This is a genomic window from Paenibacillus filicis (assembly GCF_038070315.1).
GTDB classification, from domain to species: Bacteria; Bacillota; Bacilli; order Paenibacillales; family NBRC-103111; genus Paenibacillus_G; species Paenibacillus_G filicis.
This window is the reverse complement of record NZ_JBBPCC010000004.1, coordinates 288,357-333,550: the sequence shown is the minus strand read 5'-3', so window position 1 is coordinate 333,550 and position 45,194 is coordinate 288,357. Positions and strand designations below refer to the sequence as shown.

The following is a 45,194-nucleotide window of genomic DNA, read 5'->3' as shown; positions in this document are numbered from 1 at the left end:
GAGCAGTTACTCTCCCAAGTGTTCTTCCTTGGCAACAGAGCTTTACGATCCGAAAACCTTCATCACTCACGCGGCGTTGCTCCGTCAGGCTTGCGCCCATTGCGGAAGATTCCCTACTGCTGCCTCCCGTAGGAGTCTGGGCCGTGTCTCAGTCCCAGTGTGGCCGATCACCCTCTCAGGTCGGCTACGCATCGTCGCCTTGGTGAGCCGTTACCCCACCAACTAGCTAATGCGCCGCAGGCCCATCTGTAAGTCACAGCTTGCACCGTGTTTCATGATCTCTCCATGCGGAGAAACCAGCTATCCGGTCTTAGCTACCGTTTCCGGTAGTTATCCCAGTCTTACAGGCAGGTTGCCTACGTGTTACTCACCCGTCCGCCGCTAACCTATCCCCGAAGGAATAAGTCCGCTCGACTTGCATGTATTAGGCACGCCGCCAGCGTTCGTCCTGAGCCAGGATCAAACTCTCCATTAAGGTAGTCTTTTCGATCCGAAGGTCGAAATGACTACAAGGTTTGTTCGACTTGCTCAAAAGTAATGCTAGCGAGAATTTTCATTCTCTATTTAACACTCACTCGTTGTTCAGTTTTCAAAGGGCAATTACTTTTTATAAACCTCACTATTCCGATCGGCTTGTCCGCCTTCCGAAGCAGCTCATTTATATTAGCACACTCTCGATCTAAGATGCAAGTCTTTTTTTAAAAATTCTTTGCATCCGTTTGTTCGTGGCTGCCGTCTTTCGAAGCGGCAAGGAGTAATATAACAAATACCGACAAGAAATGCAAGCCCTCCATACAACTTTTTTTCATCCCGTACAAAAAGCCGCTAATCAGTGAAGAGAATACATGCCCTCTTCTTCCGTTAGCGGCCTCTATAATGCCAGCTTAATCAGGGTACTGTTATGAAGATACAGACCAGGCCTCCAGCTTAAGGGAGGACTCGGCCTTCAGATCCATCGGCGAGAACTGGCCACGCCGGTATTTCAGGAATGCGGCGGCGGCGATCATCGCCGCATTGTCCGTGCAGAGCGAGAGCGGCGGCGCCAGCAACGGCACGCCTGCCCGTGCACAGCGCGCCTCCAGAGCGGCGCGCAGCCCCTTGTTGGCAGCTACACCGCCCGCGAGCAGCAGCTGCTTCGCCCCGTAGGCCTCCACGGCGCGCAACGCCTTCTCCACCAGGACGTCAGTGACCGACTCCTGGAAGCCCCGGGCCACGGCCTCTGGCGCCAATGGCTGGCCCTTCATCGCCGCGGTATTGAGCGCGGAGAGCACCGCCGACTTCAGCCCGCTGAAGCTGAAGTCGTACGAATCCGGCTCCAGCCAGGCGCGGGGAAGCGGCACGGCTTCCTTCGCTTCATGCGCCAGCCGGTCAATATGCGGACCGCCCGGATAGGGCAGCTTAAGGGCGCGGGCTACTTTGTCATAGGCTTCGCCTGCCGCATCGTCGCGGGTCTGTCCGATAATGCGGAAGACGCCTTCGGACTCCACGTAGACCAACTCCGTATGACCGCCGGATACGACCAGCGTCATGAACGGATATTCGAGCTTGTGAACAAGCTCATTGGCGTAAATATGTCCGGCAATATGATGCACGCCGATCAACGGGAGCTCAAGCGCGCAGGCCAGCGACTTAGCCGCGACGACACCAACCAGCAGCGCCCCGATCAGGCCGGGACCATGCGTCACGGCAACGGCCGACAATTGGCCGGGACGAACACCCGACTTGGCGAAGGCTTCCTCAATGATCAGCGTAATCATCTCTACATGCTGGCGCGAAGCGACCTCCGGCACGACGCCTCCGTACAACTGGTGGGTCTCTACCTGACTGGAGACAATATTGGCCAAAATCTCCTTGCCGTCCCTCACGATAGCAACCGAGGTTTCATCACAGCTCGTCTCCACCGCCAAGATATAGACAGGGCTTGCCGGCTCTGTATCCAGACGCCCGCCAGCCTCTTCTTCCTTATTCAATGCAAGTCACTCCTTCCGCATAGCATCAGCAGCCCGGAGAACCGGGCCTTCTATAATAACCGTCCAGCTCCATTTGCATGCCCGGTGGGCCAAAACCACCACAATGTACAAGAACATCCGGCTAGGTGCTTCGACCAAGAAACCGGGTGAAACAGCCTGTTACCGAAGACCACGAGCCCCACCCAGGAGCTGCCCAGAGAAAAAGCAGCCGACAGGCTGCTACGGCTTGCTGACCGGCTCGGGCAGGTCGGCCCACATAATCAGAGCGTCCTCATGATTATCCGTATAATAACCACGCCTCACGCCGACGGATCGAAACCCCTTCTTAGCATACAGGCGCTGGGCCACCTCATTGGAAGGACGAACCTCAAGTGTCATACGCTGAGCGCCTAGGTGACTCGCGGTCCGCTGCATTTCCGTCAGCAGCTTGTCCCCCAGCTTGCGGCCTCGATACTCGGCCCCGATCGCGATATTCGTGACATGGGCTTCCTCCATGATCAGCCACATGCCCCCATACCCGACGATGTGGCCGTCACATTCCAAGACGATATATTTGGCAAATTGATTGTTGGTCAGCTCATTCTGGAAAGCGGCAGCCGTCCACGGCGTCGTGAACGATTCCTTTTCAATCGAGCAGATCACAGGAATATCCTCAAGACGCATCTCTCGGAAGCTGGCATTCTCCAATTGGCTATAACTGATCATCCGATCCCCCACGCTCCTCGCACCTCCCCTACGATTTCTTGGCGAGAAGCTTGGCTTCGGCTTCCGCCAGTTGCGTATAGTTCGGAACCAATGCATGAACATGCTCCAATTCCCCCCGCTTCCAGCGCAGCCTTCCGAGTTCTGCGATAAACCTCGCACGGATGCCGTGCTCCGTCTTCTCCACAATTCCGTCCCATGCTTCATTCAGCCTGTCAATCGCCTGCTGATGCAGCGCCGTCTCCCCGGCGAACAGCACCCGGTGCGGGCGCTCCGCCTTCTCTGTCAGCAGCCAGGACTCGATCCAAGGCTCGATCAGCCTGATCGCATCGGCGAATATACAGCGCCAGCCGGCCGGAGACACTTCGTACACGGCAGTGAAGGCCTGTCCGCGTCTGGCCTCGATCATCGGAACGATCCACATCGTCTCTCCTGTATTGGCCACATGCTGGAGCAGCGCATCCATCGCGTGCAGCTCTCCTCCACGGACCATCACCGTATCCTCTCGATCGGGGGGCTGCCCCTGCATAGAGAAGTAAGAGCCTCCCAGAGCCATCGCCTCAAGCGATGAAACACCAAGCAAAGCCAGCTCATGCGTCCAAGCGAAGGTCTTGGCAACCGTTACGCCGATACGGACACCCGTATACGAGCCTGGGCCAACCCCGATCGCGAAGCCTCCAAGGTCGCGAGCCCGCAGTCCCGCTTCATCCAACAGCTCTTGCAAGGCCGGGACCACATATAGAGAATGGTTCCGCTCCGCACGGGAGGTTACCTCCCCGACCCAGACGCCGCCCTTGGACAAAGAAGCCGTCATATAAGCCGTGGAGGTGTCCACAGCCATCATCCATTGTTGATCCTCATCTTGCCGATCCGTATCCGTATGTGTCATCTTAGTAATCCGTTCTCCTTTAACTGCATGCACCACTGGCTGTATGGCTCTCCGGCAGGAGTCAGACGAAAGCGCCGTGAATCTCCGCCTCCATGCTCGATATAAACCGACAACCGCTCAGGCGGGAGCAGTTCCTCCACCAGAGAAGCCCATTCGATCAGTGTGACGCCCTCCCCATAGAAGTAGTCATCCAATCCGAGCTCATCCGCTTCGTCTGCCGACAACCGGTACACATCCATATGATAAAAAGGAAGCTCTGCCCCCTCATATTCCTTAATAATAGTAAAGGTCGGACTATTCACCACGTCCGACACCCCGAGCGAACGGGCAACAGCCTGGGAGAAGGCCGTTTTGCCGGCTCCCAGATCTCCGTCAAGCGCCAGCACCGTTCCCGGGCCGAACAACGAAGCCAGTCCAGCGGCAAGCTTGCCTGTTTCCGTCAAGTCTGCTGCTATATATTCATAAGAGGACATCCGACTAACCCTCGTCCCTTCCGCTAAAATGATTATACCCTTTCTTGTCAAGGACGACGCTCTCTCCGGCGTTCCGGATCAGACGAACCTCACGATGAGCGCTATTCACGCGCCCGATCTTATGAAAAGCAATGCCCAATTCACCGAGCCTCGCTTGTACAGCAGGAGCATGCTCGGCAGGAACTGTACCCAGCAGCTGGTAATCTTCTCCGCCGTTCAGCACATAATCGAGCGGGCTGCGGCCCTGGCTGATTGCGTAGGCATGCACATCATCGGCAATCGGGATCAGATCCTCCATTAAATCAATCCCGATCGCAGAAGCCTCCACGATCTCCCAAGCCTCGCTGGATAAGCCGTCGCTGACATCATTGAGGGCATGGCATACGCCCGACTCGCTGAGTGCAAGACCTGCTTCGATCTGAGGCAAAGGACGGCAATGAGCCTCTACCAGCAGCGGGTAGGCTCCGATTCCTTCCAGAGACGCCATCTCTTCGGCAGCGCCTTCCTCTTCTTCCCACAGCCCCGATGGAATATTGCGCTGCAGCAGCCATTCCAATCCAGCCGCTGAACGGCCCAGATAGCCGGTCACGAATACGGCGTCGCCCTCCGTAGCCGTGCTGCGAAGCAGAGCTTTCCCTGCGGGCGCTTCCCCGATCACGGTCACCGAGATGGTGATACCGCCTGTCGTAGAGGTTGTATCTCCGCCCACGATAACGACGCCATAACGGCTGGCACATGCATACAATCCGTCATACATCGCCTTCACCCGCTCCATATCCGTCCCCTTCGGCGCGCAAAGAGCGATCAGAGCGAATCGGGGCTGGCCGCCCATCGCGGCAATATCGCTAACCGCGGAGCCCATCGCTTTGAACCCCACATCCCGGTCACGCATCGTCACCTGCTTGAAATGAACCTCTTCAGTCATCGTATCGCAGGTTAAGATCCACTGTGTGCCGGAATTCACATTAACCACCGCAGCATCGTCGCCGATTCCGGTCACGACTCCGCCTTCCCGCTGGAAAGCCGTCGTTTGCTTGCCGCCCGTCAGCAGGCGAATTAGCGAGAACTCGTCAACCTGGGACACTGCGCATCCGCCTCCACTAAGTATGTATTGTCCATTATTATAGCCCTTCGGATCGGCCCCCCGCAACAAAAAAGCTCCCCGGGCTGCCCCTGGGAACAAATAGGGTACAGCCGGAAAGCCGGGCAGCAAGCATGGTGAAGCTACTGGATCTCCTGCAACTGATCGACCGATACGATTCTTGTCTCCGCAGGACGGTCTTCGTCATGGATTTTGGCTATACCCCTGGCAGGGTCTACGCTATCGATCCAGACGGCAATGCCGTTGACTTCCACGTCGATTTTCGTGTCGGCTTGAAGAATCTCCTGCGCACGCTGGGCCTTCATTCCTCATCCCCTCCGCCGATCACAGATTCGGGATGATCCATGGTATCGGTAGTGGAATCATCGATCCATCCATTGTGCATGGAAACCGTTCCTCCGCCCAACCCTTCATTGATCATGCGGTCGATATCCATAAAATACGCTTCGCGTCCCTCATGGCCCGCATCATTGTTGCCGGCGTTACCGGATGTACTGGCTTCACTCATTGCTCATGCCCTCCTCTCAGATGTTCAATCCTCGCTGCGGTTGCACCCGGCACTAGGTGGGCCGGAGACCGTCCACAGGGCATAGCGTTCCCGTCCCCGCTTCTTTCCATGCGCCAACATGAGAATCCGTCCCGTAAACCGTCCGAACGGAAAACGTTCCCTGACCCGATGGAGATCCCCGCATCCGCACATACTAAAACAAAAACAAACTCAGGAGGAACGCCCATGCATACCGTTTGGAAAGGCGCGATCAGCTTCGGACTGGTCCATGTTCCGGTCAAAATGTTCTCCGCAACCGAGGACAAGGATATCTCGATGCGGATGATACACAAGGCATGCAATACTCCGCTTAATTTTGTCCGTAAGTGTCAGCACTGCGACCGTGAGGTCGAGTGGGAAGAGATCGCTCGCGGCTACGAGTATGAGCCAGGTGCTTTCGTACTATTCGAGAAGGACGAGCTGGAGAAGCTAACGGGCGAAGCCACTAAAGAAATTAAAATACTCGACTTCGTCGACTTAACGGAGATCGATCCCGTTTACTTTCATAAAACGTACTATCTCGCGCCTAATGAGACCGGGGCGGGTGCGTACAGCCTGCTGCTGGAAGCCATGAAGCAAACCGGCAAGATCGGCATCGCCAACGTATCGATCCGCTCCAAATCCAGCCTCGCCGCGATCCGGATCATCGACCGCTGCATCGCCATGGAAACCATCTTCTACCCGGATGAGATTCGGCCTGTCGAGCAAGTGCCAAACCTCCCGGAGCAAAGCAAGGTCAATGAGAAGGAACTGGATATGGCCAAGCTGCTAATCAGCCAGTTGTCCACCCCCTTCGAGCCTGAGAAATATACAGATACGTACCGTGAAGCTCTGCTGGAGGCCATCGAGCAGAAGGTATCCGGCCGGCAGGTCAGTGTAGCCCCAGAGCCGCACCGGACGAACGTCATCGATCTGATGTCCGCGCTCCAGGCCAGCCTGGAAGCCGTCGGCCCGGTCGCAACCGATCCATCGCTTGCATCACCTAAACCGAAAAAAGACCCATCCGGCACGAAAAGCAAGTCGAAAGGGAAGACCAAGGAAACTATAACATCCTGATTAGACAAATCTTAGCTGACCGAGCATACAGGCTTTCCGAGGAAGATCCGTGAAAGCCTGTATAATCGGATGCACGCCTCATGCTTCCCAAGAAAATAAACTATTGGAGAGTTTTTCATGGAGCTAAAACCAATCATCCCTTTTGAACCGATAAGTACCGATACCCTACCCACATCCGGCGATTGGATCGCACAAATTAAATGGGATGGGGTGAGAATGTTAACCTACTTTGATGGGCATGAAGTCCGCCTTATCAATCGAAAATTGAATGATCGGACCCCACAATATCCAGAACTTTTGGATATCAAAAAGTTTTGTTCCGCATCTTCTATGATTATAGATGGGGAAATCATTGCTTTTGACCAAAAAAAGCCGTCTTTTCATGAGGTCATGAAAAGAGATTCTTTGCGAAAAAGCCAAAATATAGATCTGGCTGTCCATCAAACACCTGTTACTTACATGTTATTTGATATCTTGATGTACAACGATAAGTGGATTATGGATAAGCCGCTGTCAGAAAGACAAAAGATTCTTCAAGAACTCATTGCACCGCTACCCCATGTTCAAATCACTCAAAGCTTTACCGATGCCAATAAACTCTTTCATACCATAAAGGAACACAACATGGAGGGAATTGTTTGTAAAGATCTTGGAGGAACCTACTCGATCGGAGGAAAGGATAAGCGGTGGCAGAAGAAAAAAATATTTCGCGATTTACACGCAGTCATAGGCGGGGTAACGACCCGGAATGGAATTGTAAATGCCCTGCTTCTAGGTTTATATGACAATAATAAGCTTGTATATATAGGACATGCCGGCACCGGGAAATTGAGTGCTGAAGATTGGCGTACTCTGACTGGACAGATTGAACCAATGACAATCCCTGCCAGACCCTTTATCAACGAGCCTGAACGCAATAAGGACGCCATATGGATTGAGCCCAAGCTAACCGTGAAAATTCAATTTATGGAATGGACTCCCCATGGAACCATGAGGCATCCCAGTATTCAAGCTTTCGTTAATGTGCAAGCGGCGGCATGCACCTTTTCACAGAACGAATGAGACTATGAGTAGGATGCTACTTCTAACGATACATCTACAGATCAGCGGGAGGAATGCAAGGATGGGTACGGCGACCAGGAAGCACGTCACAACCAAGGGCATCGTGATCATTGAAGGACAGGAGCTGACCATTACGAACCCGGATAAGCTCCTCTGGCCCGAGCAGGGCATTACGAAGTCCATGTATCTGGAGAAGCTCGTCCAATTGGCCCCTTATCTGCTGGCCTATTGCAGCAACCGCTACCTGACCACCATCCGGTTCCCGCACGGGTGGAACGATAAGTCCTTTTATCAGAAAAATGCGCCTGAGCCGCTGCCTCCCTTCGTACAGACCGCCACACTTGACGGCATTCGTTACGTTCATCTCGACAGCGTGCCGACCCTGCTGTGGCTGGGCAATCTGGCGGCCTTGGAATTTCACCCCTCCTTCCATACGATTGGCGGAACGCTGCCGGTCGAGTGGCTGATTGACATCGATCCGAGCCTCGACCCGGAGCCCCGAATCATGGAGGCAGCTGGTATTATCGGGGAAATTCTGGACGGGATGAATATCCGTTCCGTGCCCAAAACATCCGGGGCTACCGGTGTGCAGATTTATGTGCCGATTCCCGTGGAGAAGGGCTATACGTTCGAGCAGCTGCGCCGGATCGGAGCCTTCGTGGCCCAGTATGCCGTACAGAAGCACCCGACGCTGTTCACGGTCGAACGGCTCAAGAAGGACCGGGGCACGAATATCTATATCGACTACCTGCAGCATTGGTACGGGAAGACCTTGTCCGCCCCCTACACCCCCCGCGCCCGTCAGGCAGCCAGCGTGTCCACCCCGCTTACCTGGGACGAGGTCGCGCTCCGTCCCGATCCCCGAGAGTTCAATCTGCTCACGATCATCGACCGATTGCAGCAAAAAGGGGACCTGATCGCAAGCATGCCGCCGCAAAATCTGGACCCCGTGCTTTCTTTTCTCCCCGCTTCCAAGACCTGATCAGCCAGAGGGGTGACTGCCTGTTACATTAACGGTGACAGCAGACGCCCTGCCACCTCCTTCAGCCGCTGGACCCTGGATCTCTTTTCGAATTGCTCCAGCTTCATCTCGCGGCTGTCCTTCAAGTCCTGCAGAAAGTCTGCTTCGATCCGATGCAGCGTCTCCTTGTCGAACAATACGGCATTGAGCTCAAAATTGCTGTAGAAGCTCCGCATATCCATATTGGCCGTTCCTACCGAAGCGAGCAGGTGGTCGATGAGCATGACCTTGGAATGGATAAACCCTTTCTGATAGGCATAAAACCGGACCCCGGCCTGCATCAGCTCTTCCATAAAGCTGAGCGAGGCGTAATGGACGATCTTGGAATCCGGCTTTCCCGGAACGATGATGCGTACGTCCACTCCGCTGACTGCAGCTGTCTTCAACCCCATGGAAATGCTCGGATCGGGGATGAAATAAGGAGTCGTGATATAAATGCGCTTCTTGGCCGTCGTGATGGCTCCGAAGTACATCTCCAGTACGGCATCCCAGTGCGCGTCCGGACCGCTGGACAGCACCTGGACCGGCTTCGTGCCGGTGCAATCATGCTCGGGGAACAGACATGAATCCGTCAGCCGCTGTCCGCTCGCAAAGTACCAGTCCGTGAGAAATGTATTTTGCAGCGCAAATACGGAATCCCCTTCCAGCTCCAGATGTGTATCGCGCCAGAAGCCGAGCTTGGGATTTCCTCCTACATATTCATTGCCGATGTTGATGCCGCCCAGGTAACCCTTCTTGCCGTCGGCGACGACGATCTTCCGGTGATTGCGATAATTAACCCGCTTGTCGAAGAAGGCGATCAAGACAGGAAGGAAGAGATACACCTCGCAACCGGCCTGCCTCATCTCCTTCACGAACCGCTCACTGAGCTGATAGCTGCCGATGCCGTCAAACAGGCAGCGTACGGTAACGCCCTCGCGCGCCTTGCGCATCAGCACCTCCTGAAATCTCCGCCCCTCCTCGTCATGCCGGATTGTATAGAACTCGAAATGAATGAATTGCTTGGCTTCCTCTATCGCAGAGAGCATGGCCGGGTAAGCTTCGGATGCATTGGACAGCACCCGTACTTCATTGCGCGTCGTGATCAGCGAGCCGGGAATGTTGTTGAGCAGGCCGAATAACCGCGATTCCGTGCGCCAGCCCCGTATACGGTCCTCATCAATGCCCAGCTCCTGCGGCTTCTGCCGCTTGCCGTACTCCCGAATATCGCCGATATACCGGCGGCCGACGCGTTTTACTTTTTTCCGTTGCTTATAATCCTTGGCCAGAAAGTAGTAAGCGGCAAAGCCGACGACCGGGATGATAAATAGAATGAACAGCCAGGCCATGGCCTTGGACGGGTGGCGGACCTCCACCAGCAGGATCGTCAAGATCTGCAGAATAAACAACACGAGCGCGATAACAAGCCATAGCAAACGATATTCCCCCTTGGCTGACAGAGCCTTCTTCATTCCTCCTTGCTAGCTTTGACCACTGTTGCCATACCTATTCCAATCTTGCTGTCTTGTCTATAGGGATCGGTTCGTTCAACAGAATTCTAAGGAAGCTGTCATAAAATTTGGTGGTCTGAGCCAAAATAGGCGGGACATGCCAGAAGCTAAGCACGAATCCGTGGATGCCGGAAGGGAGAGATGGCGGGACATGCTCAAGAATAGGAAAAACAGGCCTGAGAAGAGTCAGGAGCCTGCTATGCTTGACCGGGATTACCGGTTCATCGATGAGCTGCGCGCAGTTCCGATCTCCATGGAGCTCGACAACAACCAACAGTACCTGAAGGAGCTGTTCGACAACTGCTCGGACTTCGTCGTCCGTGAATTTAAGCTGCAGCAGAGCGAACGGGCCATCCTGTTCTTCGTCGACGGCATGGCCAATACCGAAGAAGTCAATGAAGCGATGAAAGCCTTGATGATTCTCGAAGGCGGAGAGCGCTTCGTCGATGAAATCTCGGCATCCGTGCTGCCCGTATCCCAGATCGAGAAAGTGGACAATTACGGCGACCTGCTCCTGTCCGTGCTTGGCGGCGATACTGGCCTCATCGTAGAGCACAATAACATGGCCCTGCTCATGGGGATGCGCGGCATGGAGAAACGCTCCATCAACGAGCCGGAAACCGAATCGGTCGTGCGGGGGCCGCGCGAAGGCTTTGTGGAAAATATACGCACCAACACGTCCATGATCCGGCGCAAGCTGAAGACGCCACATCTGAAGATGAAGCCCCTGGTCATCGGGCGGGAGAGCAATACCAATGTCGTCGTTACGTATCTGGATGACCTGGCTGATCCCGCCATGGTCGAGGAAGTGATGCGGAGGCTCCAGAAAATCAATATCGATGCCGTGCTGGAATCAGGCTATCTGGAGGAGTTTATCCAGGACTCAGCCTATTCCCCATTTCCGCAAGTGCAGTATACGGAGCGGCCGGATATGGTAGCCGCCGCTCTGCTGCAAGGACGCGTGGGCATTATTGTGGACGGGACGCCATTCGTTCTGCTGGTCCCGTTCATCTTCGCCGAAATCTTGCAGTCGAGTGAGGATTACTACGAGCGATTCCAGATCTCGACGCTGATCCGCTGGCTCCGGTATACGCTGTTATTCCTGTCCTTGCTGACACCGGGATTGTATGTGGCGATTACGACCTACCATCAGGATCTGCTGCCGACAACCCTGCTGCTGTCGATAGCCGCTGCGCGGGAAGCTATTCCCTTCCCTGCAGTCGTGGAGACGCTGATGATGGAGATCACCTTCGAGGCACTGCGTGAAGCCGGTATCCGATTGCCCAAGACCATCGGCTCGGCCGTATCCATTCTCGGAGCACTTGTCGTCGGCCAAGCATCCGTGCAGGCGGGAATCGTATCGGCCCCTATGGTCATCGTCGTCTCCATCACAGGGATCGCGTCCTTCACGATTCCCCGCTTCAACGGGGCGATTGCGATCCGGATGCTTCGCTTTCCCATCATCATTGCGGCTTCGCTGTTCGGCATCTATGGGATCATGACCGCCCTGCTGCTGATCATCGGCCACATGGCTAGCCTGCGGTCCTTCGGCATCCCTTATCTGTCGCCGCTGGCTCCGCTGTCGGGGACGGATCTGAAGGACATTCTCATCCGCGCCCCCTGGTGGGCGCTGAAAGAACGTCCTTCGTTCACCCCGGTACAGGACGGAAAGCGAATCAGTGACGAGCTGCCGGACGAAATCATGCACCAATCCGGCCAGCGCGGCCAGACTATTGCCCATGCCAGCGATGAGGACAACAAGGAGGAATCTTGATGACTGCGATCAGCCGCATCGGGCTGGCCGTAGCTGCCTTGCTTCTACTGGCAGGCTGCTGGGACCGGACCGAGATTAACGACGTGGCGTTCATTCTGTCGACGGGGATCGACCTGGAGAAGGACGGCAGCGTCCGCTATACCGTCATGCTTCCGCTGCCGGGCTCCATGGGAGGAGCTACCGGCGGCGGCGGCGGAACGGGCGGTGGCGGCGGCAAAAGCTATTACCTGGACTCCGAAACCGGCAAAACATACCGGGAAGCCCAGTCCAAGATGCAGAGACGCATGGCGCGCCGGATGGTTCTTGCCCATCGCCGCACCGTATTGATCGGTGAAGATTTCGCCCGGGACCAGGGTGTGATGGGCGTATTCGACGCAACTCCCCGCTCGCCGGAAAGCCGGATGACCACCTATTTTATCGTGACGGAGGGGAAGTCTTACGACCTGCTGCAGGCCACGCCCCAGTTCGAGCGCTTTCCCTCGGAGGCGATCCGGGAGCTGGCCAAGTCCAAGATGGTCATTGATATGAACCTCAAGGACTTCGCGCTGGCACTTACGCTGCCGGGAAGCGATCCGGTGGCCATCCATATGGGCGTGCGGGAGTCGCAGCAAAGCCTCAAAACCTCCAAAGAAGTGCAGATTCTAGGCTATAGTCAGTTCAAGAAAGATAAGCTGGTAGGCACTCTGGAAGGGCGGGCGGCTGCGGGCCTGACTTGGTTGAAGGCAGGCAGCATCAACATCGGCGCCACCCTGCTAGCCAAGGATCAGTACATCAATGTGCGGGTATTCGATACGGAAAGCCGGATTAAGGCGAACGTGGGAGACGATCAATTGAGCTTTGATATTGCGGTAAGCACTAAAGCGAAAATTGTAGAGAGCGGCGACTATTACGACTTCAGCCAACCGGGTAAAGTGACCGAGATTGAAGAGCTGTTGTCCGCCTATATTAAGAAGAGTATCGAGGAAACCCTGAAGCAGATGGTAGACAAAGAAACGGATTCCGCACAGCTCGGCAATTATATCTGGCAAGCCTACCCTCAGCACTGGGCCAATACCTATGAGAAGGTGTGGCCAAAACCGCTGAAGTCGGCCAAGTTCAATATTCAGGTCAATAGCATCCTGACGGAAACTGGACTGATCTACGACAATATTATCAAATCGGAGACCGGACTATGAGCAATAATGCGTTTCTGATCTGTTTCATCCTGCTGGCTATTCTGCTGCTGTTCACCAATATGAAGCACTGGACAAAGATGCCAAGGTCGATCCGGCGGTTTTATGTGTGTATGTACGTAGTTACCTTCGGCTTGTATACGGCGATGCTCTTCCACCTCCCTATTCCCATGCCGACCCGCATCTTTATTGAAAAGGTATCGCCCTGGGTGTATTCCATCATCCATTCCAAATAAGTAGAGGAGGAAGCGAATCATGTCAGCGAATACGCAAATCATCATCAGCCACCGTCAATTCGCTTGGCTCATCTGCTCGCTTCTCACGGGAGGAGGTCTGCTGAGTCTGCAGCATGAGCTGGTCCGAATCGCACAGCTGGATGCCTGGATGACCTACTTGCTGCCCACTCTCTATGCCTTGGCAATAGCCTTCGTGCTAACCAGGCTAGCCAATCGGTTTCCGCGCAAGCACCTGTTCGAGATTGTCAGCATCGTATTCGGGCGTTTTTTCGGCACCATTGTCAATCTGGTGATCCTGCTTCATCTCTGGCTCATTCTGATGCGCAACTTGAAGGCCTTCAATCAATTTATCGGCACGACCCTGCTGCCCAATACGCCGCCCGGCATCCTGGTCATGCTCTTCATGCTGCTGCTGATATTTTTCGGAAGAACGAGCATCGAGGTGGCAGCCCGGGTGAATGAATTGTTCTTCCCGTTCTTCTTCCTGCAAATCATCCTGTCTCCACTCGTGCTGTCCAACGAAGTGGACCGCCAGCTTATTACGCCCATCCTCACGCTGGACCTGAAGGATTACACCTTTGCCAGCATGCTGGGCATCGGATGGTTCGGCGATGTGCTCGTGGCGGGGGCATTCCTGCATACGCTGTGGAACGTCAAGCAGCTGCGCTCCGCCTTCCGCCACGGCATTATTTTGTCGGCTCTGCTGCTTAGTGTGTCGCTATTCATGCTGCTGATCGTACTGGGACCGATTATCCCCGGAAATATGGTCTATCCCAACTACAGCCTGGTTCAGCATATTCATATTACCGACTTTCTGGATCGGGTGGATCTGTTCATACTCAGCATCTGGTACCCGATCACCGGCTGCAAGATCATCATGATCTATCTCGCCTTTCTTACTGGCATCGCAAGTTTGTTCAAGCAGCGCGACTATACGGTCATCAACTCACCGATCAGTCTATTCCTGCTGCTGACGACCACACTGGCGTTCAAAAGCACGACGGAGGTGTTAAGCTTCGGCGAGCTCAGCTCCCCGGTTATCGTAGCCTGCTACCAGCCCTTGCTGCTGATCGGCCTGCTGGCCGGTTCGCTCCGGTTTCCGAAGCCCAAGCAGCAGGAGCAGAAAGGCAGGGAGCCGTCAGAGTCGCATGAGAATGAGGGAGATGAAGAAATATCCGGACAACACCCGGAGCGGACAAGAGGACGTTACGGGGCTACGACCTCCAAGAAGGTAGGCGGACGGTTGTCCCGGATTCCTGCCCCCGTCTGGACGGGGACGGGCAATGCGGCGCTGATCGTCTGTGTCGTGCTCTCCGCCGTAGGCCTGACGCTCGGGCCCTTATATTCCAAAGCAGGCACCGCTTGCGGGGCGGGCTACGCCTTCTTCCTGCTTGCTGCTTATCTGGTCTCGCACATGGAGATGAGGAAGGCGGCAGACTATAATCTGCGGCGCCCGTCCAGTCGCTAACGGGTAGGGCTGCTGTGTCTTTCCACGCTAATGATCTGGCCAAAAGGAATTAACATCCACAGATCCTCTTCCTCCTCCTCCCTGGTTACAAGCAATTCGACATAGTCGAGGCCGGTGTACAAGAGCTTCGCCCGGAACGTACCGGCATAGACCGTACGGACACTGGCGAACTCTCCCGCCGCCCGATGCGGAGTGCGGAGCAGGACGATCTCCTGAAGCGTGTGGGGGACAAAATATTGATGATTGACGCGCATGAAGCGCTTGCCTACCTTCTGCAATACGCCAGGCTCACTGGCAAAGCCAGGAGCTTGGATTGCCACCTCGTACCCGATGTGATGGGCAAGTCGCTCGTTTAAAGTCAAGCCGATAGTTCGCAAAAACGACAACGGAATCCCTCCAGTCCGATAGATCGGTTTGTTTCCAATCTATGTCGGTCCAGGCCGATTCTTGCTTATGACCATAGCAGAAATTCAGAAAGAGAAGTAGAAGGAAAGGAGTTATCATGAATCTCAAGTGGTTTCAAGACAGGCTGACCTTCGTCATCATTCCGGCTGCGGATCGTGGAGCCGTTCGCTTCAGGCTGTCCCGTGGGGCTGTATGCGGCATACTTCTGACGGCCCTTGTTGGTCTGGGCTGTGCGGCAGGTCTGGTCATTCATCATGTAAGCTCAGCCGCCTCCGTCTTCCGGTATACGACCGAGCTGAACGGAAGAGCCGCCAATCTGGAAGAGGACTTGCTCCGCAAAAGCCGCCGCATCGAAGAGCTGCAGCAGGAGGTAATCAGCTTGTCCAGACAGGCTGCCGAGGTCCGCAGCCGGATCGAGGCGGTGAAGAAGCTGGAGCACGAGCTCCGGCAGATGGAGCCTGGCACCGGTGAGCTTGACGGAGAGGAACAAGCCAGCGGGGCCTTCCCGCCTTCTGTCCTCCCCGTCTTCCTAGGGCAGGAGAGCCGAGTTACCCCAGCCGGACCAGAGAACGCGTTCCGGCTGGCGGCTGCGGCCAGTGGCAGCCTGACCTGGCTGAGGAGAGAGATGGGCAGCTTAGCCGAGGAGCTGGATGATGCCAGACGCAGGCTGCTGCTGAGACAGGAGCGGCTCCAGCATACGCCCAGCTTATGGCCGACTGTCTCTCGGGTAGTCACCTCGGCGTATGGCCCCCGCAAGGACCCCTTTACGAAAAAAAACAGCTTTCACCGCGGCATTGATATTGCCGGGAAGCTGGATGATCCGGTATTTGCCGCTGCGAGTGGGACCGTACAAGAAGTAGGCTATGACAATCTGCACGGCCACTATGTCATCGTCGAGCATTCCGGCGACCTGCGTACCTGGTATATGCATCTGAACAGCGCTTCCGTCAGCCGGGGGCAGCTTATCGCCAAAGGCGAGCCTATCGGAAGGCTGGGTACGACAGGCCGCAGCACCGGCCCTCATCTGCATTACGAGGTACAGCTGCAGGGGAAGAGCACCGATCCGCGCCGCTATTTGGATGCGGGACGCCCCTTCAAGCAGGCGGCTTCACCATCTTAACCAGCAGTGATTGCCAATCATTCCCTTTGCGGGTGCAGGGCCGCTCCGCTCCGTGCTATAATGTGGAGAAAATGCGACAGCGCAAGCGACAGGAGATACGCCCTATGACGAAACAAACGATCCTTTTTGATATGGATGATACTTTAATTTATTGCAATAAATTTTTTGATATGGTGATGGACCAGTTTGCGGATCAGATGGAGGCCTGGTTTCACGGGTACCATCTGTCCATCGAGGAAGTCAAGAAGAAACAGGCGGAGCTCGATCTGAGCCGGGTGCTCGTGAGCGGCTTCTCCCCCAGCCACTTTCCCGAATCGTTCGTGGAGACCTATGAATATTATTCCGACCTGACCGGACGGATCAAAAGCACCGCAGAGATCGAGCGTCTGACTGAGCTCGGATCCTCCGTTTACGGACATAGCATCGAACCGTATCCTTACATGGAAGAGACACTGCGTGCTCTGACCCTTGAAGGCCACGAGCTGCACCTGTATACGGGAGGCGACCCTGCGGTACAGATGCGTAAGGTCAAGGAAGCCGGCCTGGAGAGGTTCTTCCACGACCGGATTCATATCACCCGGCATAAAAATACGGAATTTCTGGAGGGTATCCTGACCTCCAGCGGACTGGACCGCTCCCGGACCTGGATGATCGGCAACTCGCTGCGCACGGATATCATTCCTGCCCTAACATGCGGCATTCATGCGATCTTCATGCCTGCGGAGCTGGAGTGGTCTTATAATCAGGTCGAGGTGGACGTGGAACCGGCCGGTGCGTACTTCACCCTCTCCTCCCTACATCTGATTCCCGAGGCGATCCGTAGCTACGTGGAAGCCAATCCGCAGGAGCCGGAAGCAGAAGGCGATACGTCATCCTCTGCCGCCCAGCCTGCTTCCGGCGACCGTTAAGAAACCGGCGCATCCGCCTTCAAGGCCTGACGAGCTCTCCACTTGGACCAGTTGAATTCGGTCCAGGATGGGGAGCTTTGCTGTCCTAGCATCTCACGGTGGCGCTGCAGCGCTTCCTCCGCAAGCTCTGGATTGCTCTTCTTCAAGGCTAGGATCGACGGCACCGCTCCGTAGCCGAGGGATGCCAGATATCCGGCATCCAGCTCACCGGTCCTCTCATAGCGCGCCGCATTGTTTCTGACGATCATCGCATCGATGCCTATGTAATTGATCAGTACGTAGGCAATGACGGCCGCTGCCGCATAGCTGCGAGCGAGAGGCAGTTGCTCCTTCCACAGCTTGACAAGGGCCAGCACGAACAGCACGAGTAGGAAAATCATGAACGCGTGCACGAGCAGCCGCGTCACCGTGTATCCGTAAGCCTCCTCATACATGGACAGACGGATATAGGCCGAGCTCAGCATGATTCCCGTGCACCCGACCAGCAGGGCCAGCAGAGCCCTGAGTCCGAGCCAAGCAGCCGCTGACGGACGCTTGACGCCGTAGAGCGCACCGACCAGCAACGTCAGATTGATCACAGTGGCCGTGACCAGCTCAGCGAACCCCCGCCGTGCATAAGACGCGTACGTGACGCCGTCCGGCAGCTCAGCCGTGCCTCCGCCGAAGAAATACGAGAACTGGACGAAGGCAAACAGCAGATAAACGGCATTCAGTAAGATCAGCACGGTCGCCGCGACCGTCGCATCGAGCTTACCCGAAGTGCCCGGGGGACGCACATCGGCTTGAGGCATGCCCGGGTCCCAGGCAGGGATACCGGGCTGTTCGCGACTCTCCTCCGGCAGCGTGTCGGACGGCGCCTCCTGCAATCCGGGTCTGCCCGACCTGCGATGGCGAACAGCCTGCGCGGAGCCTGGGGGATAAGCTGCACCCCCGGCACGCCCTTGTCCTCCCTCATACCTATCCGTATAAGAAACCTGCCACTGCTTGGGATTCAGCAAGCCGGCGATATAAGCGAAGATCCCCGTCATGATGAATACGACCCATAGGATACGGATGACCGCCTCCCCCATGTTCAAGTCATTCATCATCTCCGGCAGCCGGGCGAGCGAGCGGTTAAACATCGCATCCGCCGAAGCGAGCAGGCCGATTACAGCGGCCAGAATAGGTGCGGCCAGCAGCAGCCCAAGCACCACCTTGCCCACGGTGCGCGCACTCCCCTTGCCCAGCCCAGCTGACACCCACCCGGCTGCTAGCGTAATGGGCCGCGGCACATACATCAGCGTCTGTGCAATCGCCTGCTCCAGCATAGCTCCTACGATGCCGGAGCGTTTGTCCTTCCGGTAAGCTGCTGTCGTATGCAGGACGATCAGCAGCGGAATCGCTAATGCATTCAGCACGGTGAATACCGAGTTGGTATACAGCGCATAAGTAAGCGAGAGCAGTGCAATCGGCAGCAGCCAGATCGAGGCCGGTTCGGCACGCAGCCCTTGAATGCCGAGGCCTGTCATCCCATGCAGCAGCAAGTAAAAGGCGAGCACGAAGAGCGGGATCGATACTCCCCATTCTTTGTCGAAGAAGAACAGATAGTGCAGCAATCCGCAGATTAGAGAGCCGACCAGCAGCTTTCGCTCGCTATAGGAAGAGGCTAACGGCAACGTCATCGCGATTCCCCCCTGTCTGCTGGCCAAGCAGCCGATCACGCTGCGGCTTCACATCCCGCAGCAGCCCCAAGAGCTGCTGACCCATCGATCGCAGCGTACCCCTCTGCATAGGCAGCTCCGGCAGCCGTTCTCCGGTTCCGAGCCGGGCTTCGTACCGGGATAGCGTCTGGAGTCCCTGCAGCAACGCTGCAGGCACCGGGCCGTAAGCAGCCCACCCGCGGAGCATCTCCTTCCGACCGGCCCCGATTCCATCGAGCAGTGCAGCCCCCCGCAGCTTCGCGTACCCAAGCAGAGCCAGCCCCCACACGGTGTGCGCCAAGTCCTCCTTGGCCGACGCTGTCTCCAGCTCATGCTCGGCTTCCTTCAGCAACTGCTCCTCCCAAGATATCGTTAATCTTGCAATCGACATATGTATCGCCTCCCTGAATCGGTAGTTTTATCCTGATTGGGATAGACATGGTTGAAATGCCTATGCAATTATTGTAGCTTGCAAAATAGGAATAAAAGGCGTAAATTTTGAATCATGAATTTCGTATTTTACGAAAGCCGGGAGGAAGCCTTTCATGAAATTGTCCTCGCACTATATGCGCTTGCGCGAGCACTACCCTTATGCGATTCCGGACCAGGAGCTTACAGCCACGCTCGGCGAGCTGGCCGAGGCTCTCCAGTGCACACACCGGAATGCGCAGCTGCTGATGGGCAAGATGCAGCAGCTGGGCTGGGTGGAGTGGCGGCCCAAGCGGGGCCGCAGCAGCCGGTCCTCGCTGATCTTCCGCGCGCCGGCAGAGGATATTGCTCTGTCCATCGCCAAGGAGCTGGTCGAGCACAAGGACCTGAGAGGCGCTCTAGAGCAGCTCAGTCTCTTTTCCCCCGATAGCGCGGCCAAAGAATCGTTCCACCGCTGGCTGAGCGGACAATTCGGCTATACCAGCGAGGTTCAGGACAATAAACGGCTGGATATTCTGCGGTTCCCGCTAACCCAGCCTCTGCAATCGTTAGACCCCGCAACCATCCACTTCACCACCGAGGCTCATCTCGTTCACCAGCTTTTCGATCCGCTGGTCCGCTACAACCGGCTGACGCAGACAATCGAGCCGCATATTGCCCATGCCTGGGAGGTCAACTCCGACCGGACCGTCTGGACCTTCCATCTGAGAAAGGGCATTCTGTTCCATCACGGACGCGAGCTGGCAGCCGAGGACGTGAGTTATACCTTCGACCGGCTGCGCCTGCTGGCAGACGGTGCCCTATATAGCTGGGTTCACCGCCAGATCGAGCGGGTAGAAGCCGTCGACCCCATCACCGTCAGCGTCAGGTTGAAGGAGCAGAGTGAGCTGTTCCTGCAATTTGCCGGCACCAATCGCGCCTCCATCGTCCCGGCTGACCGCTGTGCGGAGCTCGGGGAAGCCTTCGCCTTATCCCCAGTAGGGACAGGCCCGTTCAAGCTGTCGCATCTGGACGAGACCATGTGCGTACTGGATGCGTTCGCGCCCTATTTCCAAGGCAGAGCCCATCTCGACCGTGTCGAGCTTTGGCATATCCCGAATCTGCAGCAGCAGGACTTCGACCGGACGCTCGGCAGCTTCCAGATGCTGCACAACTACCGGCTGCCGGACGAAGCCTCCGCCTCCTGGCAGCAAATTCAGCAGAAAGGGGCCACCTGCCGCTTCCTGACGTTCAACCTGCTCAAGCAGGGGCCTCTGCAGGACCCGGATGTGCGCGGGCTCGTCATGTCGGCGCTCGACCGGGGCAGGCTGCTGGCACGCATCGGCGGGGATGCCGTCGCTGCGGCTGACAGCTTCCTCACCTACAGGGAGACGACGGAGGCTGCTCCCGCGGCAGAGCCTTGTCAGTACGACCCGGAACGGCTCCGGCAGCTCGTCTCAAGCAGCACAGGCTACCGGGGAGAACGGCTTCGCTTGTGCACCATCATGCAGTATGCGGAAGATGCGCAGCATGTGCAGGCACTGCTTCAGGAGGCGGGCTTCGCCTGCGAGGTCAAGCTGCTCACCGCCCAGCAGTTCAAAAGCGAGCAGCGGCTCCATGCCGACCTGCTGTTGTTCTCCCTGATGCTGGATACCGATGCCGAGCTGCGCCTGTTCGACCTGTATACCAGCATGCAGCGGCATCTGGAGCCCTCGGTGAAGCAGGTCGTCGCCTCCCTGCTGCGGCAAATGCTGCTGGAGCCGTCCCAGACCGGACGAGCAGAGCTGCTGGCACGCATCGAGTCGCATCTGACGGCGAAGCGGGTGCTTTGCTTTCTGTACCAGAAACAGCTGAAGACGATCTACCATACGTCGGTGAAGGGGATCTCGCTGGATGCGCTGGACTGGGTGCAGTTCAAAAACATCTGGTTCCGGCCATAAGTCAAGCTGTCCGCGCATAGGCATGGTAAGAGCATGCCAGGCGAAAAGGAGCGGAGAACATTGGCCAAGACACCCTATTTCATTTATAAAAATGACAAATACGGCTTCACACTGCGGTTCCCCTCGTGGTGGAGGCGCTATTGTGTAGTCAGCAAGCAGAAGAGAGATCCGGACAGCGAATACGAGGTACACTTCCGCTTCAAGTATAAAGGCAAGGTGTATGACGATATTTTCGCCATTCTGGTCTACCGGATGACCAAGGCGGAATGGAAGCGGCTCTATGACGACTCACCCCTGACCTTTCTCGGTTATCGCGACGGACGGGTATTCGCTGCCCTGACTCCGGAAGAGCTCCCTTATGCCTTCGTGGACCCCAAAACGGGCGAGTACGATTACAAGAAATACGGGACCGCCATCGGACTGTTGAAACGTATGGTCAACAAGGATGTACCGAACGTGCTCCGATCATTCGCCTTCCCCCAGCTGCCTATGAGTATGCGCTCCCAGCCTCTCCGCTCCCGGCAGATTTGCGGCTGTCGGACGAAGAGACGCAGACGTAGACGCAGGCCCTGAGCCTGGTAGAGAATTTACCTGTGAGACGGCTTGCCCGGCCAGAGAGGAAGCCCTGCAGCGGACATCCTCCTCGGCCGGCTAGAAATAGCAGAATCATACCGTCTGCACCTGCCGTGTCCTTGCCTGCTTCCCCTCCTCCGCACAATTAAGGCAAATTGATGAACGCCGAAACCTCACTGGATATTTACTTTAAATTCTTAGATCTGGATATTACAAACACTTTAGGAATCCTCTCGCCATGCGGCTTTTTCTGTCCGCACCACTCGATTTTATCCTGCTTAATTCCCCCTTGCGGCCCCACGGACAGCTATTGTCCCGGTTCCTTCCATAAAATTTGTGACGATACTCATGCAAGCCAGCAGGGAAATGTAGATTTTTGACGAATGTTATTGGCAACTAGTAATTATTGGAGGAACCTCTGGCATGAATGACCGGATGCGCTCTGAGCTAATACCCGAACGACTGCTGCGCGAAAAAAGCGTCAGTCTGGAAGCCGTTCTTCAAGAACTGGCCCTCAAACATTTTACAAGCTCCCATGCAGGAGCCCTGTTGCTGGACACGGAATGTAACCTTGTCATGGCCGGGGACTCGCTCTCTAACCAGCTCGGATACGAACCCGAGGAGCTTCGAACGATGAATCTCCAGGCGCTGCTCCATCCTAGCGACCTGCTGATCGGCATGCACCACTTGAGCCAACTGCTTAGCGGCCAGCTTGCACGCTATGAGGCCGAAATGCGCTGGATCCGGGCTGACGGCACCGCCATCTGGATGAATGTCACGGCCTACGGGCTGTTCGGCAAAAAACATGCCCCCTCCTTCCTCTTCATGCAGACCCAAGATATTACGGAACGCAAAGCGCTGGAAGAACAATCCCGTGCGGCGCTGTTCCAGATGAGCTCGCTGATGGAGATGGTGAACGACGCTTATGTGATGTTCAACCGGGAAGGCGACTTTGTTTACGTCAACCGGTGCGCCGAGAAGCTGCTGAATCACAACCGGGACGAGCTGCTGGGCCACAACCTGCATACGGTGATGCCGGAATGGATCAACTCGGGCTTTTACAAGCATTGTATGCGCTCTCTTGAGGATGCTTCACCACTCTTCTTTCCCTATTACTTCCCGATGATGGGCAAGTGGGTTGATGTATCCTGCTATCCATCCAAGGTAGGGCTGTCGATATTCATGCGCGACATCTCACTCATCAGAGAACAAGAAGAAGCATTGAGAGCCGTCAAGCAGCAGCTTAATTCGATGATTGAGCACACGGCTGACAATATTTCGATCTTGGATACGGAATTCAGATTGGTCAGGGTAAATCGGGCCTTCTTGAAAACCTACGGCTACTCGGAAAAAGAGCTGCTGGGAGCACCTCCCCCCCATATACCGGACCAGCTGTGGATCGAAGCGGAGCTGCTGTTTCGCCAGGGGCTGCAGGGCAAGCAAATCTCCGACTTCGAAACGCGCCGGTTACGCAAGGATGGTACGATACTCGAGATGAGCTTAACCATCTCGCCCGTCGTTGGCTCGGACAATGAAATAACAGGCATCTGCATCATCGGACGCGACATTACCGAGCGCAAGAAAACAGAGGAGCTGCTCCGCAACTCCGAGAAGCTATCGGTAGCCGGCCAACTGGCCGCGGGTGTCGCCCATGAAATCCGCAACCCGCTTACCGCACTCAAGGGCTTTACCCAGTTCATGAAAGCAGGCGCTCAGTACAAGGATCATTACTTGGATATTATGATTTCGGAGCTTGACCGCATTGAACAAATCATCAACGAACTCCTCATCCTGGCCAAACCTCAAGCTGTCACTTTCCAGAAACGCCCGCTATCGCCCATACTCCATCATGTCCTGTCCCTACTCGAATCCCAGGCGAATATGTCCGGCATCGAATTTCATACGCGTATTGGCGACGACTTACCTGATGTGCACTGTGAAGAGAATCATCTGAAGCAGGTATTCATCAATATTCTGAAAAATGCTATGGAAGCCATGCATGCAGGAGGACGCATTGATATTTCCGCTGTGCAGTCGGGGCCGCATACGGTCTTCATCACGTTGGCCGACAACGGTCCGGGCATTCCGGCCGAAGTGCTCAGCCGGCTGGGCGAGCCGTTCTTCACGACCAAGCCAAGTGGTTCAGGTCTCGGTCTCATGATCAGTCAGAAGATTATGGCCGAGCATAACGGCAGGCTCCATATCGAAAGCGAGCTCGGGAAAGGAACGCTGGTACAAATCACCTTCCCGGTCTCCTGAGCATACTCGGTAAAAGCAAGCCTGACGTACGCCGTCAGGCTTCTTCGCTATGTTACAGCCAGCCTCCGGCTCTTCCAGTGGGCATTGATCAAATTTTAGTTAAGCCCTCAAAACCGAAGGTCTGAGTCTTCAAAACCCTGTGCACCATGTCGATATATGTCATATAAAGAAACAGAATGACAAGGGGGTCGGGACTAATGGCATGGTTTCGTCATTTAAAATTAGCGGTAAAGCTAAGCCTCTCCGTAGGGAGCGTTATGTTGCTCGTCTTGGCCGTACTCGTCGGCATGTCTTTGAAGCAGCTCTACGACGTAAGCATGAAGAAAGGGGAACTGGAGGCGCATGATACAGGGCAGGATTTCGTGCTCGATCTGGAGATTGAAACCACATCGGTTCAATCCGATCTCATGCTGCTATCGGAGATGCTGTTGAAAGCCCGCGAGCAAAAAAATTGGAACCGGGAGCAGGTTGTAGCTTTATTCAAGGACCATCTTGCCAGCCGGACGAACTTGTTCGGTCTGTACACCTTATGGGAGCCTAACCAATTCGACAATCAGGATAAGGCCTTTGTCCAAAAAAACCAATACAGCGACGCTTCAGGGCGTTTCTTGCCCTACGTGTTCCGCACCGGCTCGAATATCAGCGTCGAGCAGTTGAATGATTATGAGAAGGCTAACAGCTACTACACGCTCCCCAAGGCCAATAGGAAGCTGACGGTTCTCGAGCCGTATATCTATAAAGCCAACGGGCAGGAGCTGCTGCTGACCTCCATCGTCCTTCCCATCATAGACAAAAACGGGCAATTTCTAGGAATCGTCGGGGCTGATATGCTGCTGGATGAATTCCAGCAAAAGGTCAAGAAAGCCAGCAATGAAACGGCCTATGTCACCATCATCTCTAATCAGGGCACTTATATCGCACATGGTACCGACGATAAGAAAGTCAACGTCCCTTACGGGGACCGCCAGGAGAAAATCGATCTGCTGGAAGGCATGAAGAAAGGCGTCACGATGGCCTACTCTCTCAATCCTACCGGCCAGCCGGTCAACCGGACGTATGACAAGATCCAGTTCCAAGGAAGCGATCAGACCTGGTATGTCGAGACGGTAACGCTGAAGGAAGCCGTGTTATCCACCTACAACGAAGTGCTGCGTTCCTCTCTGATTCTGGCGGTCGTAGCGCTGATCGTTATGACGGTGATGATCTCCCTCGTCCTCCGTCTGCTCGTGACGCGCAACCTGAACGAAGCGAACCGGATGCTCGGGATTATGGCGTCCGGCGACTTTACGCATCAGATGGCAGTCCGCAGCCGTGATGAGTTCGGTCAGATGGCGGGGCACTTCAACCGGACGATCGAGTCTCAGCGCAAGATGCTGCAGATGGTTTCCGACTTATCCATGTCGGTCGGGGCAACAAGCGAACAGCTCGCAGCCAGCGCCGACCAGACCGGCCAGGCGGCGGAGACGATCGCCGAATCCGTGCAGAGCGTTGCGGCCGGGGCCGAGCAGCAGGGACAACAGGCGCTGGAGGCTTCCCGCGCGATGACCGAGATGGCCGTGGGCGTTGGTCGCGTGGCCGAATCCTCATCCGGCGTCACGGAGTCCATCCAGGATGTGGCCAAGCAGACGAAGACAGGGCGCGAGCGGATTGAGCAGGCTATCGGACAGATGACTGCCGTGCAGCAGATCTCCCGCCAGTCGGAGGAAGCGATCGAGCGGCTGCAGACCCGCTCCGTAGAGGTGGGTTCCATCATCGGGCTGATCTCGCAGATCAGCATGCAGACGAATCTGCTCGCGCTGAACGCAGGCATAGAGGCTGCGCGGGCCGGCGAGCATGGCCGGGGCTTCGCCGTCGTCGCTGGCGAAGTGCGTAAGCTGGCCGAGCAGACCAAGGAAGCGGCCGCCAAGGTTGAGGAGCTGCTGGAGGAAATTCGCAGCGATACGGAGAAAGCGGCAGCAGCCGTGCGCTCCGGTGCTGCAGAGATTGTGCTGGGCGTAGAATCGGTAACGGAAACGGGTCAAATCTTCGCTGTGATCTCGCAGGAGATGGAATCCGTGCAAGGCCAGATGGAAGAAGTATCAGCCGCTGCCGAGGAAATGTCCGCCGGCACGGAGCAGGTCACAGCAACAGTCGATGAGCTGGCCCGGATTGCCCAAGACGCGGCCGGTCATTCCCAAGGCGTTGCTGCTGCTTCCGAAGAACAGCTCGCATCGATGGAAGAGATTTCTTCGTCCTCGGCCGCTCTGAGCTCGATGGTCCAGGAGCTGCTGGATCAGTTCAGCCGGTTTAAAGTGTAAGGCATTCAGACGAAGCCCGGCCGATGAGCGGAATGCTCGGAGCGGCTGGGCTTCTGCCATTTCCGGTATGCCAGGTCTTCGAATTGTGGTATGATATTTGTCGGATTCTAACGAACGGGGTGACAGTCGATGGCCCAGCTATATTTCCGATACGGAGCCATGAACAGTGGCAAGTCCATTGAAATCTTGAAGGTAGCGCATAATTACGAGGAGCAAAACAAAGAGGTGCTGATGTTCACATCAGCCGTGGATAACCGCGACGCGGTAGGGTATGTCTCGTCCCGCATCGGCCTCCGCAGGGAAGCCATCCCGATCCATCCGGGTACGAATGTACTCGAGACGGTCCGGCAGCATCCCTCCAAGGTATCCTGTATTCTGGTGGACGAGGTGCAATTTCTCAGCAAGGAGCAGATTCTGCAGCTCGCTGAAATCGTCGATGAGCTGAATATCCCTGTCATGGGATTCGGCTTGAAGAACGACTTCCAGAACGAGCTGTTCGAGGGCAGCAAGTACATGCTGCTGTATGCGGATAAAATCGAAGAAATGAAAACGATCTGCTGGTTCTGCGAACGCAAAGCCACGATGAATTTGCGGGTGGACAGTCAAGGAAAGCCCGTGTACACCGGTGAGCAGATCCTTATCGGGGGCAATGACGAATATTACCCGGTATGCCGTAAATGCCATGCCCAGCCCAAGATCTAGGGCTCGCTCAGACAACAAAGCCAAAAACAACAAACCCGTTCTCCACACTGCAGTGGGAAACGGGTTTGTTTTGGGTTTGGGGTATGTTTATCGCTCCGCTGAGCGGATCGAACGGCTTAGGACGTCTCCTCCAGCACCTGGGTCAGGCAATCGATAAAGAACTTATTCTCCTCCTCTGTGCCGACCGACACACGGATATGCCGCTCAAGTCCCCAAGCACCCCCATAGCGGGTAATGACACCCTTGGCCATCAGCTCATGGTAGCGGCGCTCCGCCAGCTCGCCCAGCTCAACCAGCACGAAGTTGCTCAGGCTCTCCGCATAGTTCAGTCCAAGCTGCTCGAAAGCGGCGTAGAGCTGCTCCCTGCCTCTGGCATTAACTTCACGGGAAGCGGTCAAATGCTCGATATCGTAGATGGCTGCAGAAGCGGCCACCTGGGCGAGAGCGTTCACATTGAACGGTTCCTTCACCTGGAGAATACGGCGGATGACCGCCTCCGGTGCCGCTCCGAAGCCTACACGGATACCGGCAAGCCCATATGCCTTGGAGAAGGTCTGGAGCACCACCAGGGGCAATCCGGCTCTGACGAACTCCAAGCCATTCGTGTAATCATCAGCCGTCGTTGCAAAATGCGAATAGGCGGCGTCATACACGACGAGCGCCTGCGGCGGCAGCGCCCGGAGCAGACGCTCCAGATCGTTCTTCGCCAGATAAGTGCCTGTCGGGTTATTCGGGGAGCACAGCCAGACGAGCTTGGTCCTCTCCGTAATAGCAGCAAGCAAGGCGTCCGCCTCGTACTGGAAGCCTGGAGCGAGCGGTACGGCTACCAGCTGCGCATCCATCAGATGGGCGCCGAATTCATATTCGCTGAACGTCGGGGAGGGCACGACAATCTCATCTCCAGGGTCCAGGAACGTCTCCGACAGCAGAGTGATCAGCTCGTCCCCCCCATTGGTCACAATCAATTGGTCCGGCGACAGCTCCAGAGCTTGGGCCAGCGTTTCCCTTAAGCTGACCGCCTGGGCATCCGGATACCGGTGAAGATCAGGAAGCGCTGCTTCAATGGCGGCTATAGCCTTGGGAGAAGGACCGAGCGGATTCTCATTGGAAGCGAGCTTGACGACATGGTCCAGTCCCAGCTCCTGCTGCACCTCCCAGATCGGCTTGCCGGGCGAATAAGGCTTGAGACGGTCCAGCGTCTTCCGCGTCCGGCTATCGGCGATCCGGCCAACCGGTGAATTGGCGTTCGTTGATTCAATTGTTGACATGTTGAGTTCTCCCTTCATCTAGCAAAACTTTATTGCGATAACAAGATAATACTACAACGCGTTAACTAAGTAAAGTATGACTTTTATCTTTCATCCATCCGGCTGGTTGTTGGCTGATACAAGCTATAGGAGGCCTGCATATTGTATACCAAAAGGGTACAAGCAAAGGAGATGCTCGTTGATGATATCAAAACCTCCTATCCTTAGCTCCAAAAAATGGATAAGCATCCTAACAACCGTCTACTTGCTCGTCTGGTTTACCGGCTGCTTCTGGCTCGGGGCTATGCTTCGAAGCGGGGAACTGACACACTTTCTCCTGATTCCGCTTGCCTCGATCTCAACTTATGTCTATTGCGCCCTAGCGGGAGCCATCGGGGGCACGCTGTATGCGCTGCGCCTGGTTCATCAATACTACGAAAAGCTGGATGACCGATGGATGTGGTGGTACATGCTGCGGCCTATCCAATGCGCCGGAGCTGCGGTTATGACGATCGTGCTTTTCCAGAGCGGCATCATGCTGCTGCAGACCGGGGATAGCCTATACGCCAAGGTAGGCATCTCCTTTCTCATCGGATTCGGATATGGCAAGCTGATGGATAAGATCAAATCACTCACGGAAACCTTGTTCAACGGCTCCGCTCACAAGAGTTCTCCCTCTGATGGCAAGCCGCCGCAAGAATGAATGCGGCATTTCGATCAGCCCTGCACGTCTTAGCGGATTCCCCAGCCGAAAAGAACGAACTACCGTACAAGTCAGTACGGTTATCACATAGGTCATGCGCGATTCCATCCAGCCCCTATACCGGGCATAGCCGTTTTCCTTCAGCGCAAGCATACCGCTTTCAAGTAAATAGACAAGCTCTCGATATTCATCTGGATATGCCGATTATTCCCCTCAAGCTTACTGAGCATGACCCCGCCTTCCATACTGGACAGCACGAACGTAGCCAGCGCCTCGATATCAAGGTCAGACTTGAATTCACCGCTCTGAATGCCCTCGGCAATGATTGCTTTCATATGATCCAGCGTACCCTCTAGGCCCTGCTGGGCTCTCTGGCGCAAAACGGGATGACCGTCATCACACTCGGTCGCCAGGTTCAGAAGGGGGCATCCTCCGGTAAAAGGTGGAGCCTCCACCACATCCTCATATACACGCAGATAGGCCAGCAGCTTATCGGCCGCTGTCTCCTGCCGATCGACGGCATCATGAATGACGGACCGGACTATGCTTCCCGCATAATTATAGGCCTCTAGAGCAATTTCGTCCTTGCTGGCAAAATGGCGGTAGATTCCGCCTTTCTTAATGCCTGTCAGCTCTGTAATCTCAGACAAAGAGGAGCTTGCATATCCCTTCTGATTAAATAGCTCGGCAGACCTAGCAATAATATGCCTGCGGGTGTTCTCTCCTTTTTGCATCATCGTTCCCCCCTTGCGCGCATGAAATGATAAGTCCATTATAACAAATCAAATTGACCGATTGAAAAGGGCAGACTTTATGCTATACTGAAGATACCGATCGGTATCTTTTTTTCTAGTTCTCATTTGATGCACATGGGGGAATGTACGATGGGCGCGACTTGGTTCAAGGAGCCCAAATACGCGTGGATCATCTTAGGCTTGCTCTGGATCACCGGATTTATAGGAGCTCTGACACGCTTCATTATGGCTTATTTTCAAGTACAAATTTCAGAGGATTTGGGAATCGGCAGAGGTTTTATTTCAATGGCATGGTCGACGAACCTGCTCATAGCGGCCTTGTGTGCACCTCTGGGCGGGTGGCTGGTGGATCGTTACGGACCGAAGAAAGTCATGCTGGCCAGCGCTATTATGATTACGCTAGGAACCGGCACCGTCGTATTCGGACATTACTCCATCGTCTTTTTTATCGGATACGGCGTGATCTCCGGCTTCGCCGGGCTGGGATCGACCGCAACCTATATGCTGTTGTTTGAGTGGTTCCGGCATCACCGGGCCAAGGCTACAGCGCTATTAGCCAGCGCTTCCTCGTTAGGGCTGGCGGTCAGTACGCCGGTCTTCGTATCCACCAGTTGGCTTACGTGGAAAGATGCTTTTTCATTCTCCCTGGTGTTAGGTATTATCGTGACCTTGCCTGTCATTGGCTTTGGCATTCGAGCACATCAGCCCAAGGTACACCTCGCGGTGATGGAGCCAGAGAAAGGGAGCCTTGCAGCGGAAGAACCGGAGCGGCCACAAGCAGTCAGCCCTTCGCTCCCGAGGGTAGCCGCGCCTCTGCCCGTCTTCATTCTAGTAGCCTGCGCCTTATTCACCTGCGGGTTCAATATGGGGACTGTGGAGATGAATGTAGTCGCCATTCATCAGCTCGCGAGCGTGTCCCCGGGCATGATTGCCTTATCCATGAGTGTGCTGGGCGTCATGGAAATTACAGGATCTCTATTGTTCGGTTATCTATTGGACCGGATCAATAAGTTCGTGATGATGGCCGTTTTGTATGGCATACGGATCATCGGGTTTGCCTTTCTCTTTATGCACGTGGGAGGGTCGCCACTTCTTTTCGCCATAGCCTTCGGCATCACGTATTTGAGCGCGATTCCAGGCGGACTGCTGATCGTCCATGAATATACCGGAGGAAAGGGAAAACAGACGGGCTTCTTGCTGCTTTTTCATCAAGGGGGAGGCATTCTTGGGGCGCTGATCGGGGGTATTTCCTTCGATTACTTCCACAACTATCAGGCACTAATCGGCGCCGATCTTCTCTTATGCACGATCATCGCATCCGGCTACTTCTACCGGTACACCACCCGGAAACGAAACCTGCGGCTTCGCCCCCAGCAGGAGGCCTCTGCCTGAAGAGACAAGGGGCGGCAAGCAGGCTCTGCCGGAGACAGTCAGCTCTTTATTTTTTTCGGATCCGGCGCCTTTTCGTGTGCTGTTTGGGTCAAAAAATCCCTCATACGGGGGGTCAGTCCCGTTTAACGCAATACCGGCACTCTCAATGAAGCAGCATGAATTCTGCAGCACGCTGCAGCGCCTGGATCCGGTTCTTTACTCCAAGCTTCCGGTATATATTTTTAATATGTGATTTGACGGTTTCGCCCGTAATATTCAGAGCATGAGCCATTTCCTTATTCGACAATCCGCCCGCGATCAACCGCAATATCCTCGTTTCCTGATCGGTCAGTATGTCTTTACGCAGCAGCTCCGTATCCGGTGAACCTGGCAAGGCTTGAAGAAGCTGCCGGATATAGGCCAATGAAACCGGAGGGGTATGCCTTGCCTTCATATAAGCTGCTAGCAGGTCAGTCATCTTAGCACCTTCGTCAACAAAGCTGCGGACATATCCCCCGGGTTCGGCCAACTGTAAAGCCGTCTCCAACTGAACAAATGCCGCCTCCGTCCGACCTAAACGCTGAAGCGTCACACTCATCAGAAGGTTAACCTTAATCCGATCGCGGAGACGATCTTCCTTGGTCAATAATTCATTCAGCCGCCTCAATATATACAATGCGTCTTCCAACCGCTCGCCTGCCGCAAGCACCCGTGCCAGAGCCAGATGCTCCTGCACACGGGAGAGGGAAACTTCGTCCGTATGCGACAGTCCGCATCTCTGCAGCCACTCCAGCGCAGGCTCCAGCGAGCCTTGCCGCAATGACAGACATGCTTGCTCCGCATCGACGTTCAATATCAACAATTCGTAATCGGGAGAGTCGATCTGTGCCTTCAACTGCGCAAGTATCCCTGAGGCCCGCTCCGGATGCCCCAGGGCCTGCTGAATCCGGGAAGCGCTGATCGCGATCTGAATCATAATCCGCGCAAAGGGATGCATATCCTGACGTCCCAGTACCTGATTCACATTCCACTCCGCTTCTTCCAGCCGATCCCATTCATATAGCAATTTACTGCAGGATGCATACAAGAGGCCGACAAACGGATAGTTGTCCTTCTGCCCCCAGACCGCAATCCACTTCAGCAGGAAGGCATGGCCCTCGTGAAGATCTTGAATAAAGGCGAGATGATCATCAAACAAATCATAGCCCTGATACCGGTTGCGTCCCATCGTCTGAAAGAAGCTGCCTTCCGGCAGACAGCTTTCCATAAGTTCGAAATATGCAGAGGTTTGCTCTAAGTCCTTCTGCAGATAAGCGGTAACCGCGCAGAAAAAGTAAATGTGGCCTATGGCCTCATTCCACTCGGCATCGCTCCATATTCCCTTCATCGCCTGGAAGCGGACAGTGGCTTGCCTCACCCGGTTAGAGGCAGCTTCCCATAATCCGACCCCCAATAGTACCGATATATAGAACAGCTCGATCCTCGGCTTCTCTGCAAAAGCATTCTCCGGCAGACGAGAGACCCATCTGTGGAGCGCAACGCTTTTGGATTGCAGGAGCGCATGCAGATTGGCCTCAATCAGCCGAACGGCATCGGCAACCTGCTCGGCTTCCAAATAATGCTCCACGGCTTCTTCGTCGAATCCGTGGTCCTCTAACCATTTGGCCGCCCGATGATGCACCCGCATCCACCGGTCCCGGTCGTTCCTGAATAATAGCTGCTGCAAAAAATCGGCAAGCAGATGATGATACCGATACCAATTCCTATGATCATCCAAAGGGATAATAAACAAATTCTGCTGCTCTAATCTCTCGAATTGCTCTTGACCGTTCGGCTGGCCCGTTACAGCCTGTGCCACTTCATGATTCATCCGGCTTAAAATCGAAGTTTCCAATAAAAATGCACGCATAGGCTCGGATTGCTGATGAAAAATTTCTTCTAGCAAATAGTCCGCTATATGATGCTGTTGACCGCTGAATTGATGAAGAGTCTCAGCTACACTATCACTTCGTTTCAGTGAGATTGCCGCCAGTTGCAAGCCGCTGATCCAGCCTTCTGTCTGATGGTACAGCTCGGTCACTTGCTCTCGGGTTAACGATAAATCGGTCGTCTCCTGAAAAAAAGCAAGTCCCTCATCCAGTTGAAAACATAAATCCTGCATGCTGATACGGTGGTATTCGCCTTGCGCCAGCAGCCTGGCGGTAGGGATCGTCAGATCGGTACGACTTGCGATATATAGATGAATATGGGGGGGCAGATGCTCCAGCAGGCAGATCATGGACTGCTGGATCGCTGGAAATTCGATCATATGATAGTCATCGAGAACAATGACCCATTCACCCGTTAACCCGTCCAATTCATTTAATAAAGCCATGATCGCAGGCTCCACGGATACAGAAGGTCCTGTCTCCAGAAGAGGCTCGACCGCTAAGCCAAAGCCGGGAATCGTCTCCCGGATGGAAGCTAGCACATAACGCCAAAACTGCATCCAGTCATTGTCCTGCTTATCCAGCGAGATCCAGGCCACAGGGCTGCTGCATTGTCTTACCCATGTGCTTAACGCTGTCGTTTTCCCGTAGCCTGCCTGCGCGGAAACAAGCGTCAACTTGGCTTTCAATCCCTCATCCAGCTTGCACATCAGCCTGGGCCGGGATACCAAGGAGCTACGTAAATGGGGAATATGTAGCTTTGTGTTTAAAATCAATGAAAACCCCTCCGCATTTACGTGTTGTCATTCTCGGAAAAACAATTTTATTATATCAGATCGGAACCTATTAAAATACGAAGAGCGCCCCGCCAGCCTTGGAAGCTTATTAGCTATTGGCCTTGTGGTGATCCGGCGGAAAAACGGCAAAAAGCCAAGCCGGACACACGTCCTGGCTTAGCATATACTCTCACTAAAGAGCTGAAACTTGCTTATCCTGCCATACTTCGGAAGCCTAAGGCCGCGTCACAACCTCATTGACAGCACGCAGGGACAAGCCGGTATGCTGGCAAATGTCCATGACGCTGGCCCGGGGATTCTTCTGCAAGAAGGCCTTTACTTGATGGGTCCGTTCCAGATGAGTCTTGAAGCAATCCTTGCACAGAGACAGACTGTGGCCCAATTGAAGCTTCCCGCAATTGCTGCAATTCGAAAGCTGCATGTCCTTATCCTCCTCTCGGGCAAGCCGGTATCGAAATCCGTCGGCACATCGTTATGTCCATCTTACCCCCGTCCGTCTTCGGCAGACCATCCCCCTTTGCTCCTGTTTATCTAGTTTTGTCTCGTTATGTCTGAATTCACATGTTTTTCGATTTTTTGATACCTAAGACCTATTATTCGTGATATAACATATCTAGGGAAGATATGGTAAGGAGAGGGAACTAGATGAGTGCAAAAGTTGTCGTATTGGGCGGCGGTGTAGCCGGAATGAGCGCGGCTCATGAGCTGGCTCAGCGTGGATTTGAAGTAGCCGTCTACGAGATGAAGCGGATTCCGGGGGGTAAGGCCCGGTCGATGCCTGTGCCCGGCAGTGGCACAGAAGGGCGCAAGGATTTGCCCGGAGAGCACGGCTTCCGGTTCTTCCCGCGCTTCTACAAGCATATCGTGGATACGATGGAGCGTATCCCTTATGGCTTGAATGAAAAGGGAGTTGCGGACAACCTGGTCGAAGGAACACGTCTAGGACTGGCCCGGGTCGATGGTCCCCCTGTAGAATTCCTGACGGAGTTTCCACAGTCGTGGAAGGACCTGCGCGATGCCTTTAAGTCCTTGTTCGACAACGGGCTGAGCCTGACTGAAGCGGAACTAGAGCACTACTTGGAGAAAATCTGGCAGGTCATGACCAGCTGTGACGAACGCCGGCAGCAGCAGTACCAGAACATCCCCTGGTGGTCCTTCATCAATGCGGACAAGCAATCGGCGGAATTCCGCCGCGTGTTCGCCGGGATGACACGGATTCTGGTCGCTGCCAAGGCACGCGAGGCCAATACGGCCACGGTCGGGGCCATCGGTGCGCAGATCATGCTCGATATGGTCATGCCTGGAGGCAGCGCCGACCGGCTGCTTGACGGGCCGACCAATGAGGTGTGGCTCCAGCCATGGCTCGACCACCTGCGCAATCTGGGCGTCGATTACCATCTGAACGCCAAGGTGGAGCAGATCGGCTGCCGGGACGGATGGATCACAGGCGCCACAATCTCGGAGAACGGCAGCAGCTACGAGGTCCATGCGGACTACTATGTATGCGCGTTCCCTGTTGAAGTCATGGCGACTTTCATCACGGACGACATGCTTCAAGCGGATCCGACGCTCGACGGCATCCGGCAGCTCGCCGATGATGTCGATTGGATGAACGGGATTCAATTTTTCCTCAAGAAGGACGAGCCGATTATCCACGGCCATATGATCTATATGGACTCGCCCTGGGCGCTGACCAGCGTCTCGCAGCGGCAGTTCTGGCCTGAATTTAATCTGGCCAAGTATGGTGACGGGAACGTAGAGGGTATCCTTTCGGTGGATATCTCCGATTGGGAAGCGCCTGGCATGCTGTTTGGCAAGCCGGCCAAGCAGTGTACGCGCGAAGAAGTCATGCAGGAGGTATGGGCCCAGCTCAAACAAAGCCTGAATATCGGAGGGACCGTCGTCCTGGAGGACGATAATCTGCATGCCTGGTTCCTCGATGAGGATGTGCATCTGCCGAACCCGGATGGGGTAGCGGTCAATCTGGAGCCGCTGCTGGTCAACAAGGTGTATACCTGGAATCTAAGGCCCCATGCGTACACGGCCATTCCGAATCTGTTCCTCGCCTCCGACTATGTAAGGACCCATACCGACCTCGCTACCATGGAGGGAGCCAATGAAGCCGCCCGACGGGCTGCTAACGCCATTATCGAGCGCTCAGGCTCCAAAGCTCCCCTGTGCAAGATCTGGGACATGTATCAGTTCCCAGCCCTGTCGCTATACCGGATGAACGATGAGTCCCGGTTCAAAAAAGGTTTGCCGTGGGACGGCAAAATGTTCGCTTCGATCCTGTAAGCCCCACCCTGCGCCGTGAACCCTCAGCGCAGCGAAAAGAAGGCCATGCCGGCGCATGACCTTCTTTTCGCTGGAATCTCCGGGAGCGCTCCCTGTAGTCAGGGAACTCTGCGGATGCAGCTATTGCGATTATTCCAATTCCGGCTCCAGCTCACGGTAAAATTGCTCCAGGTAAGCCTCCATATAAGCATGGCGTTCCCGGGCAAGCTCGCGGGCGGCCTCCGTATTCATCAGATCCTTCAGCCTCAGCAGCTTCTCGTAGAAATGATTGATCGCTGTGCTTCGCTCATTGCGGTATTGTTCCTTGCTCATCGTCTCCCGCGGCTTGAGCTCCGGATCGAAGATCAGGCTGCCCTTCCACCCGGCGTATGCGAAGGTACGGGCGATCCCTACCGCCCCCAGCGCATCCAGCCGGTCCGCATCCTGAACGACACGACCTTCCAGCGTAGGCAGCGTCCCTCCCTGCCCTCCGCCATAGGACATATTGCCGATGATCTGCATCACGTGGTCGAGCGCCGATGCCTCGACCTGTTGCCGCTGCAGCCAGTTTTCTACCTTCTGCAAGCCTTCTTCCTTGCTCGGATTCAGCTTCTCATCAGCGACATCATGCAGCACCGCGGCCAGCTCGCAGATAAACACATCCGCTCCTTCCCGCCGCGCCAATGCACAGGCCGTCCGCGCCACACGGGCCGTATGCTGCCAGTCATGCCCGCTGCTGTCTCTTCCCAGCTCCAGCTTGGCAAACCCACGCGCTTCCGCTAGCGTCTGGTCTTTGTTCATAATAGTGCTCCTCCTCATTCTCATACATGTACGAATAATCCCTTGATATAACCGCCTATTTTAGCCGTAAAAGGCTTATGCCCATCCAAATAACCGTGCATCCGCATAGAATGGATTATGTGTTGGGGGCCCGAGGCTTCGGCACAAAACGCAACCTTCGCAGACGAAATTCGTAGGTTCCGGACAAAATTCAACTCCCGAGGAGGAATGAACATGGGTGCAAGTTGTGGAGGTTTCACAAGTACAGGCGCCATTCTGGTTCTTTTCATTCTGTTGGTCATCATCACCAGCGCATTCGTCATCTAGTTCAATCCCGCTGCACAAGTGACCTGACAGGCCAAGGTTCATGCCTTGGCCTGTTTTTTCGTCTGCAGACGGGACAAGTCTGCGCACTAGAAGCCCCTAAGCTTCGCCCATCTCGGATAGAGCAGCAGAACCTTTACTCATAAAGTGCCCCAGCCGTAGAGCCGTCCGGGTAAACGATATGCGTATAAATACGCCGCTCCCCGCTTGGAGCCCTCTTCGCGTACCACAGATCGTAACGGTCTACCTGGCCTGATGGGTTCCAGCTGATGAATAGCTGCGCGTCCAGATCCCCTTTTTCCAGTCCCCGCACATCGGTTTCATTCAGACTGCCGAACCGGTAGCCCGCCTTGGCCCCGATGTCGAACCGCCACGTCTGCTGATTGGAGCTATCCACCCAGGTCACCTGATCCGGATCTCCGAAGAGCTGCTTCACTTCCTTGCTGCCCAGTCCCCGCTCCATCCGGTACTGCACCGCCCAAATCTTCTTCTCGGCCTCCGTGCCGTTCGCGGGCTCACGGTCTACGGACACCGTGCGGGAGTTCGGATCATACTTGGCGCCGGCGCCCAACTGCTCAGCCATATAGCGCAGCGGTACATACGTATGCCCCTCATAGTTCAGAACCTGGTACTGCGGCCCGATCTCACGGACCTGACCGTCAAATTGAAAGGTTACAGGAAACAGCAGCGCCCATACCCCGCCGGATGCATATATCGTAGAAGTGGCGGTCAGTGCCGCCCCGCACAACAAGCCGATCCAAAACTTTTTCATGAACATCCTCCCTCATCGTCTGGAAGTTCGTTGACAGTTCCTATTATACAAGGAACCCTCTCATCTACCTAATGCTTTTGTCGAAATGCCAAAAAAGCTGTCCGGTTTCTCACCGAACAGCTTCTCGCAAGCCAGGCGCATGCTGAGTCCCTACCTGAAATGTTAGTTCTTAAGCGCAGGGCTGCTCTTGGCATTGAGCCACTCGCAGGTTTCCGCACAATCACACAGCGCCTTCTTCACCGAACACCACGACCGTTTGGCGTAATAGATCGGCACTTCCTGTTCCTTGGCCTGCTGCTTGATAACCTTGGTCAAATTATGATTCACATAGTCGGTCAGCACGAGTACAGCGGCTACCTTCTCAGGAATTCCCTTGCGCACCATCTGACACTTGCGGCCGGATACATGCATGACATCATCGAAACCGATCTCCGCCAGATGATCCGGCATATTGCCAAGATGGTCGGCACCTACGACTAATATGGAAGCCATGTTTTTGTTTACATCCCCTTTGCGTATGTATCAATTTGCCAAGCTATCGATAGGCCGGTTTTCGGCTTGTTGGAGGTTTCCCGCTGATAATGATTCTCATTTTTACTGATAATGTAATGATAATCGTTCTCAACTATAAAGTCAACCTCGGCTGCCTAATTTTTATAAAATCTTAAATTTCCTGTAGACGTTCTGTGCAGGAAAGCCAAAAAAGCCATACCGCTCTATGCGGTATGGCTCCATTCCAGTTTTCTGCAATTATACCCAGAAGATACCGGCGGACAAAATAATAACAAGCAGAATGTACAGTACCAGAATAACGGCAGTACTTGTGTGAAACCCGCCGACGCCGCCGACGCCGCAGCCTACTCCTCCAACGCCCATTCTTATCACTCCCTATCGGTACTTGAGCCAGTAGACTTTGACCCCTACGCTCATGGTTTAGTATATGACAGGAGAGTAAAATGGTATGGACGCTAGCCCGGCACGCTCAAATTGCAAGCGGCTGTTACAGGAATAGAATCACGTAAAAGACGGCTGCAAGCACAAAGCGGTAGTAGGCAAACCACGAAAGGCTCAGGCGCTTGATCACGTTCAAGAATGTCACGACAGCGACCATCGCGACCACGAAGGAGACGACCAGACCCGCTATAAAAATGCCTAGATCATCCATCGACAGCAGATCGCGGCTCTTGTAGAGATCAAGTCCCGTCGCACCGAACATCACCGGTACCGATACGAGGAAGGTGAATTCCGCAGCTGCCTTCTGGCTAGCTCCGAGCAGCATACCGCCAGAGATCGTCGACCCTGAGCGAGAGAAGCCAGGCCACAGCGCCAGACACTGGAACAGCCCGATTCCGAATGCTTGCTTGTAGGAAATATCGTCCATATTCTCCGCGGTGATACGAATCCGCGACTTATCCGCTATAATAATCAGAATCCCGCCGACCACCAAGCTGATCAAGACGGTAGCCGGTCCGAATAAATGCTCCTTGACCCAGCTGTGAATGGCAAGTCCGACCACGACGGCCGGCACCATAGCCAGCGCCATATGAAACAGGTTTACTTTGCCGCGGCTGCGGAAGTTCAAGCTCTCCTTGAAGTTAAGAAAGCCTATGAATCTCCGCCAGTATAGTACGAGTACGGCGAGTACAGCGCCAAGCTGCACCACAATCTCAAAGGTCTTGGCCTTCTCACCCGTGAACCCGAGCAGATGTCCTGTCAAAATCATATGCCCAGTCGAAGACACCGGTAAAAATTCGGTCAATCCCTCAACGATGCCCAAGATGATAGCCGACCAGAATTCACTCAATCCTCTCACACTCCATATTCTCTCATGATCTATGAATCCACCTTGTCTATTATAGAGGATAGTATCCTGTGCGAGAAGCTCCTTCAACAAAAAAAAATAGAGCTCCGACATCCCGTCGAAACTCTGGTTCTTGCCCTGTATATGAAGGCTGCGTGCGCGGCTTTATTTCACGTCGTAGCCTTGCTCTTCGATCGCCTCTTTCAGCTTGGCTACCGAAAGCTTGCTGTCATCATAATCGATGGACACCGACTTGGCAGCCAAATCGACTTTTCCGGAAGCCCCGATCGTTTGCAATGCTTTTTCCACGGAATTAACGCAATGATTGCAGGACATGCCCTCCACTTGCAATTGTACGGTTGCCATTCCAATACCTCCTCGTGATTGTTAAATAGTACTTACATCCTCATCATATAATACCCCCCCACCCTATGTCAACATACATTGAACAAGGTGTTTAGGCTCGTATGGGCAGGGGGACCTGAAGAAGAACAACAGGTGATATTTTGCGAACATCCGCTAAAGCTTGGCAAAAAAATCTTTGAAAATGTCATTTCTCTGGACATACTGGACGTACCGGAGCCAATGTCTGGAGGTGTCGAAGCTCCAGCGGAAATCCTCCGACAACACAGGACTATGGACGATGGAGCTGGGGAGCCAGGCCGGATTCACCAGATAGGCGATCGCCGACATATCCCAGATCACCCGGGAGTAAGCGGTATGCTCGCTCGCGCAGCCCCGGAAGGTCTCATAGAGATACTGCCCGAGAAAACCCTTGTTTCGGATATGATCGTTCAACTCGGATAGCGTAGTTTGCAGATGGGACGCGACGCCCATGCAGGGAATCAGCACGAGCGGAACACCGCAATGGAGCACGAGTCTGGAGGCGTGCAGATCCTGGCACATGTTGAACTCCCGGGTATGCGGCCAGTGCAGGGCATGTCCGCCCAGCCAGACAACGATAATTTTCTCCATAATTCGCGGCTCCAGCATAATTGCCGACGCTACATTGGTGATAGCGCCGATCGCAAGGACATAAAGCGGATCATCGTCCGCCGAAGCCATCGCTCGGTCTACGAGGTCCCGGGCCGCCTCGCTGGGCGCCGGCATGGCAGGTCCGGGCAGATAGGATACGGCTCCCCGGCAGATGGGAATGCCGCTGGCTTCGGGCAGCAGCTCCCTTATCTTATGCAGCTCCCAATAGCTTTTCTCCATCCCGTCCCCTGGGCTATCCGAGTGCTCGTTGTGGAACGGTGCCGCATAGAAAGCTTCCACGGTCAGGCTCTCTGGAGATTTGAGCGCATAGACGACGGCGAACGGGTCGTCGATCTCATTGAAGGTATCGGTATCCAGTACGGCCCGGACTTTGCCCGCCGGGTGGGCGAGCCGGTTCAGCAGCTTGCCGCCGGTCAGCTTGGGGAATTCGATCACTTGGCATGCCTCCTTCTCACGTACGGGATTGTTCTGCTTATGCAGCCGATTTCCCGGGCTTGTCACGATCCTGCTTGTCGTCTCGCATACGTTATACTATTATACCAGTGAAACCATCATCTTATTTGGAGGGTTCGCATGCAACTGCCCGACGAACGTCAGGAATTATGGAAATGTGACGCGTACCTTCAACATGTAGACTCACGTATAGAGAACATCCGGCTGCTAAGCCTGGATATCTTCGACACCCTGCTGCTTCGTGCCTGCACCCGGCCGGGGGATGTTTTTCTTATGACGGCAGACCGGGCATCCGATTCGGGCCTGCTTCACCGCTCCGTATCCGCTCATGAATTCCGCACGGCCCGGGAAGCTGCGGAACGGCAAGCCCGCACGAGGCGCCTAGAAGTCGAAGGCCATGACGAAGTTACCTTGGCCTGCATCTATGAGGAAATGCCTGGACATTGGGGGCCGCGATCCGCTCTGCTGGAGCTGGAGCTGACGATTGAGCGGGAGGTGTGCTACCTGAACCCCCACGTCGTATCCCTCTTGGAGTGGTGCCGGGCCCGTGGAGTGAAAGTCGCCCTGCTGTCCGACATGTACCTGTCCAGCGGACAACTCTTCAGCCTGCTGGCTGCGGCCGGGCTGGACCGCTCGGCTGTCGATACGCTACTCGTTTCCGGCGATCACGGCCTGAACAAATCCACAGGCCGCCTGTTCGAGCTGCTGCTGTCGCTGTATCCGGGGATCAACCGCGAGCAGGTGCTGCACATCGGGGACAATGAACGGGCGGACGTCCGAGGCGCGGCCCTGGCTTCTGTCGCCTCCCTTCATTATGGGCTGGTCCCTGAATTTGCCGAGAGCCCTTACCACTGGGAGTCTGTGCGCCATCCAGAGACACTGCCCCAGCTCGGGTCGCTGCGCAAGCTGGCGGGTGCCTACCGACCAGCCGATGGGGGTATTGAGCAGGGCGACCTGAGCGATACATATGGTTCAGCTAAGCCTGCGGGCAGGATATCGGAAGCTGCCTCGTCAGGGATGGCGGCCGAGGGCGGCCGCAGATCCGACTCGTTCCGCCGGATCGGGGCCGAGCAAGCCGGTCCCTTCCTGACGGCTCTCTGCGACTGGGTCGTCGACATCTGCCTGGCCGAGCATCGTACCGAGGTGCATCCGCTGATGCGGGAGGCCGTCCTGCTGGGACCGATGCTGGAGCAGGCCGCGCGGCTGCGGGGTGTTGAGCTTCGCGTCGTCCCGCTGTACGTATCCAGGCAGGCCACCTATCTGGCGGCGCTGGATAACTTCGGGGAAGCCGAGCTGGACCGGCTGCTGAGTGCGCAGAACGGCACCGTCCATGAGCTGCTACGTTCCTTAGGCCTCGCCGCTGCGGACTTCAGCCTGCCCGTGGCGGCAGATTGCACACTGCGGGCATGTGCTGAGCATACGAGAGCTGACGGCCGTACCGGGCTGGCCGCGCTGCGCGACCGGCTGCTGCAGCCGGATGCGCTCGCAGCCGTGCAGGAAGCGGCCGCCGCGAGCCGCAGACTGCTGCGCGCCTATATCTCTCGGCTATGCGGCCATACAGACCGGCTCGTAACCGTGGATATCGGCTTCCACGGCACGATCCAGCGCTCGCTGCACCAGGCATTGGCCGATAGCCGGAGCGACTCTGGAGGGAACGGCTCCATCCATCTGCTCGCTGCCGGGGGAGCCGGCATCGGTGAGCTTCGGCTGGCGCAGGGGCTGGATATCCGCTGCTATCTCGGAAGCTCCGGTGAGAACGAAGATTTGACCCGGGCCTTCATACGCAGCCCGGCCTTCATCGAGGAGCTGAGCATGGGCGGGTTCGGCTCCACGGAAGGCTACAGGGAGAATGAACAAGGAGAGGCTGTGCCTGTGATCGCCTCGCTTGAGCTGTCAGCCGGGGAAGCTGAGGCGAAGCAGGCCTTTCAGGAGGGGGCGCTGGCCTTCCAGCGCTACTATTACGCCTGGCAGACAGGCAGTCCGTCAGGCCGCATGTTCCAGTCGCAGGACCGTGTCCCAGCACGTGAGTGGTTCAAGCCGCTGCACCGGCTGATCGACATGCCGACTCCGGAGGAAACCGCTCTGCTCGGCAGCCTGAAGCACCGGGACAGTCACTTCGGCCCGGACAGCCGGATCTGTGAGCCCGTGCGGGAGCGGTGGTTTGCGCAAGGCGGGCTGGCCTTTCTCGACGCCTGCAGCTATGCCCCGTCCGTACTGAACGTCTACTGGCCTCAAGGGGCGCTGACGCTCCGAATGCCCTATGAGCTGTACGTTCACCGGCTGCGGCAGATGGACGGCCATGGGCGTCAAGCCCTGCTCTGGCGGATGTGCAGGGACATTCAAGCACTGCCCTCTCCGCTCCGGGAGTCCTTGACCGTCATCGGCTCTGGTCCCTTTCTCTCCGAGCTGCAGCGGACAGCCTTTCTGCACCGGATCGAGATCGCGGAGCTTGTCGATCCTTCCGCCCCCGAAGCCTGGCGGCATTATCTGGAGCGTCTGGAGCAATCTGCATCTTCCGGTGCGCCACTACCGGCTCTGTGGCTGGCTTCTCTCGCAGAGACCGAGGTCAGAGCCTGGAGGGAACAGCTGGAGCTTGCCGCAGACAGCGGCTACAGGATGCAGAGCCGCGGCAAGCTGGCACCGGACTGGGGAGCAATGAATGCCCAGCAAGGGAAAAAACTGACGTTTATCGACCCGTTCGATGCTTTTCCAAGCTTGCAGGCAGATTTGTAATGAAAATGAAACATAACTTTGATCTTGTCTTAATATTCAAAGGGTAAGATAAAAGCAACCCCCCTTTTTGAAATATAGCAAGCTTTGGATGACCCGCTATCGAACGATCGAGCGGGTCTTTTTCTTTGTGTAGAAGCGGGTTCAAACCATAGCCCAAAAGACCGTTTACGGGAAACGGTCTTTTGGGCTGCCCCATGCCGAGTGTATGGATAAACATGCTTAAAGATTAGCAGCGTCAATGCTTAAGGATAGGAATAATGAACCCTATTCATTCTAGGAAGCCAAACCTCGCTCATAGCCCACCTGGTCGTTGAAGCTATACCATCCGCCGAAGGCTCGCTGCTGCCAGTGACTCTTCCGGTACCCTATCGGACCAGAATGCTGCCCGGCCAACGGATCAGTCGGGAGAATCCGAATACAGCGCGAGGCCAGACAGCTGCCCCTAGGCTTACCCGAACCCGGCCTCCCCCACCTCCAGGGAGGCTAGTTAGCCGCTGCAGGCGTTACCGCCTGATGCAGCTGCCGCTCCAGCTCATCCGCGTACGCCTCCTTCTGCTCGGGCGAATAGACCAGCAGCTCTCCCATCACCTGAAGAACCCCGGCTTTCCAACGGCGGACAAAGTTCACGTCGAAGAACAGGGCTCCCGTCCGACGGACGAAAAAGTCCGACGGCTTGACGACCATTTCGCGCTCGATCCCGTACTGCAGAGCGGCGTACACCTCAGCCGGGAGGCCAAAGCGCCCTGCTTGCTCCCACGCCTGCGGCAGCAAGGCGTACACTTCCCGGATGTTCGTGCCGTAACGCCGGACGAGCCGTTCGGCCTCCGCTGCCGCGAGGCCCAGCTTGATGCCCTCCTCCGTCCAGGAGCGGACGAAGCCTTCGAAGGATGCCGAGCCGCCGACATTGCCACCGGAGATCGGCAAGGTCTTCGTCGAGCAGGCGGCGAACGGCCCTCGGCCCTCGGAGCGCAGCTCCTCTGTCAGTAGATCGGTCACCATCTCTGCCA

Annotated in this window: 42 protein-coding genes and 1 rRNA gene (1 of these 43 only partly in view); 19 read left to right on the top strand and 24 right to left on the bottom strand. The window is 55.5% G+C overall.

The features are described 5' to 3' along the window. The 8 genes from WMW72_RS09435 to WMW72_RS09400 form a co-directional block, all read right to left on the bottom strand. Positions 1 to 475: ribosomal RNA gene (locus WMW72_RS09435) — 16S ribosomal RNA — on the bottom strand; the annotation flags it as partial. Between the two features lie 424 nt (positions 476 to 899). Then, on the bottom strand, positions 900 to 1,970 hold the full coding sequence (gene tsaD / locus WMW72_RS09430) for a tRNA (adenosine(37)-N6)-threonylcarbamoyltransferase complex transferase subunit TsaD (RefSeq protein ID WP_341415180.1): 1,071 nt from the start codon (positions 1,968 to 1,970) through the stop codon (positions 900 to 902). Between the two features lie 219 nt (positions 1,971 to 2,189). Continuing rightward, complete coding sequence (gene rimI / locus WMW72_RS09425) at positions 2,190 to 2,675, bottom strand: ribosomal protein S18-alanine N-acetyltransferase (protein WP_341415179.1); 486 nt, start codon at positions 2,673 to 2,675, stop codon at positions 2,190 to 2,192. Between the two features lie 28 nt (positions 2,676 to 2,703). Continuing rightward, on the bottom strand, positions 2,704 to 3,561 hold the full coding sequence (tsaB, locus tag WMW72_RS09420; RefSeq protein ID WP_341415178.1) for a tRNA (adenosine(37)-N6)-threonylcarbamoyltransferase complex dimerization subunit type 1 TsaB: 858 nt from the start codon (positions 3,559 to 3,561) through the stop codon (positions 2,704 to 2,706). Beyond that, positions 3,558 to 4,034, bottom strand: coding sequence for a tRNA (adenosine(37)-N6)-threonylcarbamoyltransferase complex ATPase subunit type 1 TsaE (gene tsaE / locus WMW72_RS09415; protein WP_341415177.1), 477 nt, complete (start codon positions 4,032 to 4,034; stop codon positions 3,558 to 3,560). Before tsaE ends, tsaB begins: the two co-directional genes overlap by 4 nt. A 4-nt stretch (positions 4,035 to 4,038) precedes the next feature. Further along, positions 4,039 to 5,118: a thiamine-phosphate kinase gene (gene thiL, locus WMW72_RS09410; protein WP_341415176.1), complete on the bottom strand. Its 1,080-nt coding sequence runs from the start codon at positions 5,116 to 5,118 to the stop codon at positions 4,039 to 4,041. 140 nt (positions 5,119 to 5,258) lie between these two features. Next, positions 5,259 to 5,441 (bottom strand): H-type small acid-soluble spore protein, encoded by a 183-nt coding sequence (locus WMW72_RS09405; protein ID WP_341415175.1) that lies wholly within the window; start codon positions 5,439 to 5,441, stop codon positions 5,259 to 5,261. Continuing rightward, positions 5,438 to 5,644, bottom strand: a complete 207-nt coding sequence (locus WMW72_RS09400; RefSeq protein ID WP_341415174.1) for a hypothetical protein — start codon at positions 5,642 to 5,644, stop codon at positions 5,438 to 5,440. Before WMW72_RS09400 ends, WMW72_RS09405 begins: the two co-directional genes overlap by 4 nt. Before the next feature lie 225 nt (positions 5,645 to 5,869). On the opposite strand from WMW72_RS09400, the gene ku reads away from it, so the two are divergent. The 3 genes from ku to ligD all read left to right on the top strand — a co-directional run bounded on the left by ku (position 5,870) and on the right by ligD (position 8,783). Then, positions 5,870 to 6,739 (top strand): non-homologous end joining protein Ku, encoded by an 870-nt coding sequence (gene ku / locus WMW72_RS09395; protein WP_341415173.1) that lies wholly within the window; start codon positions 5,870 to 5,872, stop codon positions 6,737 to 6,739. A gap of 117 nt (positions 6,740 to 6,856) precedes the next feature. Then, positions 6,857 to 7,801 carry an ATP-dependent DNA ligase gene (locus WMW72_RS09390; protein ID WP_341415172.1) on the top strand — a complete coding sequence of 315 codons (945 nt, stop codon included), beginning with the start codon at positions 6,857 to 6,859 and terminating at the stop codon, positions 7,799 to 7,801. Between the two features lie 61 nt (positions 7,802 to 7,862). Next, positions 7,863 to 8,783, top strand: coding sequence for a non-homologous end-joining DNA ligase (gene ligD / locus WMW72_RS09385; protein WP_341415171.1), 921 nt, complete (start codon positions 7,863 to 7,865; stop codon positions 8,781 to 8,783). Between the two features lie 23 nt (positions 8,784 to 8,806). On the opposite strand, the gene cls is transcribed toward ligD, so the two are convergent. Then, the gene (gene cls, locus WMW72_RS09380) at positions 8,807 to 10,237 is read right to left on the bottom strand and encodes a cardiolipin synthase (protein ID WP_341415192.1); all 1,431 of its coding nucleotides are present in this window, start codon (positions 10,235 to 10,237) and stop codon (positions 8,807 to 8,809) included. Between the two features lie 274 nt (positions 10,238 to 10,511). Here cls and WMW72_RS09375 point away from each other — a divergent pair, with 274 nt between their 5' ends. Genes WMW72_RS09375 through WMW72_RS09360 form a run of 4 tightly spaced genes read left to right on the top strand, consistent with a single transcriptional unit; the run spans position 10,512 to position 14,962 of the window. Further along, positions 10,512 to 12,086 carry a spore germination protein gene (locus WMW72_RS09375; RefSeq protein WP_423227530.1) on the top strand — a complete coding sequence of 525 codons (1,575 nt, stop codon included), beginning with the start codon at positions 10,512 to 10,514 and terminating at the stop codon, positions 12,084 to 12,086. Beyond that, a complete protein-coding gene (locus WMW72_RS09370) occupies positions 12,086 to 13,261 on the top strand; it encodes a Ger(x)C family spore germination protein (protein WP_341415169.1) in 1,176 nt (391 codons plus the stop codon). The genes WMW72_RS09375 and WMW72_RS09370 overlap by 1 nt, the downstream gene beginning before the upstream one ends. After that, positions 13,258 to 13,494: a hypothetical protein gene (locus tag WMW72_RS09365; protein WP_341415168.1), complete on the top strand. Its 237-nt coding sequence runs from the start codon at positions 13,258 to 13,260 to the stop codon at positions 13,492 to 13,494. Before WMW72_RS09370 ends, WMW72_RS09365 begins: the two co-directional genes overlap by 4 nt. Before the next feature lie 19 nt (positions 13,495 to 13,513). Then, entirely contained in the window at positions 13,514 to 14,962 is a 1,449-nt protein-coding gene (locus WMW72_RS09360; RefSeq protein WP_341415167.1) for a GerAB/ArcD/ProY family transporter, read from the top strand. Here WMW72_RS09360 and WMW72_RS09355 read toward each other — a convergent pair. Beyond that, positions 14,959 to 15,348 carry a hypothetical protein gene (locus tag WMW72_RS09355; protein ID WP_341415166.1) on the bottom strand — a complete coding sequence of 130 codons (390 nt, stop codon included), beginning with the start codon at positions 15,346 to 15,348 and terminating at the stop codon, positions 14,959 to 14,961. The genes WMW72_RS09360 and WMW72_RS09355 overlap by 4 nt on opposite strands. Before the next feature lie 116 nt (positions 15,349 to 15,464). Here WMW72_RS09355 and WMW72_RS09350 point away from each other — a divergent pair, with 116 nt between their 5' ends. Both WMW72_RS09350 and WMW72_RS09345 read left to right on the top strand, forming a co-directional pair. After that, positions 15,465 to 16,487: a peptidoglycan DD-metalloendopeptidase family protein gene (locus tag WMW72_RS09350; protein ID WP_341415165.1), complete on the top strand. Its 1,023-nt coding sequence runs from the start codon at positions 15,465 to 15,467 to the stop codon at positions 16,485 to 16,487. Positions 16,488 to 16,591: 104 nt separating this feature from the next. Next, positions 16,592 to 17,395 carry an HAD family hydrolase gene (locus WMW72_RS09345; protein ID WP_341415164.1) on the top strand — a complete coding sequence of 268 codons (804 nt, stop codon included), beginning with the start codon at positions 16,592 to 16,594 and terminating at the stop codon, positions 17,393 to 17,395. On the opposite strand, the gene WMW72_RS09340 is transcribed toward WMW72_RS09345, so the two are convergent. Both WMW72_RS09340 and WMW72_RS09335 read right to left on the bottom strand, forming a co-directional pair. After that, the gene (locus WMW72_RS09340) at positions 17,392 to 19,056 is read right to left on the bottom strand and encodes a DUF4153 domain-containing protein (protein WP_341415163.1); all 1,665 of its coding nucleotides are present in this window, start codon (positions 19,054 to 19,056) and stop codon (positions 17,392 to 17,394) included. The two genes, WMW72_RS09345 and WMW72_RS09340, sit on opposite strands and share 4 nt — an antisense overlap. After that, the gene (locus WMW72_RS09335) at positions 19,028 to 19,465 is read right to left on the bottom strand and encodes a hypothetical protein (RefSeq protein WP_341415162.1); all 438 of its coding nucleotides are present in this window, start codon (positions 19,463 to 19,465) and stop codon (positions 19,028 to 19,030) included. The genes WMW72_RS09340 and WMW72_RS09335 overlap by 29 nt, the downstream gene beginning before the upstream one ends. 154 nt (positions 19,466 to 19,619) lie before the next feature. Here WMW72_RS09335 and WMW72_RS09330 point away from each other — a divergent pair, with 154 nt between their 5' ends. From WMW72_RS09330 to WMW72_RS09310, 5 genes are all read left to right on the top strand, one after another. Then, complete coding sequence (locus WMW72_RS09330; protein ID WP_341415161.1) at positions 19,620 to 21,422, top strand: ABC transporter substrate-binding protein; 1,803 nt, start codon at positions 19,620 to 19,622, stop codon at positions 21,420 to 21,422. A gap of 60 nt (positions 21,423 to 21,482) precedes the next feature. Continuing rightward, positions 21,483 to 21,995, top strand: coding sequence for a hypothetical protein (locus WMW72_RS09325; protein WP_341415160.1), 513 nt, complete (start codon positions 21,483 to 21,485; stop codon positions 21,993 to 21,995). Positions 21,996 to 22,418: 423 nt separating this feature from the next. Then, on the top strand, positions 22,419 to 24,254 hold the full coding sequence (locus WMW72_RS09320) for a PAS domain S-box protein (RefSeq protein WP_341415159.1): 1,836 nt from the start codon (positions 22,419 to 22,421) through the stop codon (positions 24,252 to 24,254). Positions 24,255 to 24,451: 197 nt separating this feature from the next. Then, entirely contained in the window at positions 24,452 to 26,551 is a 2,100-nt protein-coding gene (locus WMW72_RS09315; RefSeq protein ID WP_341415158.1) for a methyl-accepting chemotaxis protein, read from the top strand. Between the two features lie 129 nt (positions 26,552 to 26,680). Beyond that, positions 26,681 to 27,253 (top strand): thymidine kinase, encoded by a 573-nt coding sequence (locus WMW72_RS09310; RefSeq protein ID WP_341415157.1) that lies wholly within the window; start codon positions 26,681 to 26,683, stop codon positions 27,251 to 27,253. Between the two features lie 116 nt (positions 27,254 to 27,369). Here the strand turns inward: WMW72_RS09310 and hisC are convergent, their stop codons facing one another. Further along, a complete protein-coding gene (gene hisC, locus WMW72_RS09305; protein ID WP_341415156.1) occupies positions 27,370 to 28,521 on the bottom strand; it encodes a histidinol-phosphate transaminase in 1,152 nt (383 codons plus the stop codon). A 181-nt stretch (positions 28,522 to 28,702) separates the two neighbouring features. Between hisC and WMW72_RS09300 the strand changes: the two genes are divergently transcribed. Next, positions 28,703 to 29,203, top strand: coding sequence for a hypothetical protein (locus WMW72_RS09300; RefSeq protein ID WP_341415155.1), 501 nt, complete (start codon positions 28,703 to 28,705; stop codon positions 29,201 to 29,203). A 140-nt stretch (positions 29,204 to 29,343) separates the two neighbouring features. Here WMW72_RS09300 and WMW72_RS09295 read toward each other — a convergent pair whose 3' ends face one another. Next, positions 29,344 to 29,940, bottom strand: coding sequence for a TetR/AcrR family transcriptional regulator (locus tag WMW72_RS09295; RefSeq protein ID WP_341415154.1), 597 nt, complete (start codon positions 29,938 to 29,940; stop codon positions 29,344 to 29,346). Between the two features lie 147 nt (positions 29,941 to 30,087). Between WMW72_RS09295 and WMW72_RS09290 the strand changes: the two genes are divergently transcribed. Continuing rightward, positions 30,088 to 31,350, top strand: a complete 1,263-nt coding sequence (locus WMW72_RS09290; protein WP_341415153.1) for an MFS transporter — start codon at positions 30,088 to 30,090, stop codon at positions 31,348 to 31,350. A gap of 142 nt (positions 31,351 to 31,492) precedes the next feature. On the opposite strand, the gene WMW72_RS09285 is transcribed toward WMW72_RS09290, so the two are convergent. Next, the gene (locus WMW72_RS09285; protein WP_341415152.1) at positions 31,493 to 33,946 is read right to left on the bottom strand and encodes a winged helix-turn-helix domain-containing protein; all 2,454 of its coding nucleotides are present in this window, start codon (positions 33,944 to 33,946) and stop codon (positions 31,493 to 31,495) included. A 322-nt stretch (positions 33,947 to 34,268) separates the two neighbouring features. Continuing rightward, the gene (locus tag WMW72_RS09280; RefSeq protein ID WP_341415151.1) at positions 34,269 to 34,475 is read right to left on the bottom strand and encodes a hypothetical protein; all 207 of its coding nucleotides are present in this window, start codon (positions 34,473 to 34,475) and stop codon (positions 34,269 to 34,271) included. Positions 34,476 to 34,699: 224 nt separating this feature from the next. Here WMW72_RS09280 and WMW72_RS09275 point away from each other — a divergent pair, with 224 nt between their 5' ends. Further along, on the top strand, positions 34,700 to 36,349 hold the full coding sequence (locus WMW72_RS09275) for a hydroxysqualene dehydroxylase (RefSeq protein ID WP_341415150.1): 1,650 nt from the start codon (positions 34,700 to 34,702) through the stop codon (positions 36,347 to 36,349). A 129-nt stretch (positions 36,350 to 36,478) separates the two neighbouring features. On the opposite strand, the gene WMW72_RS09270 is transcribed toward WMW72_RS09275, so the two are convergent. Then, positions 36,479 to 37,129: an HD domain-containing protein gene (locus WMW72_RS09270; RefSeq protein WP_341415149.1), complete on the bottom strand. Its 651-nt coding sequence runs from the start codon at positions 37,127 to 37,129 to the stop codon at positions 36,479 to 36,481. Between the two features lie 207 nt (positions 37,130 to 37,336). On the opposite strand from WMW72_RS09270, the gene WMW72_RS09265 reads away from it, so the two are divergent. Then, positions 37,337 to 37,435: a YjcZ family sporulation protein gene (locus tag WMW72_RS09265; RefSeq protein WP_341415148.1), complete on the top strand. Its 99-nt coding sequence runs from the start codon at positions 37,337 to 37,339 to the stop codon at positions 37,433 to 37,435. 133 nt (positions 37,436 to 37,568) lie between these two features. Here the strand turns inward: WMW72_RS09265 and WMW72_RS09260 are convergent, their stop codons facing one another. The 6 genes from WMW72_RS09260 to WMW72_RS09235 all read right to left on the bottom strand — a co-directional run bounded on the left by WMW72_RS09260 (position 37,569) and on the right by WMW72_RS09235 (position 41,436). Further along, positions 37,569 to 38,204, bottom strand: a complete 636-nt coding sequence (locus WMW72_RS09260; RefSeq protein WP_341415147.1) for a stalk domain-containing protein — start codon at positions 38,202 to 38,204, stop codon at positions 37,569 to 37,571. 162 nt (positions 38,205 to 38,366) lie between these two features. Next, positions 38,367 to 38,696, bottom strand: coding sequence for a DUF2325 domain-containing protein (locus tag WMW72_RS09255; RefSeq protein ID WP_341415146.1), 330 nt, complete (start codon positions 38,694 to 38,696; stop codon positions 38,367 to 38,369). A gap of 258 nt (positions 38,697 to 38,954) precedes the next feature. After that, on the bottom strand, positions 38,955 to 39,080 hold the full coding sequence (locus WMW72_RS09250; protein ID WP_341415145.1) for a YjcZ family sporulation protein: 126 nt from the start codon (positions 39,078 to 39,080) through the stop codon (positions 38,955 to 38,957). A 124-nt stretch (positions 39,081 to 39,204) separates the two neighbouring features. Continuing rightward, positions 39,205 to 40,008, bottom strand: coding sequence for an undecaprenyl-diphosphate phosphatase (bacA, locus tag WMW72_RS09245; protein ID WP_341415144.1), 804 nt, complete (start codon positions 40,006 to 40,008; stop codon positions 39,205 to 39,207). Positions 40,009 to 40,170: 162 nt separating this feature from the next. Continuing rightward, positions 40,171 to 40,371, bottom strand: coding sequence for a copper ion binding protein (locus WMW72_RS09240; protein WP_341415143.1), 201 nt, complete (start codon positions 40,369 to 40,371; stop codon positions 40,171 to 40,173). Positions 40,372 to 40,524: 153 nt separating this feature from the next. Further along, positions 40,525 to 41,436 carry a nucleoside hydrolase gene (locus WMW72_RS09235; RefSeq protein WP_341415142.1) on the bottom strand — a complete coding sequence of 304 codons (912 nt, stop codon included), beginning with the start codon at positions 41,434 to 41,436 and terminating at the stop codon, positions 40,525 to 40,527. A gap of 138 nt (positions 41,437 to 41,574) precedes the next feature. Here WMW72_RS09235 and WMW72_RS09230 point away from each other — a divergent pair, with 138 nt between their 5' ends. After that, positions 41,575 to 44,187, top strand: a complete 2,613-nt coding sequence (locus tag WMW72_RS09230; protein ID WP_341415141.1) for an HAD family hydrolase — start codon at positions 41,575 to 41,577, stop codon at positions 44,185 to 44,187. Between the two features lie 483 nt (positions 44,188 to 44,670). Here WMW72_RS09230 and WMW72_RS09225 read toward each other — a convergent pair whose 3' ends face one another. Next, positions 44,671 to 45,194: the final stretch of a glycerol-3-phosphate dehydrogenase/oxidase gene (locus WMW72_RS09225; RefSeq protein WP_341415140.1), read on the bottom strand. 1,144 nt of this gene lie beyond the right edge of the window; 524 of the gene's 1,668 nt are visible here — the last part of the coding sequence; its start codon lies beyond the right edge, outside the window; its stop codon occupies positions 44,671 to 44,673.

Excerpts from the sequence above, each read along its gene's own strand:
- rimI (WP_341415179.1), bottom strand. The coding sequence starts at position 2,675 with ATGATCAGTTATAGCCAATTGGAGAATGCCAGCTTCCGAGAGATGCGT.
- tsaB (WP_341415178.1), bottom strand. The coding sequence starts at position 3,561 with ATGACACATACGGATACGGATCGGCAAGATGAGGATCAACAATGGATG.
- tsaE (WP_341415177.1), bottom strand. The coding sequence starts at position 4,034 with ATGTCCTCTTATGAATATATAGCAGCAGACTTGACGGAAACAGGCAAG.
- WMW72_RS09405 (WP_341415175.1), bottom strand. The coding sequence starts at position 5,441 with ATGAAGGCCCAGCGTGCGCAGGAGATTCTTCAAGCCGACACGAAAATC.
- WMW72_RS09400 (WP_341415174.1), bottom strand. The coding sequence starts at position 5,644 with ATGAGTGAAGCCAGTACATCCGGTAACGCCGGCAACAATGATGCGGGC.
- ku (WP_341415173.1), top strand. The coding sequence starts at position 5,870 with ATGCATACCGTTTGGAAAGGCGCGATCAGCTTCGGACTGGTCCATGTT.
- WMW72_RS09390 (WP_341415172.1), top strand. The coding sequence starts at position 6,857 with ATGGAGCTAAAACCAATCATCCCTTTTGAACCGATAAGTACCGATACC.
- ligD (WP_341415171.1), top strand. The coding sequence starts at position 7,863 with ATGGGTACGGCGACCAGGAAGCACGTCACAACCAAGGGCATCGTGATC.
- WMW72_RS09375 (WP_423227530.1), top strand. The coding sequence starts at position 10,512 with ATGCTTGACCGGGATTACCGGTTCATCGATGAGCTGCGCGCAGTTCCG.
- WMW72_RS09370 (WP_341415169.1), top strand. The coding sequence starts at position 12,086 with ATGACTGCGATCAGCCGCATCGGGCTGGCCGTAGCTGCCTTGCTTCTA.
- WMW72_RS09365 (WP_341415168.1), top strand. The coding sequence starts at position 13,258 with ATGAGCAATAATGCGTTTCTGATCTGTTTCATCCTGCTGGCTATTCTG.
- WMW72_RS09360 (WP_341415167.1), top strand. The coding sequence starts at position 13,514 with ATGTCAGCGAATACGCAAATCATCATCAGCCACCGTCAATTCGCTTGG.
- WMW72_RS09350 (WP_341415165.1), top strand. The coding sequence starts at position 15,465 with ATGAATCTCAAGTGGTTTCAAGACAGGCTGACCTTCGTCATCATTCCG.
- WMW72_RS09345 (WP_341415164.1), top strand. The coding sequence starts at position 16,592 with ATGACGAAACAAACGATCCTTTTTGATATGGATGATACTTTAATTTAT.
- WMW72_RS09340 (WP_341415163.1), bottom strand. The coding sequence starts at position 19,056 with ATGACGTTGCCGTTAGCCTCTTCCTATAGCGAGCGAAAGCTGCTGGTC.
- WMW72_RS09335 (WP_341415162.1), bottom strand. The coding sequence starts at position 19,465 with ATGTCGATTGCAAGATTAACGATATCTTGGGAGGAGCAGTTGCTGAAG.
- WMW72_RS09330 (WP_341415161.1), top strand. The coding sequence starts at position 19,620 with ATGAAATTGTCCTCGCACTATATGCGCTTGCGCGAGCACTACCCTTAT.
- WMW72_RS09320 (WP_341415159.1), top strand. The coding sequence starts at position 22,419 with ATGAATGACCGGATGCGCTCTGAGCTAATACCCGAACGACTGCTGCGC.
- WMW72_RS09315 (WP_341415158.1), top strand. The coding sequence starts at position 24,452 with ATGGCATGGTTTCGTCATTTAAAATTAGCGGTAAAGCTAAGCCTCTCC.
- WMW72_RS09310 (WP_341415157.1), top strand. The coding sequence starts at position 26,681 with ATGGCCCAGCTATATTTCCGATACGGAGCCATGAACAGTGGCAAGTCC.
- hisC (WP_341415156.1), bottom strand. The coding sequence starts at position 28,521 with ATGTCAACAATTGAATCAACGAACGCCAATTCACCGGTTGGCCGGATC.
- WMW72_RS09300 (WP_341415155.1), top strand. The coding sequence starts at position 28,703 with ATGATATCAAAACCTCCTATCCTTAGCTCCAAAAAATGGATAAGCATC.
- WMW72_RS09295 (WP_341415154.1), bottom strand. The coding sequence starts at position 29,940 with ATGATGCAAAAAGGAGAGAACACCCGCAGGCATATTATTGCTAGGTCT.
- WMW72_RS09290 (WP_341415153.1), top strand. The coding sequence starts at position 30,088 with ATGGGCGCGACTTGGTTCAAGGAGCCCAAATACGCGTGGATCATCTTA.
- WMW72_RS09280 (WP_341415151.1), bottom strand. The coding sequence starts at position 34,475 with ATGCAGCTTTCGAATTGCAGCAATTGCGGGAAGCTTCAATTGGGCCAC.
- WMW72_RS09275 (WP_341415150.1), top strand. The coding sequence starts at position 34,700 with ATGAGTGCAAAAGTTGTCGTATTGGGCGGCGGTGTAGCCGGAATGAGC.
- WMW72_RS09270 (WP_341415149.1), bottom strand. The coding sequence starts at position 37,129 with ATGAACAAAGACCAGACGCTAGCGGAAGCGCGTGGGTTTGCCAAGCTG.
- WMW72_RS09265 (WP_341415148.1), top strand. The coding sequence starts at position 37,337 with ATGAACATGGGTGCAAGTTGTGGAGGTTTCACAAGTACAGGCGCCATT.
- WMW72_RS09260 (WP_341415147.1), bottom strand. The coding sequence starts at position 38,204 with ATGAAAAAGTTTTGGATCGGCTTGTTGTGCGGGGCGGCACTGACCGCC.
- WMW72_RS09255 (WP_341415146.1), bottom strand. The coding sequence starts at position 38,696 with ATGGCTTCCATATTAGTCGTAGGTGCCGACCATCTTGGCAATATGCCG.
- WMW72_RS09250 (WP_341415145.1), bottom strand. The coding sequence starts at position 39,080 with ATGGGCGTTGGAGGAGTAGGCTGCGGCGTCGGCGGCGTCGGCGGGTTT.
- WMW72_RS09240 (WP_341415143.1), bottom strand. The coding sequence starts at position 40,371 with ATGGCAACCGTACAATTGCAAGTGGAGGGCATGTCCTGCAATCATTGC.
- WMW72_RS09230 (WP_341415141.1), top strand. The coding sequence starts at position 41,575 with ATGCAACTGCCCGACGAACGTCAGGAATTATGGAAATGTGACGCGTAC.